Origin of the sequence: Thalassotalea sp. G2M2-11 (assembly GCF_017168195.1) — a bacterium.
Classification (GTDB): Bacteria; Pseudomonadota; Gammaproteobacteria; order Enterobacterales; family Alteromonadaceae; genus Thalassotalea_E.
The window spans coordinates 57672-115342 of record NZ_JADNYL010000002.1 but is presented as its reverse complement, the minus strand read 5'-3'; the positions used below and the strand labels follow the sequence as shown (position 1 = coordinate 115342).

General features: G+C 38.6%; 57 protein-coding genes (1 of these 57 only partly in view). 28 read left to right on the top strand and 29 right to left on the bottom strand.

Annotated features, from left to right (window positions below; genetic code table 11):
- From IV514_RS06390 to IV514_RS06370, 5 genes are all read left to right on the top strand, one after another.
- Positions 1-207 carry the end of a thiamine pyrophosphate-dependent dehydrogenase E1 component subunit alpha gene (locus IV514_RS06390; protein WP_206484135.1) on the top strand. It extends 978 nt beyond the left edge of the window, so only the last 207 of its 1185 coding nucleotides appear in the window; its start codon lies beyond the left edge, outside the window; the stop codon is at positions 205-207.
- Entirely contained in the window at positions 207-1184 is a 978-nt protein-coding gene (locus IV514_RS06385) for a transketolase C-terminal domain-containing protein (RefSeq protein WP_206484134.1), read from the top strand. The genes IV514_RS06390 and IV514_RS06385 overlap by 1 nt, the downstream gene beginning before the upstream one ends.
- 11 nt (positions 1185-1195) lie before the next feature.
- On the top strand, positions 1196-2764 hold the full coding sequence (locus IV514_RS06380; protein ID WP_206484133.1) for a dihydrolipoyllysine-residue acetyltransferase: 1569 nt from the start codon (positions 1196-1198) through the stop codon (positions 2762-2764).
- A gap of 27 nt (positions 2765-2791) precedes the next feature.
- Positions 2792-3463 carry a PepSY domain-containing protein gene (locus IV514_RS06375; protein WP_346776918.1) on the top strand — a complete coding sequence of 224 codons (672 nt, stop codon included), beginning with the start codon at positions 2792-2794 and terminating at the stop codon, positions 3461-3463.
- A gap of 61 nt (positions 3464-3524) precedes the next feature.
- Positions 3525-4427, top strand: coding sequence for an alpha/beta hydrolase (locus tag IV514_RS06370; protein WP_241242232.1), 903 nt, complete (start codon positions 3525-3527; stop codon positions 4425-4427).
- 30 nt (positions 4428-4457) lie between these two features.
- On the opposite strand, the gene IV514_RS06365 is transcribed toward IV514_RS06370, so the two are convergent.
- Positions 4458-4895, bottom strand: coding sequence for a hypothetical protein (locus tag IV514_RS06365; RefSeq protein WP_206484131.1), 438 nt, complete (start codon positions 4893-4895; stop codon positions 4458-4460).
- Positions 4896-5114: 219 nt separating this feature from the next.
- Positions 5115-5894 carry a choice-of-anchor H family protein gene (locus IV514_RS06360; protein WP_206484130.1) on the bottom strand — a complete coding sequence of 260 codons (780 nt, stop codon included), beginning with the start codon at positions 5892-5894 and terminating at the stop codon, positions 5115-5117.
- Positions 5895-6112: 218 nt separating this feature from the next.
- On the opposite strand from IV514_RS06360, the gene IV514_RS06355 reads away from it, so the two are divergent.
- From IV514_RS06355 to IV514_RS06340, 4 genes are all read left to right on the top strand, one after another.
- Positions 6113-6403 (top strand): PepSY domain-containing protein, encoded by a 291-nt coding sequence (locus IV514_RS06355; RefSeq protein WP_206484129.1) that lies wholly within the window; start codon positions 6113-6115, stop codon positions 6401-6403.
- 3 nt (positions 6404-6406) lie between these two features.
- Entirely contained in the window at positions 6407-7090 is a 684-nt protein-coding gene (locus IV514_RS06350; protein ID WP_206484128.1) for a response regulator transcription factor, read from the top strand.
- 84 nt (positions 7091-7174) lie between these two features.
- Positions 7175-8467 carry an ATP-binding protein gene (locus IV514_RS06345; RefSeq protein WP_346776901.1) on the top strand — a complete coding sequence of 431 codons (1293 nt, stop codon included), beginning with the start codon at positions 7175-7177 and terminating at the stop codon, positions 8465-8467.
- A 92-nt stretch (positions 8468-8559) separates the two neighbouring features.
- Positions 8560-10011, top strand: a complete 1452-nt coding sequence (locus IV514_RS06340; protein WP_241242231.1) for a DUF3300 domain-containing protein — start codon at positions 8560-8562, stop codon at positions 10009-10011.
- Between the two features lie 127 nt (positions 10012-10138).
- Here IV514_RS06340 and IV514_RS06335 read toward each other — a convergent pair whose 3' ends face one another.
- Both IV514_RS06335 and IV514_RS06330 read right to left on the bottom strand, forming a co-directional pair.
- The gene (locus IV514_RS06335; protein ID WP_206484126.1) at positions 10139-11476 is read right to left on the bottom strand and encodes a M20/M25/M40 family metallo-hydrolase; all 1338 of its coding nucleotides are present in this window, start codon (positions 11474-11476) and stop codon (positions 10139-10141) included.
- A gap of 87 nt (positions 11477-11563) precedes the next feature.
- Positions 11564-12106: a YaeQ family protein gene (locus IV514_RS06330; protein ID WP_206484125.1), complete on the bottom strand. Its 543-nt coding sequence runs from the start codon at positions 12104-12106 to the stop codon at positions 11564-11566.
- 155 nt (positions 12107-12261) lie between these two features.
- Here IV514_RS06330 and IV514_RS06325 point away from each other — a divergent pair, with 155 nt between their 5' ends.
- Together IV514_RS06325 and IV514_RS06320 are read left to right on the top strand one after the other, a co-directional pair.
- Entirely contained in the window at positions 12262-13386 is a 1125-nt protein-coding gene (locus IV514_RS06325) for an alanine--glyoxylate aminotransferase family protein (protein ID WP_206484124.1), read from the top strand.
- 98 nt (positions 13387-13484) lie between these two features.
- Complete coding sequence (locus IV514_RS06320; protein ID WP_206484123.1) at positions 13485-14522, top strand: DUF2235 domain-containing protein; 1038 nt, start codon at positions 13485-13487, stop codon at positions 14520-14522.
- Positions 14523-14536: 14 nt separating this feature from the next.
- Here IV514_RS06320 and IV514_RS06315 read toward each other — a convergent pair whose 3' ends face one another.
- Positions 14537-15001, bottom strand: coding sequence for a hypothetical protein (locus IV514_RS06315; RefSeq protein WP_206484122.1), 465 nt, complete (start codon positions 14999-15001; stop codon positions 14537-14539).
- A 128-nt stretch (positions 15002-15129) separates the two neighbouring features.
- Between IV514_RS06315 and IV514_RS06310 the strand changes: the two genes are divergently transcribed.
- The 4 genes from IV514_RS06310 (at position 15130) to IV514_RS06295 (ending at position 17986) form a co-directional block, all read left to right on the top strand.
- Positions 15130-16482: a DEAD/DEAH box helicase gene (locus IV514_RS06310; protein ID WP_206484121.1), complete on the top strand. Its 1353-nt coding sequence runs from the start codon at positions 15130-15132 to the stop codon at positions 16480-16482.
- 1 nt (position 16483) lies between these two features.
- Positions 16484-17236: a transporter substrate-binding domain-containing protein gene (locus IV514_RS06305; protein ID WP_206484120.1), complete on the top strand. Its 753-nt coding sequence runs from the start codon at positions 16484-16486 to the stop codon at positions 17234-17236.
- Positions 17237-17314: 78 nt separating this feature from the next.
- Complete coding sequence (locus IV514_RS06300; protein ID WP_206484119.1) at positions 17315-17515, top strand: hypothetical protein; 201 nt, start codon at positions 17315-17317, stop codon at positions 17513-17515.
- A 45-nt stretch (positions 17516-17560) separates the two neighbouring features.
- The gene (locus IV514_RS06295) at positions 17561-17986 is read left to right on the top strand and encodes a GFA family protein (protein ID WP_206484118.1); all 426 of its coding nucleotides are present in this window, start codon (positions 17561-17563) and stop codon (positions 17984-17986) included.
- 109 nt (positions 17987-18095) lie between these two features.
- Here IV514_RS06295 and IV514_RS06290 read toward each other — a convergent pair whose 3' ends face one another.
- Both IV514_RS06290 and IV514_RS06285 read right to left on the bottom strand, forming a co-directional pair.
- Positions 18096-19007 (bottom strand): diguanylate cyclase, encoded by a 912-nt coding sequence (locus IV514_RS06290; RefSeq protein WP_206484117.1) that lies wholly within the window; start codon positions 19005-19007, stop codon positions 18096-18098.
- Between the two features lie 91 nt (positions 19008-19098).
- Positions 19099-25179 (bottom strand): response regulator, encoded by a 6081-nt coding sequence (locus IV514_RS06285; protein ID WP_206484116.1) that lies wholly within the window; start codon positions 25177-25179, stop codon positions 19099-19101.
- A 285-nt stretch (positions 25180-25464) separates the two neighbouring features.
- Between IV514_RS06285 and IV514_RS06280 the strand changes: the two genes are divergently transcribed.
- The 3 genes from IV514_RS06280 to IV514_RS06270 are packed head-to-tail and all read left to right on the top strand — an operon-like array spanning position 25465 to position 27355.
- Complete coding sequence (locus IV514_RS06280) at positions 25465-25647, top strand: hypothetical protein (RefSeq protein WP_206484115.1); 183 nt, start codon at positions 25465-25467, stop codon at positions 25645-25647.
- Positions 25647-26342 (top strand): iron-containing redox enzyme family protein, encoded by a 696-nt coding sequence (locus IV514_RS06275; protein WP_206484114.1) that lies wholly within the window; start codon positions 25647-25649, stop codon positions 26340-26342. Before IV514_RS06280 ends, IV514_RS06275 begins: the two co-directional genes overlap by 1 nt.
- Before the next feature lie 41 nt (positions 26343-26383).
- Positions 26384-27355, top strand: a complete 972-nt coding sequence (locus tag IV514_RS06270) for a C1 family peptidase (RefSeq protein WP_206484113.1) — start codon at positions 26384-26386, stop codon at positions 27353-27355.
- Here the strand turns inward: IV514_RS06270 and IV514_RS06265 are convergent.
- From IV514_RS06265 to IV514_RS06240, 6 genes are all read right to left on the bottom strand, one after another.
- Complete coding sequence (locus IV514_RS06265; protein WP_206484112.1) at positions 27352-28047, bottom strand: hypothetical protein; 696 nt, start codon at positions 28045-28047, stop codon at positions 27352-27354. The genes IV514_RS06270 and IV514_RS06265 overlap by 4 nt on opposite strands.
- 157 nt (positions 28048-28204) lie before the next feature.
- Positions 28205-28534, bottom strand: a complete 330-nt coding sequence (locus IV514_RS06260; protein WP_206484111.1) for a GIY-YIG nuclease family protein — start codon at positions 28532-28534, stop codon at positions 28205-28207.
- A gap of 146 nt (positions 28535-28680) precedes the next feature.
- Entirely contained in the window at positions 28681-29421 is a 741-nt protein-coding gene (locus IV514_RS06255; RefSeq protein ID WP_206484110.1) for a transporter substrate-binding domain-containing protein, read from the bottom strand.
- Between the two features lie 81 nt (positions 29422-29502).
- The gene (locus IV514_RS06250; RefSeq protein ID WP_206484109.1) at positions 29503-30117 is read right to left on the bottom strand and encodes a DUF938 domain-containing protein; all 615 of its coding nucleotides are present in this window, start codon (positions 30115-30117) and stop codon (positions 29503-29505) included.
- A gap of 25 nt (positions 30118-30142) precedes the next feature.
- Positions 30143-31240 (bottom strand): c-type cytochrome, encoded by a 1098-nt coding sequence (locus IV514_RS06245; RefSeq protein ID WP_206484108.1) that lies wholly within the window; start codon positions 31238-31240, stop codon positions 30143-30145.
- Between the two features lie 149 nt (positions 31241-31389).
- Positions 31390-32442, bottom strand: a complete 1053-nt coding sequence (locus IV514_RS06240) for an aldo/keto reductase (protein ID WP_206484107.1) — start codon at positions 32440-32442, stop codon at positions 31390-31392.
- Positions 32443-32654: 212 nt separating this feature from the next.
- On the opposite strand from IV514_RS06240, the gene IV514_RS06235 reads away from it, so the two are divergent.
- Complete coding sequence (locus IV514_RS06235; protein WP_206484106.1) at positions 32655-33074, top strand: hypothetical protein; 420 nt, start codon at positions 32655-32657, stop codon at positions 33072-33074.
- 4 nt (positions 33075-33078) lie between these two features.
- Here the strand turns inward: IV514_RS06235 and IV514_RS06230 are convergent, their stop codons facing one another.
- Entirely contained in the window at positions 33079-33357 is a 279-nt protein-coding gene (locus IV514_RS06230) for a hypothetical protein (protein WP_206484105.1), read from the bottom strand.
- A 108-nt stretch (positions 33358-33465) separates the two neighbouring features.
- On the bottom strand, positions 33466-34365 hold the full coding sequence (locus IV514_RS06225; protein WP_206484104.1) for a LysR substrate-binding domain-containing protein: 900 nt from the start codon (positions 34363-34365) through the stop codon (positions 33466-33468).
- Between the two features lie 324 nt (positions 34366-34689).
- Between IV514_RS06225 and IV514_RS06220 the strand changes: the two genes are divergently transcribed.
- Both IV514_RS06220 and yeiP read left to right on the top strand, forming a co-directional pair.
- Positions 34690-35613: a M14 family metallocarboxypeptidase gene (locus IV514_RS06220; protein WP_206484103.1), complete on the top strand. Its 924-nt coding sequence runs from the start codon at positions 34690-34692 to the stop codon at positions 35611-35613.
- 75 nt (positions 35614-35688) lie between these two features.
- Positions 35689-36261, top strand: a complete 573-nt coding sequence (gene yeiP, locus IV514_RS06215; RefSeq protein WP_206484102.1) for an elongation factor P-like protein YeiP — start codon at positions 35689-35691, stop codon at positions 36259-36261.
- 105 nt (positions 36262-36366) lie between these two features.
- Here the strand turns inward: yeiP and IV514_RS06210 are convergent, their stop codons facing one another.
- Positions 36367-37227, bottom strand: coding sequence for a hypothetical protein (locus tag IV514_RS06210; protein WP_206484101.1), 861 nt, complete (start codon positions 37225-37227; stop codon positions 36367-36369).
- Positions 37228-37236: 9 nt separating this feature from the next.
- Positions 37237-37617, bottom strand: coding sequence for a GntR family transcriptional regulator (locus IV514_RS06205; RefSeq protein WP_206484100.1), 381 nt, complete (start codon positions 37615-37617; stop codon positions 37237-37239).
- A 144-nt stretch (positions 37618-37761) separates the two neighbouring features.
- Here IV514_RS06205 and IV514_RS06200 point away from each other — a divergent pair, with 144 nt between their 5' ends.
- A complete protein-coding gene (locus IV514_RS06200) occupies positions 37762-38703 on the top strand; it encodes a DUF808 domain-containing protein (RefSeq protein WP_206484099.1) in 942 nt (313 codons plus the stop codon).
- A 17-nt stretch (positions 38704-38720) separates the two neighbouring features.
- Here IV514_RS06200 and IV514_RS06195 read toward each other — a convergent pair whose 3' ends face one another.
- Positions 38721-39266 carry a TetR/AcrR family transcriptional regulator gene (locus IV514_RS06195; RefSeq protein ID WP_206484098.1) on the bottom strand — a complete coding sequence of 182 codons (546 nt, stop codon included), beginning with the start codon at positions 39264-39266 and terminating at the stop codon, positions 38721-38723.
- A gap of 241 nt (positions 39267-39507) precedes the next feature.
- Between IV514_RS06195 and IV514_RS06190 the strand changes: the two genes are divergently transcribed.
- From IV514_RS06190 to IV514_RS06180, 3 genes are all read left to right on the top strand, one after another.
- Positions 39508-40170 (top strand): glutathione S-transferase family protein, encoded by a 663-nt coding sequence (locus IV514_RS06190; RefSeq protein WP_206484097.1) that lies wholly within the window; start codon positions 39508-39510, stop codon positions 40168-40170.
- A 45-nt stretch (positions 40171-40215) separates the two neighbouring features.
- Positions 40216-41094, top strand: coding sequence for an HDOD domain-containing protein (locus tag IV514_RS06185; protein ID WP_206484096.1), 879 nt, complete (start codon positions 40216-40218; stop codon positions 41092-41094).
- A gap of 100 nt (positions 41095-41194) precedes the next feature.
- Entirely contained in the window at positions 41195-41368 is a 174-nt protein-coding gene (locus IV514_RS06180) for a DUF3545 family protein (RefSeq protein ID WP_206484095.1), read from the top strand.
- Between the two features lie 506 nt (positions 41369-41874).
- Here IV514_RS06180 and IV514_RS06175 read toward each other — a convergent pair.
- The 3 genes from IV514_RS06175 to IV514_RS06165 all read right to left on the bottom strand — a co-directional run bounded on the left by IV514_RS06175 (position 41875) and on the right by IV514_RS06165 (position 44971).
- Positions 41875-42798: a histone deacetylase family protein gene (locus IV514_RS06175; RefSeq protein ID WP_206484094.1), complete on the bottom strand. Its 924-nt coding sequence runs from the start codon at positions 42796-42798 to the stop codon at positions 41875-41877.
- Positions 42795-44657: a bifunctional acetyl-CoA hydrolase/transferase family protein/GNAT family N-acetyltransferase gene (locus tag IV514_RS06170; RefSeq protein ID WP_206484093.1), complete on the bottom strand. Its 1863-nt coding sequence runs from the start codon at positions 44655-44657 to the stop codon at positions 42795-42797. Before IV514_RS06170 ends, IV514_RS06175 begins: the two co-directional genes overlap by 4 nt.
- 98 nt (positions 44658-44755) lie before the next feature.
- Positions 44756-44971 carry a dodecin gene (locus IV514_RS06165; RefSeq protein WP_206484092.1) on the bottom strand — a complete coding sequence of 72 codons (216 nt, stop codon included), beginning with the start codon at positions 44969-44971 and terminating at the stop codon, positions 44756-44758.
- Between the two features lie 190 nt (positions 44972-45161).
- Between IV514_RS06165 and IV514_RS06160 the strand changes: the two genes are divergently transcribed.
- A complete protein-coding gene (locus IV514_RS06160) occupies positions 45162-46229 on the top strand; it encodes a ketoacyl-ACP synthase III (protein WP_206484091.1) in 1068 nt (355 codons plus the stop codon).
- A gap of 49 nt (positions 46230-46278) precedes the next feature.
- Here the strand turns inward: IV514_RS06160 and IV514_RS06155 are convergent, their stop codons facing one another.
- Positions 46279-47079, bottom strand: coding sequence for a hypothetical protein (locus tag IV514_RS06155; RefSeq protein WP_206484090.1), 801 nt, complete (start codon positions 47077-47079; stop codon positions 46279-46281).
- Between the two features lie 211 nt (positions 47080-47290).
- Between IV514_RS06155 and IV514_RS06150 the strand changes: the two genes are divergently transcribed.
- Entirely contained in the window at positions 47291-47935 is a 645-nt protein-coding gene (locus IV514_RS06150; protein WP_206484089.1) for a GNAT family N-acetyltransferase, read from the top strand.
- 578 nt (positions 47936-48513) lie between these two features.
- On the opposite strand, the gene IV514_RS06145 is transcribed toward IV514_RS06150, so the two are convergent.
- From IV514_RS06145 to IV514_RS06135, 3 genes are all read right to left on the bottom strand, one after another.
- Positions 48514-49608, bottom strand: coding sequence for a hypothetical protein (locus IV514_RS06145; RefSeq protein WP_206484088.1), 1095 nt, complete (start codon positions 49606-49608; stop codon positions 48514-48516).
- Between the two features lie 751 nt (positions 49609-50359).
- On the bottom strand, positions 50360-50659 hold the full coding sequence (locus IV514_RS06140; protein ID WP_206484087.1) for a DUF3301 domain-containing protein: 300 nt from the start codon (positions 50657-50659) through the stop codon (positions 50360-50362).
- Between the two features lie 4 nt (positions 50660-50663).
- Entirely contained in the window at positions 50664-51692 is a 1029-nt protein-coding gene (locus tag IV514_RS06135) for a DUF3549 family protein (RefSeq protein WP_206484086.1), read from the bottom strand.
- An 83-nt stretch (positions 51693-51775) separates the two neighbouring features.
- Here IV514_RS06135 and truC point away from each other — a divergent pair, with 83 nt between their 5' ends.
- Complete coding sequence (gene truC, locus IV514_RS06130; protein ID WP_206484085.1) at positions 51776-52552, top strand: tRNA pseudouridine(65) synthase TruC; 777 nt, start codon at positions 51776-51778, stop codon at positions 52550-52552.
- A gap of 8 nt (positions 52553-52560) precedes the next feature.
- On the opposite strand, the gene IV514_RS06125 is transcribed toward truC, so the two are convergent.
- The 4 genes from IV514_RS06125 to map all read right to left on the bottom strand — a co-directional run bounded on the left by IV514_RS06125 (position 52561) and on the right by map (position 57516).
- Positions 52561-52899, bottom strand: a complete 339-nt coding sequence (locus IV514_RS06125; RefSeq protein ID WP_206484084.1) for a hypothetical protein — start codon at positions 52897-52899, stop codon at positions 52561-52563.
- A 273-nt stretch (positions 52900-53172) separates the two neighbouring features.
- Positions 53173-54003: a 2,3,4,5-tetrahydropyridine-2,6-dicarboxylate N-succinyltransferase gene (gene dapD, locus IV514_RS06120; protein ID WP_206484083.1), complete on the bottom strand. Its 831-nt coding sequence runs from the start codon at positions 54001-54003 to the stop codon at positions 53173-53175.
- A gap of 20 nt (positions 54004-54023) precedes the next feature.
- Entirely contained in the window at positions 54024-56657 is a 2634-nt protein-coding gene (gene glnD / locus IV514_RS06115) for a [protein-PII] uridylyltransferase (protein WP_206484082.1), read from the bottom strand.
- Between the two features lie 70 nt (positions 56658-56727).
- On the bottom strand, positions 56728-57516 hold the full coding sequence (gene map / locus IV514_RS06110; protein WP_206484081.1) for a type I methionyl aminopeptidase: 789 nt from the start codon (positions 57514-57516) through the stop codon (positions 56728-56730).
- Positions 57517-57671 lie beyond the last annotated feature (155 nt).

Below are 57671 nucleotides of genomic sequence, written 5' to 3'. Positions count from 1 at the left end.
GAAACAGAGTTATTTGAAAAGCTTAGAGAACAAGTATTAGCAGCAGTGAAAGTGGCTGAAAAAATTGATAAGCCACCCGTGGAAGATTTAGTGACTGATGTTTACGACCAAGTTCCAGCACATTTGCAACAACAATTGGATGCGTTAAAAACTCACATTAAAAAGTACCCTCAATCCTACCCATTTACTGCTGGGAGAATCAAATAATGGCTCAAATGAATTTATTACAAGCAATTAATAATGCTTTAGATATCGCCATGGCAGAAAATGACAGTGCATTGTGCTTTGGTGAAGATGTTGGTCATTTTGGTGGTGTATTTAGAGCAACGAGTGGTTTGCAAGAAAAATACGGTAAAGCACGGTGTTTCAATACCCCATTAGTAGAGCAAGGAATTATTGGTTTTGCCAATGGTCTTGCAGCTCAGGGAAGTACACCAATCGCTGAAATTCAGTTTGCCGATTATATATTTCCCGCATTTGACCAAATTGTGAATGAATCCGCAAAATTTAGGTATCGCAGTGGTAATGAGTTTAATGTAGGGAAGTTAACCATACGCACGCCTTATGGTGGTGGTATTGCTGGTGGTTTGTACCACAGTCAGTCACCAGAAGCGTATTTTGCTCATACGCCAGGGTTAAAGTTAGTTGTTCCGCGCAACCCTTATCAAGCTAAAGGTTTATTGCTTGCTTCAATTCGTGACGATAATCCTGTGGTATTTTTTGAACCGAAGCGCCTTTACCGTGCATCGGTTGGCGAAGTGCCAGAAGAAGATTATCAATTACCGCTTGGTAAAGCAGAAGTGATGCAACAAGGTAGCGATATTACCCTACTAGCTTGGGGGGCGCAGTTAGAAATTGTTGAAAAAGCAGCAGAATTAGCCGCAAAAGATGGTATCTCATGTGAGATCATTGATTTACGTAGCATTTTACCTTGGGATGTTGAAACAGTTGCCAACTCTGTCATGAAAACAGGGCGTTTATTAGTTTCGCAAGAAGCGCCAATTACTGCTGGTTTTGCCAGCGAAATTGCGGCAACGATTCAGAGTGAATGTTTTTTACATCTTGAGTCACCGATTGCGCGTATTTGTGGTATGGATACACCTTACCCACTTGCTTTAGAAAAAGAGTATGTCGCTGATCATTTAAAAATTTATGAAGCGATCAAACATAGCGTAAATTACTAGGATAATTGAACATGAGCATTGATTTTATATTACCAGATATTGGTGAAGGTATCGTTGAATGTGAACTGGTTGAATGGCTAGTAAATGAAGGCGATGAAATTGTTGAAGATCAACCTGTTGCTGATGTGATGACTGATAAAGCCTTAGTGCAGATTCCCGCGATGCATTCAGGTAAAGTTGATAAGCTGTATTATCAAAAAGGTGATATAGCTAAAGTTCACCAACCATTATTTGCTATGACGCCAAATGATGGCAGTACAGCCCAAGCAGAACCCCCTGCGACAGAGCAAACGACAGCTGAGTCAGTAGCTCAAGAAAGCGCGAGTACGGGCACTATTGTTGAAGACTTTATCTTACCCGATATCGGTGAAGGCATTGTTGAATGTGAGGTGGTGGAGTGGTTAGTCGCAGAGGGAGATCAGATTGAAGAAGATCAACCGGTTGCTGATGTAATGACTGATAAAGCCTTAGTGCAAATACCAGCAATGCATGCTGGTACTGTGGTTAAGCTTTATTATAACAAAGGTGAAATTGCTAAAGTACATGCGCCTTTGTTTGCGCTAGAAAGGGTTGGCACTAGCTCGGCGAATACAGCGACCGCAAGCATTACTGAAACCAAACCAGCGACTGCGCCAGTTAAGACAGAAAGTAAAACTGAGCAACCTGTTGCGGCAGCTAAAAAAGTCGTAAATGAAAAGGCAATTGCAAGCCCGGCGGTGCGACGAGTCGCGCGTGAATTAAGCGTTGATATTCATCAAGTGCCAGGCAGCGGTAAGAAAGGCCGTGTTTATAAAGAAGATGTTGTTGCGTTTAATCAAGGTGATAATCAGCAAACTGGTGCAGCGCCAGCGATGACAGCTGTTGCTTCAACCGGTGGTACACGTGTTGAGCCTATTCGCGGTGTGAAAGCGGCGATGGCAAAAGCTATGGTTAAGTCAGTATCGACTATCCCACATTTTACTTACTGTGAAGAGATTGATATGACCAATCTCATGAAGTTACGTGGCGAATTAAAAGAAGTGTATGCCAAGCAAGACATTAAATTAACCATGATGCCATTTTTCATGAAATCAATGTCATTAGCCTTGAAAGAGTTCCCTGTGGTAAATTCACAGCCAAATGAAGAGTGTACGGAATTAACCTATTTTGATGATCATAATATCGGGATGGCGGTTGATTCAAAAGTTGGTTTATTAGTCCCTAATGTTAAACAAGTACAAACTAAGACTATTATCGATTTAGCTAAGGATATTATGCGCTTAACTGAATCTGCTCGTGCTGGTCGTGTCAGTACAGAAGATTTGAAAGGTGGTACGATTAGCATTTCTAATATTGGTGCTATAGGTGGTACCGTGGCAACGCCAATTATTAATAAACCTGAATCTGCAATTGTGGCGCTAGGTAAGTTGCAAAATCTGCCTCGTTTTAATGATAAAGGCGAAGTTGAAGCACGTTACATTATGCAAGTGAGTTGGTCTGGTGATCACCGCATTATTGATGGTGGTACTATTGCCAGATTCAGTAACCTTTGGAAATCATTCCTTGAAGAGCCCTCTAATATGTTAGTGCATATGGCATAATGATACCGCTTTTAGATTAATTAAAGCATTATAAAAGCCTGCACTGCAGGCTTTTTTGTTTCAAACAAGTCGCAAAGGAATGAAACTAGAATGAAAAAATTACATAAAATTACTGGTTTAGTGATGTTATTGCCGTTTATTGCCTGGGCAGTAACTGGCATGTTTTTCTTTATTAAGCCTGGCTATCAAGCTGCCTATCAAGCCATTTCGCCAACACTTTATCCCATTAAGCAAATCATTCAACTGCCAAAGCAGCAGTGGCTAGAAGTTAGGCAAGTTAGAACCGTTTTAGGTGAGCACCTTTTAGTAAAAGATGAAAATGGTTGGCAGCAATTGTCTAGCGAGAATTTTGAGGTGATAGCGCAACCGACAGCAACGCAAATTCGTCAGTTAGTGAATGATGCAATAGCTAAAGATAAAGCCCGTTATGGCGAAATTGCCAGTATTGAAAAAAATGTGGTTAGTACCTCTACAGGAGTGAAAATTACTTTGGACTGGCCGACGATGTCGATGCGGCAAAAAGGTGAAGATACTGACTTTATTAATGCAATGTATGATGTTCACTATTTGCGCTGGACAGGAAACGCTGCGGTAGATAAATACTTAGGCGTGATTGGTTTATCCTTGGTGGTGTTACTCGCATTGTTAGGAGCATGGATGACATTGAAACCATTACCCACTAGATCGGGTAACAACTAGTAGGCCGATAAAAACTCTTGAGGTCTGACCTCTGTCGGTGTATTTTGAATGAAAGCATTAAATGAATAAAGTACGGGTTATGCAGCAAGAATCACTTTTTATTGAAGATGGTCATCATCAATTACATTTAAGACACATAGTGCAAAACCCTGGAGGTGTACCGGTTTTAATGCTTCATGGTACGATAGAAAATGGCAAAATTTTTTATACTCATTCAGGAAAAGGCTTAGCTTGTTATTTAGCAAAGCAAGGCTTTGATGTTTATGTTGCTGACTTTAGAGGAAAGGGGGCAAGCACACCTAACATTGCCGACGACGCTGAGCATGGACAATATGAAGCGATCACCCGAGATATTCCGCTATTTCTTGATTTTATTAGTGAACGTTGTCAACAACCGATGCATGTTATCTGTCATTCGTGGGGAGGTGTTTTGCTTGCCAGTACGTTGGCGCGTTACCCCAAACGATGCCAGCAGGTGGCCAGTATGCTCTGTTTTGGTACCAAACGCTCTATTTATCGAACCTCATTACGAAAGCGCTGGACAGTAGATTTGCTCTGGAATCGAATTGCTCCTTTATTAGCGCGCAAAAAAGGCTATATAGATGCGGTGAAATACAAATTTGGCGCTGATAATGAAACCTTACCGTTTTTACAACAAAGTGTTCAATGGGTGAAACAACAGCCATGGCAAGATCCGTTAGATAGTTTTGATTATCACCAAGCAGCACAAAAGTTACCTTGGCCAAGAACCTGGCATATTACCGGTATTTCGGATCACTTATTAGGGCATCAAGAAGATGTAAAAGCCTTTATTGAAGAGTCCAATCAAGCAGCTGAATTCTCATTGTTATCTAAAGCAGCAGGTAATGCTCTCGATTATGATCATATTGATATTTTAACTCACCCTCATGCGTTAGATGATCATTTTCCGGCCGTTGTCGATTGGTTAACCAACCAGCCTTGATGAGTCAACAATATGCTTAGCTCGATAGCTTTAGTGTAGCCAATGCTTTTGCTCTGCTTTTGAGGTTAATAAAATCAATAGGATCGCGATAGTTAATACGATTGACGGCATGGTGATACTCGACAAACCTAGTACAGAAATAGAATCGATGACAAAAAATGCATAATAATCTTGCACTAAAATAGCGATCAACGACAGCACGAAAAAGCTATTTGCGATTGCTTTTTTCCATAGTAATAAAATACTGCCTAATACGGCGGCAAACACGGCAATTGCAAAGGCTGAATCTGCCCATAATGGGGTGTGAGCATATAGCTCTTGCTCTGCTTCGGGCAATTTGGCTAGCATCTCTGGTGTCATCATAATATGGCTGATAAACGCCATTAGGCCTAGCATATTCCATATTAGCGCTAAGATAGAAATTACTAAAAACCATTTAGGTCGTGAAGGTGTGTTTATATCTGTCATATCATTACTTATGTAGCGTTAAAAATTTGCACTCTATGTCATTGTAGTTAAAAGCAAGCGCTTTACATAGAAATGTATCGTATTTGCTCGACTCTTTAATGACAGGCATAGCTCAGTTGATCCATGTAATTGCCGCACTTAATCTTGAACATCAGTGTTGAAATCGATAATGCATATGACCTCTAATTAATTAAAGGTCGTATGTATTTTGATTCATTATTATCCAATCCTGCGCTTTCTTGTTAATGCTACTAAGCCAAGCATTATAGTGATTATCAGTGAAAAACTGCCGCCATGACTATGGCTTTCACTGTGATATTCAACATAATTTGGATCATAGTCACTACTTTCTAACGGTAGTGCATATAAGTCATTGGTATCATTTGAACTATAAGTTGCAACCACATCGCCATAACCTACTTCATATAAGTCAATCAGTACATCGTAGTGATCTGAGATATATCCTTGATTAAGCGTGGTATAGACTTCGTATTGGTCGTCCTCACTTTCGCCATAAATCATGAAATTATCTGTGGTGTAGTAGTGGACCCAATCACCTCCGTTTTTACTTAGGTATAGCTCAGCATACACATAGGCTTCATCAATAATATCGTGACTATAAACATCGGCATCAAAGGTTACGCTGAAGGTTTGAAAAAAACCGTCCTGATCATAATCTTCAATAAGCTGTACATAACCTTGATAAATATTAAACTCATTATGATACAAGCTGGTTGATTGCTGTTTTTGCGTTTGATTGAGCATTAGCATTTTATTTTTATAGCTAGGCTGTTGCTGATTAAGCGCGATAACTTGTTCTCGTGTTTGTCCTGTTTTTATTGTTTGAGAGCTTTCCTCAGTAACTTGTTTTAATTGCGCTAATGCCTCTGTTTGTTGCCATTGATTTTTTAGACTTCCTGTACTGTTAGTTTCAGCAAATGTTTGATGACTAAACAGTAGAGCTATCGATAAGTAAGTTAGAACAGTATATTTTTTCATGGTGTTATACCTCAATTATTGCGCTGTTGATGCTATTAAAAGAGATGTTGGCTGAACCAAAGCTGAACATTACTGGCTTTTATTACTCGCTCAATGATGTTCAGCAATGGTTCAGTTTACTGAGGTAAAATAGTGTTTCTATGGTATTTCTCTTGGTTTAATGGGTGCAATCTTTTACACTGAAGATATTGATTAAAGTAAGTTTTTAGGAAGGTGAAATGAAGGTGTTAACGCTAATACGTTTGATAGTTATGGTCATTTTTTTGGCATCACTCAATACGTTTAACGCTAATGCATATGAGCCTTGGTCAAATAAGCCCAGCTATGCTATTAACAGCACGCAACAAGCGGCGCGTAAAGTTAAAGCTGTTGTTGGTGGTAAAGTACTAAAAGTTCGCTCAATTAAAATTAATAGAGATCCTGGTTATAAAGTCAAAGTATTAAAAGATAATGGCCACGTCATATCAGTTAAAATTAATGCTAAAACCGGAAGAATATTAAAGGAGTAATTCATGCGAATATTATTGGTTGAAGATGATAAAAATTTACAGAGCCAGTTAAAACAGCAGTTACAGAAAGATAACTACAGTGTTGATACTGCTGATGATGGTGAAATAGGTTTGTATCAAGGCACCGAATATCAGTATGATGCTGCAATTATTGATTTAGGTTTACCTAAAATAGATGGCAAAGAATTGATCAAAACATTAAGAAAGCAAGGAATTGGTTTTCCCATTATTGTGTTAACTGCTCGTGATCGTTGGCAAGACAAAGTTGATGGACTTGACGCCGGGGCTGATGACTATCTTACTAAACCATTTCATCCTCAGGAATTACAAGCAAGGCTAAATGCATTAATACGTCGCAGTGTAGGTCAGGCGAGTCCAGTGATTGAGAATGGCCCTTTTTTGTTAGACACCGCGAGCATGCAAGTTAAGGTGGATGGTCTCGATGTCAGTTTAAGTAGTTATGAATATAAAGTATTTGAGTACTTGATGCTGCATCAAGGGCAAGTTAAATCAAAAACTGAATTGACCGAACATATCTATGATCAAGATTTCGATTTAGATTCTAATGTAATTGAAGTTTTTATTCGTCGTTTACGTAAAAAGCTTGATCCCCAAGGGGAGTATCAATTTATTGAAACCTTACGTGGTCAAGGCTACAAGCTGCGTAAGTTTGATGAAATAGCCTAATTTCTTCCCTTAATGATGAAACCTAAGCAATATTTTAGCTCGCTTAAATCTAGACTGATAATTAGTGCTTTATTAACGGTTCTGGTGTTATTACCAATAGCTGGCGTGACGCTCTTTAATGCTTATCAACAGCATATGAGAGCGAGCATTGAAAACGAACTGGTCGCTTATTCCTATTCTCTTTTAGCCGTTGCCGAAATAGATCAAGGACAGTTACTTATGCCTGAAGCGTTAGCCGAAGAGCGGTTTAATATCAATGAATCAGGCTTGTATGCCTTGATTACGACCAAAGCTGAACCCGCTCAACCTTTGTGGCGCTCTTCATCATTGATGGCTTTGGCTGATCCCCAGCCCGTTCGGTCTCCTGATATTGGTCAAAGAGCGTTTTATCAAGTGACATTGGCAAATGCGCCACATTTTATATACAGTTTTTCGTTTAGTTTTACCAGTGAGCAACAACATTATGATATGACCTTGCACATTGTGAAAGATCAAACGGATCACATGGCATTAATGAGTAATTTCAAACAACAGCTTTGGTCTGCGTTATTTATTTTGATGGCTGTTTTGCTGTTGGTGCAATTTATTTGGTTAAAATGGAGCCTAACACCACTAAGAATTTTAAAGCGTGAAGTTGCTGATGTTGAAAAAGGTAAAGCGAATGAATTAATTGCCGATTATCCTGATGAGTTACAGCAGGTAAAAGAACAAATAAATCTGTTGCTTAACACCGAACAAAATCAGCGCAAACGTTATCGAAATGCTTTATCTGATTTAGCGCATAGTTTAAAAACACCGTTAGCGGTGTTACAAGGCCAAGTCAATATTGATTCCAATGCAGAGTCGAATAAACAAGCACAAGAGCAAATTGATGTGATGAATTTGATGATTGAACATCAACTCAAGCGAGCACAAAGTGCAGGGCAATCTTCTTGGCATTTAGGGACAGAAATCTCCCCTGTACTCGACAAGTTATTAGCGAGCTTACAAAAGATATATCGAGATAAAGATCTTAGCTATCACAGCCAATTATTAACGACACAAGTGTTTAAAGGAGATCAAGCTGATTTACTTGAAATATTAGGTAACTTACTGGATAACGCGAGTAAGGCCGCAACAGCTCATGTTGCTATCACTATACTCGTTGAAAACAATACATTAGTGATGACGGTTGAAGATGATGGTGCAGGAATTGACCATGGGAAAATGGATGAGATCATGTTACGAGGTACCCGCGCAGATACCTATGATAAAGGTCACGGGGTTGGTTTAGCTATTGTGCGTGACTTAGTCTCAAGTTATCAAGGACATATCGAAATTGGTCATTCAGCTCAGTATCAAGGTGCGCAATTTACGTTGACTTTTCCTATCACTTAACCGTTTTTATTACCGGCGTTCATTTTTGTTCAGCCGCCATTCAGTTTACATCACTTATTATTTTGGTCAGAGTTAATTAAAAGGTGATGATTATGAGAATAAAAACACATAAAAGAGCAATACTGCCGTTAGTTGCAACGCTCGTTACCAGTGTCTTATTAAGTCCTTTCACTGCACATGCTGACGCCCGTAACATGTCGGAGCAAGCCGCAGTAATAACGACTGACTTCAATCAAGCAGAGCTTGAGCAAATGTTAGCGCCGATAGCCTTGTATCCTGATACCTTATTAACTCATATCTTAATTGCTGCAACCTATCCAATTGAAGTGATAGATGCTGAGCGCTTTGTAAGGCAGCATGAAGGTGAAAGTGAGCAAGAGCTGATGGCAAAGGCAGAGCCAAAAGATTGGGATCCCAGTGTTAAAGCATTAGTGGCTTTTCCAAGAATTTTGAAAAATTTAAGTGAAGACTTGGGCTGGATGCGAAAGTTAGGAGATGCTTTTTTGCAAGATGAATCTCAGGTATTAGCCAGCATTCAATCGTTACGTCAAAAAGCTGATCAAGCGGGTAATTTAGCGCAAATGGACAATGTCGAAATCGTGCGAGAAAAGCACACCATTGTTATTGAGCCTGCGCATCCAGAAGTTGTTTATGTACCTTATTATGATAGCCGTGTTGTTTACGGCAACTGGCACTGGTCACATTATCCACCAGTATATTGGCATCGTCCTATTCATTATAGCTATTATCATGGACCTTTTTACTGGCATTCAGGAGTGCATATTGCGTTTGATTTTTTCTTCAGTGCTTTTCACTGGAGTGATCATCATGTGGTCAGGCACCATCATAAAAAACGTTATTACCATTCCAACCGAAGAATTGCGACAAGTCATGAGGCGAAACGCTGGCACCATAACCCTAAACATAGAAAAGGGGTGGCGTATCGTAATAAGAAAATGAAACAACGTTATTTAAGCCATCGCCCAAGTCAGGCAAATACTATGGCAGAACGTCATCGTCAGCTCAAACAGGTTAATAAGGCTGTACACCCTAATAAAAAAGGCAAATTTGTTAGTAACAAGCATCAACAGTTTAAACAGCAGATGACGAGAAAGCAGAGCAAAAAGTTTAAAGCTAGCGAAGGACGTAATCATCATTCATTAGCAAAAGTTGAGCGCGGGGATAAGTTTACTTCAACCCCTGGGCGCATTGGAGAAAAGAAACAAATCAAACAAAAAAATTATCAGGGTAAGCAGAAAGTACGTCAAGTTGACAATCGTCAAGACACATGGAAAAAGCAGCCAAGAGTGAAGATGGTTACACCTAAGCGAGAAGTGGAGCGTGCAAAACAAGTCGCGACAAAGCAACGCATAGTAGTGCCTCATAAAAAGCACATTTCACCTGGTGTAGATAACTCGAGAAAGATCAGCAAACCAACTTATCGCGCTCAGGGAGGCCACTCGAACAAGCAATATGCAAGAGTGGCAAACAAACGTTCAAACGGGCATAAATCGGCGGTTAAGCGTCGGGAAAAACATCATTAAAAGCCTGTTGAACGTGATATTAACAATCTTTGCTGCTGGCAAATAGCAAAAGAAGGTTGTTGATAAATGCAAAAGGCCGTAATACAACAATTACGGCCTTTTTTTTGTAGATGTTTACTTATGCAGATTAATAAATTTTACCGTGACCTTTGATCTTGTTCACATCAACACGTGTTGGTGTAATAGAACCGTCAACTAACCCATGTGTGGCGATTGATAAGCTTTCGATGACCTGATGCATTGATTGTAGGTCTAAGCTGGCTAAATCGTCTGATGTTTGATGATAATGCTGATCTTTGTCTAGCTGAGTACTACTAAAACTATGTGCTGGCACTCCTAAGCGGGCTAAAGTGGCATTATCAGAGCGGTAAAATAAGTTTTGTTTAGGGTAGGGATCAGCATATATCTGTGTATTTTTCATTTTCAAGTTTTCATTAAGCAGTTGGCCTAAGTTAGAGCGATCCATACCAGTCATCCACACATTGCCTGCGCCAAATTTTGATGGCTTGCCGATCATTTCGATATTGATCATCGCTACTACATCATCGGGGTTTAATTGTTTAGAAAAATAACGAGAGCCAAAGCCACCAATTTCTTCTGCAGTAAAGGCACTAAACATTAAGGTACGGGCATTATCTGCTTTATTCGCAAAATATTGCGCTAAGTTGATAATAGCCGTGGTGCCAGATGCATCATCATCCGCACCATTGTAGATAACATCGGTGTTGTCTTCTCCAGTAGGAGCCGTACCTAAGTGATCATAATGAGCAGAGTACAGTACGATTTCTTGTTTTTTCTCTTTCCCTGGTAACACGCCGACCACATTGGTTAGGGTTTGCTTGGTAATTGCTGTGCTGGCGTTAACCTTAATGGTATTAATGCTCGTTTGCTCGGTTAATACCATCACAATCGCCCCTTGATGATCTAGGCTTAGTTTATTTAATCCCTGAGCAAAATAGCGACGATAGCCGTTAAAGAGTTTGCTATGCGCAGGGTTAATTAATGCGACATGCTTACCACCTGATTGGTTTATTTGCGCTAAAACCTGACGCATGTTGTCGTCTTTGCCAATTACATGCGTGGTAAATTCTTGGGTATTTTGCCAATCAATTTGCTCTAAAGTACTTGCCATACCGAGGTTTTTGGCTGAAATGGCTTGGCCATTTAAGGAGACAGCTAGCTCTTTGGGCATAATACTAGTGATGGAAAATGTTTGCTTGAAGTTCTTATTTCCTGCCAGTGGCACTAAGCCAATTTCATCAAAGCGTTGGCTAATATATTGTGCGGCAACATCAATATCTTCAGAAAAACTGGCTCGCCCTTTAAGCTGATCACTGGCTAAGTAGCTGATGTCTTGGCTCATGCTCTCAAATGAAATGTTATTGGCAAGGCTTGATGTGGAAAGAAAAGGTAGGCTAAGTGAAACAGCCAATGTTGCAGTATATTTAATTAGTGATCGTTTCATTCATAGTTATCCAAAGCAATTAAGTGGTTGTACTATTAAAAAATCTTACAGATATTGCAACATTGGTCAGTGTAAAAGTATTAAAGGTTATTTAACTTGTTGTAAACATTCCCGTTCAATAAGTAGGCTGTCGTCACCACAAGTTAACCATAATTGCCCATCTTGTATACTCACCTGTAGTTCCATGGTGCGAGTAAGTAACTCTGCCAATTGTTCTATGGCTTCTTCGTCAAATTTTTCGACACATAAGTTGTCGTATTGTCTGAGCTTGTTGTGGTTTTGTTGCCACCAAATATCGAATGAAGATTGATATCCATATAAGATGACTTTATCAGCTTTATGGCAGGCTTTTTTGAGACGTTTTTCTTCAGGCTGTCCAAGTTCAATCCAAAGTTCGATATCATCTTGAAGATTCATCTGCCAAAGCGCGGCTTCATCCTCATCACTTAAGCCTTTACCAAAAGTTAATTGCTCATGAGCATTTAATACAAACGCCATGAGCCGACTCATTAGGCGTAGATCTGTTTCGGATGGGTGTTGGGCCAAGGTTAAGTTTAAGGTGTCATAATAGTTTCTATCCATGTCAGATAAATGGATAGTTGCTTTATATATGGTTGATTTAAGAGCCATAATTGTGTTTCTGAAGGTGTATATAGGAGTATTCTACGCCTGTTTAATGAAATTAGTGAATTATTTTTATGATGAATAGCTAAAATAACATCGATTAATTTAGTTGATAGTTTATTTGATGATAAAGTGAAATAAATTTTGCACTGAGGTTAACCATGACAATTAGTTCTTTTATTCCGCCGCAACGCACGTTAATGGGGCCAGGGCCTTCCGATGTTAGTGCCAGAGTGTTATCTGCCTTAGCTCGTCCTACTATCGGCCATTTAGATCCATTATTTGTCCAGATGATGGATGAAGTGAAATCACTGTTACAATATGCTTTTCAAACAAAAAATGAGTTTACCATCGCGCTATCTGCCCCGGGTTCTGCGGGAATGGAAGCCTGTTTTGTTAATTTAGTTTCTGCTAATGATACTGTCATTGTTTGTCAAAATGGCGTATTTGGCTCGCGCATGGTAGAAAATGTTAAACGCATCGGTGCCAATGCCGTTGTTGTAGAAGGGGAGTGGGGACGAGCAGTCGATCCTACAATGCTAACTGAGGCGCTAGCACAGCATCCAGAGGCTAAATTTGTTGCCTTTGTCCATGCGGAAACCTCGACGGGTGCACTTTCTGATGCACAAGCATTATGTGAAATTGCCCAAGCTCATGATTGTTTAACCATTGTTGATGCGGTGACTTCTTTAGGTGGTGTTGAATTACGTGTCGACCAATGGGGCATTGATGCGGTTTATTCTGGTAGTCAAAAATGCTTATCTTGTGTGCCGGGGCTTTCTCCCATTAGTTTTAGCGAGCGAGCAGTTGAAGTAATTAAACAGCGGCAAACACCAGTACCTAGCTGGTTTTTAGATCAATCGTTAGTGATGGGCTATTGGTCAGGTGAAGGCAAAAGAGCTTATCATCATACCGCACCAGTTAATTCGCTTTATGCTCTGCATGAATCGTTAGTGATGTTGAAAAATGAAGGTATTGAAAACAGCTGGCAACGTCATCAAGAGCAACATCAGCAATTAGCCAAAGGCTTAGCAGCCCTTGGTTTGGAATTCGTTGTACCAGAAAATGAGCGCTTACCACAATTAAACACAGTTTATATTCCTGAAGGTATCGATGATGCTAAGGTACGCAGTTACCTGCTTAATCATTACAATTTAGAAATTGGCGCTGGTTTGGGGAAATTTGCCGGTAAGGCATGGCGTATTGGTCTAATGGGATTTGGCGCCAGCAATGAAAATGTTGCGCTATGTTTAACGGCATTAAAAGATGCCTTAGCAAGTGCTTAATTGTTGTAATTCTTTTCATCTTTTAATTTCATCTTGATTTTTTTGTGTTGTCTTTGACTATCGGCTAGGATTTAATCAAAGACAACAACAAGGAAGTTATGATGAAACGTATCATTATTTGTGCAGACGGTACTTGGAATCGTCCTGAACAGCTCGGCAAGGAACAATATCCGACCAATGTCCTGTTGTTTGCCCGCCATATTTTACCGCAAGATAGCGCCGGTATTAAACAAGTTGTTTTTTATGATTGGGGCATAGGCTCTTATCATGACAATCTCACAGGAGGAGGTCTAGGTGCGGGCTTAGAAAAAAATGTCATGGACGGTTATCGTTTTTTGGTTCATAACTATGATGTTGGTGATGAAATTTTTCTCTTTGGTTTTAGCCGTGGCGCTTACACGGTTCGTAGTTTATGCGGGCTAATTAATAACTGTAGCGTACTAAAAAGTGCTGATGGTCATTTAGTCGAAAAAGCGTTTGATATTTATAAAACGAAAAAGTATTCGCCAAATAGCCCGTTTGCACAACAGTGGCGTGAACATCATGCAATCGCACCTCAAGTAAATATCCATTTTGTCGGTGTTTGGGATACAGTGGGCGCCATGGGGTTGCCTTTTAGTATTTTTGGCCTGATCAAAGATAAGCATTTATTCTATGATCGTAAATTAGGTAATAACGTTAAAACAGTGCGCCATGCATTAGCACTCGATGAAACACGAGATGATTTTGAGCCCACTATTTGGTTACCCAAAAGCAGTGTTGATATTGCACAGGTGTGGTTTTCTGGTGTCCATTCTGATATTGGCGGAAGTTACAAGCCTGATCAAGCAGGAAAACTGTTGTCTGAGATTCCGATGCAATGGTTATTGACTGAAGCTGAAAGCAGTGGTTTAAATTTTGATAATGAAATTCATCAGCGGGCGTTAAAAGCAGAGCACTGTGTTAATGCACGTCAACATAATGAATATAAAGGGAAATATAAATTATTAGGTAAACGTATTAGAGAGATCCCTGCGCAAACAGAAAACCCTACTTATGTACACAGTAGCGTTAAAAAACGTTATCAATTTAACTATCAAAGTCAACCGATAGAAAATTACATTCAACAATACGGCCAGTGGCCACCTATTTGGTGACAGAGCCATGCTTGTTAATTCGTTTGGCTCTGTTGAGTGATAAATTGTTGGCAATCTCCTTGGAAGACGTTATCAATTAAATAATGTATCTTCCATTGGTTGTTTTGTTTCACTAGCTGAATGCTATTGACGCCACAGTGGCTAAGCTTACCATCTAGGTAAAATGCAAAAGGAGCCCAAACACTGGCTAAATTACCGCTTTGCATAATACGCAGCCCAAATAGTTTCTCGTCTAGGTGCTTTTCGGATTGTCCGACAAATTCAGCAAATTTATTAAGGTTAGAAGGGCGGATTGAATTTTCAATAGTTACCCGTTGTAATTGTGCGTTACGGGTAAATTGCGCGAGTAACTTTTCACTGTCATGCGCCCGCATGGCATCAAAAAGCTGGTTAATTGGCTGCATGATTGTTGGATTATTGCTTGCAAAACTATGAAATGATATAAGGGCGAGCAGAGTTAAACTAATAATTTTTTTCATCTTTTAGGCCGTTAGTGGGAAAATACTTTGTTTTTATCGTTTTTTGATGAAAAGGTAAATAGTTTAAAACAATTGTTACTGTAACAAGGTATAATAACTCGGTATTTAGCATTTTTTAGGAGCACACTTTGTCATTTCATGATTTTGGACTAGATAAACGATTAATGTCAAAAATTGAACATCTAGGTTTTACTGAGCCGACAGATATACAGCGTCAGGCTATTCCAATTGCTATGACCGGACAAGACTTGATCGCATCCTCCAAGACAGGATCAGGTAAAACCTTGGCTTTTATCCTGCCCGCTATGCAGAGGATAATGAAAACCCGAGCGTTAACTAAGCGTGATCCGCGGGTGGTGATTTTGACGCCAACGCGAGAGCTAGCTAAGCAGGTGTTTGGTCAGCTAAGGCTTTTTACCGGTGGTTCACAATTTAAGGCGGTTTTAATTCTTGGTGGTGAGAATTTTAATGACCAAGTGAAAACTCTAGAAAAAGATCCTCATTTTATTGTAGCAACTCCTGGTAGGTTAACCGATCATTTAACCAAAGGTCATTTTTATCTCAATGGCTTAGAATTACTGATCTTAGATGAAGCCGATCGGATGTTAGATTTGGGCTTTGCTAAAGAACTGACATTGATCAATAACAAGGCTGATCATCGTAAACGTCAAACGCTGATGTTTTCTGCCACTTTAGATCATGCGCAAGTGAATGAATTTGCCATGGCGCTATTAAACAAGCCCAAGCGTATTGCTATAGGCGCAGCGCATACAGAACATCAAGACATTAATAAGCGCTTTTATTTTGCTGATGATTTAATGCACAAGCAACAATTACTGTCACACTTTCTTGGCAAAGAAAATTTCCAACAAGCTGTTGTGTTTACCGCAACCAGAGCCGATACCGAAAGGTTGGCTAATGAATTAGCACAGCAAAATTATAGTACTGCGGCACTCAGTGGTGATTTATCGCAAGGGCAGCGTAATCAAATAATGGAGAGTTTTGCCAAAGGACAGCAGAAAATTTTGATCACTACAGATCTTGCTTCACGTGGCTTAGATTTGGTCAATGTCTCGTTAGTGATTAATTTTGATTTACCTAAACATAGCGAAGAGTTTGTTCATCGTATTGGGCGTACTGGCCGAGCAGGCAATAAAGGGGATGCTATTTCTTTGATTGGCCCCAAAGATTGGCAAAGCTTTAAGCAGATAGAAAGTTTCTTACAGCAAAGCTTTTCATTTGATAGTGTTGATGGTTTAAAGGCTAAGTTTAAAGGTTTAAAGGCTAAGCAATCGACAAAAGATAAAGTTAAGGCTGAACAAGCGTCTAAGAAAAAACAATCAAAAGTAAAACCGCATAAGCCGAAAGTATCGAAGAAAACTTTTTTTGCACAAGATGCCGGTGATATGCCAGTATTAAAAAGAAAAAAAGCCTTACCTCCTAGTGAGATTGATAGCGAAGAAATACCTGAAGCAGAGTAATATGAAGCAAGCGTTAAAAACATTATTATTTTATTTTGGCTTTATATTCAGCATTCATGCTGAAACAGCCGTAACAAAGATTGATATTGTTGCGCCTCATTTACCTCCTCTTATTGAAAAAAATGAGCATGGCAAGTTAACAGGGCGGTTTGTCGACGCTTTAATGAAAGTTGAACAGCATTCCTCTTTAGACTTTAATATTCAAGTAGTTCCTTGGGCACGGGCAATAAAACTGGCGAAAAATAATTTGGTCGATGGCATCATGCCTGTATTACAGATAAAAGAACGAGAGCAGTTTTTAGCGTTTCCAGAGCAAGAATTGATCAACTTTACCGGCTCAGTCGTTATTAAGCGTCATGATGATGCTTTTATTTTTAATGGCTTTGATGCACTCACTAGTGTTAAACGTATTGGCAAAGTTCGGGCAATGTCGTTAGGTCATCACTTTGATAAAGCCCAGTTAAATCCATTAGTTGAAGTATCGGAACTCACTAGGCTTGAGGATGCCTTGAATATGTTACTGTTAAAACGGCTTGATTTGGTGGTCTCTGATGCTTTAGTGGCGGATGAAGTGATAAGTAAGATGCCTAATCACACCAATTTTTCGATTATGGCGATAGCTAATACTAAAGAACCCTCTTACCTTGCTTTTTCGAAGCAGTTTGCCAAGCAACATGACATTAATGCCATCATGTCATTAATCAATCAATATAATGATCCTAGTTATTACCTAAAAAAATTATTGCCCCATTAGTCGATACATACCGTGATAAATGATGCGAAACCTTTATTTAAGATAATCAATAAACAATGGTATAAACGGCGTCAATTATTGAAAGAACCTGCGCTTCCTGTGAAGGTTGATATTCCCGATTATCAAGCGATTCATAACCATTTTTGTACTATGAATGTTGAGTTCAGTGATGGTTCATTGAAATCGTTAATCGCAAGAGTTATTTATAATAAGCTAACCAAAGAGTGGACGGTTGATGGCATGGAGGTTGCTGTTCGAGTTGAGGATACTGTAGATTAATATGTCAAAATTGACAAAACATGAGTGTATTATCTGGGATAAATAATGACAAAGTTAAATAAAACGACTAATCATGGTAGTTGCTTGTGTGGCAAAATTTGTTTTCAAGTGACGGAGTTTCTGCCGCTGGTTGGGCATTGTCATTGCACTATGTGTCGAAAATTTCATGGTGCAGCATTTTCTACTTATGCAGAAGTTAAACGACAAGACGTACATTGGCTCAGTGGTGAAGAATTATTATCTAGTTATCGTGCCGATAATGGTACTGTACGCAAGTTTTGTCAAAATTGTGGTACCAGCCTTTTGTTTGAGTCTCAATATAACCGACGAGACAACACCATAGAAATAGCCATCGCCACGTTTGATAATATTGAGCATGTAACCCCCTCTGCCCATATTTATATCGGCTCAAAAGTTGATTGGTTAACGATAAATGATGAATTGCCTCAGTTTCTGGCTTACCGAAAATAATTCGACACTTTTCCAATACCATGAAGATGCTTATTGGTGTTGTCACTACCTTTGCATCAGTCAACCTTAAAATGAATTATAGTATGTACAAAGCTAGGGTGTGTATAACCTAAGACATCTGCTCGATAACCAATCGGTTTCGTCCGTTATGTTTAGCTTGATATAGTAGTTTATCGGCTTGAAGCATGACTTCTTCATTACTGACAGTGTGCGTATCGTCGATAATAACAGCGCCGATACTGACGGTTAACATACTTGCCACGTCTGAAAATCCATGTTGAATTTTTTTACTTCGAATTGCGTGTAGTAATTGTTCAAATACTTGCGTTGCCCCTGATAAATTACTGTCAGGTAATATAATGACAAACTCTTCACCGCCGTAGCGAGCGATAAAGTCTCTAGGACGATGGAGTGCTTCTTTCATCGTGGTAGCGACTTTTTTTAGTGCCATATCACCGGCACCGTGACCGTAATTGTCATTATATTGTTTAAAGTAATCAATATCGATAAATGCGATAGCTAATTGTTTTTTATCGCGCTTATTGGCACTTATTTCGTCCTTGATGACTAAATCGAGCTTGCGGCGATTGTAAATGCCAGTGAGTGGGTCAAAATGAGCAAACTCATCTAACATTTTCCGTTGTCGTATTAATTCTAAGTGCATTAACACTCGTGCAATAACAATATTGGCCTTGAACGGTTTATAAATATAATCACAACCGCCTAAAGCGAATCCTCGTTCTTCATCATCGCTATTGGCTAAACCTGTGATAAAAATGACCGAGGTTTGCATGGTTGTCGGATTATTCTTAATCGCTTCTATCACTTCAAAACCTGACTTATCAGGCATTACTACGTCTAGTAGCATTAGATCTGGAACGTGTTTTTTGGCAAGCTCTATCGCTTGCTCACCATTTTTAGCAAATACTATGGTCGCTTCTTCTTGGAGCAAGTCCTTTAGTATTTGTCTGTTGGACTTTTCATCATCCACAATCAGTATTTTTTGTTCTAGTTGTCCCATCGGATGTTTTACTGTCTTAAAAGTTATATATGGTTAAGTGATAAACTAATGTCTGCATTAAACTGTTATTTAATTTCAACGGACTCTAGCTTTAATCGGCAGTAGATTGACTGATTCTAGCCGCTAATTGTTGTATTTTGCTTGAGGCCCGTACATATTCAATGTCTTCAATATTATCGACAATTTCGTTAGCTATTACCTGCAGCTCAGTATCTTTTGTCTGCATTAATAATTGGGGTAATAAATCTTCTACACTGGCGTTCTCTTCTGCTATCAAATCCTGCATTTTGCTGAGTAAAGTGGTCAGTTGTTCATGGTTATTATTTTGCTTATTGCTTTGCACAGAGTTATCCATACTATCTTGCTTGTTGATAGATTTTCGACAATCAACGACAGCAATAGCTGAGCTTGTTATTTGTGCCAAGGCCATCACCACATTGTTTAACTCAATACAGGTTTCAGCAACCAAGAGTGATGCATTATCTGGATCTTTTTTCAGCTGAGCCTCTAATTGTGTTGCTCTTTTAGCTAAATTAGTTGCGCCAATATAATTAGCATTAGACTTTAATGAATGAGCAATCCTAAAGGCTTCTTCAAATTCTTGTTGTTGATAAATTTCGCGCAAGCTATCAACGGTATCTTGGTAGTTGTGATTAAAATCTTGTACAAGTTTTAGATAGATATGTTGGCGACCACCAATTGTTTGTATAGCATTGTCTACGTCGAGAATATCTAATGTTCTCAGTTCATTCAACAAAGTCTCTGTTGGCTCATTGCTGTTAATTTGTTTATCGTTGCTTGATGGATGTTGCTCTTGTGGTGCTTTTATTTTCTTTGTAGATGCAGTGGCTTTTGATTCAGATAATTTTGTTGTCGATTGAGGTGCAAGCCATTTGGATAATAAGCTAAATAAATCATTCGGATCGATAGGCTTAGTAAAGTAATCATTCATGCCAACATCAAGACATTTTTGTAACTCTTCAGCCATTGCGTGCGCGGTCATGGCTATGATTGGTAAATCGGCAAACTTATCTTGCTGACGAATATTGCGGGTAGCGGTTAAACCATCCATTTCCGGCATCTGTAGATCCATAAAAACTAAATCGTAATCTTTCTGTGCGAGCATTGTTAAAGCAATTTTGCCATTTTCTGCAACATCGATATTGGCATTGGTTTCTTCTAAAAATCCAAGAACAACCTGCTGATTTAAGGCGTTGTCTTCAACTAGTAAAATATCAGCATGTGCTAAGTCGACTAGGCCTTTATGTTTTTGAGGATGTGCGCTGGTTTGTTCCACTTTTAAGGCGCTTGTCATTGCATCAAGTAATAGAGAGGCGTCTACTGGCTTTTCAAGGAAACCATCAATTCTCACTGAACTAGATAATGACATGGCATCATTTTTATCAAATGCGGTAACCATAAGTACAGCAGGTAGATGATTTTGTTCAATATGGCTAATGGCATGCGCTAATTCAATACCATCCATGTTAGGCATACGCCAATCAGTGATCACCAGATCAAAAGGCTGGTTAAGCTTTAGGGCATTGTGTATGAGATCTAAGGCGGTGGTGGCATTAGTGGCTGACGTGATTTTACAGCCAAATTGACTTAGTAGATCCTCAAGCACGCTGATACACAGCGAATTATCATCAACGACTAAGACACTAATTCCTTCGATTAATAGCTGATTTGTTGCAATGACTTCAGTTTGCTCTACTGCTTCATACTTGATGTTAAAGCTGAAAGTACTGCCTTGACCAAGTTCACTTGTGACCCAAATATCACCATTCATCAATGAGGTTAGTTGCTTACATATTGCTAAGCCTAGACCTGTACCGCCAAATTTACGTGTGATGGAGCTGTCAGCTTGGTTAAAGGATTGAAATAAATTATTGATGGCTTCATCAGCTAAACCAATGCCCGTATCGGTAACGTTGAACTCAATTTTATCGTCTTGCTGTTCATTGAGTTTAACTTCAATTAACACATGGCCTTTTTCAGTGAATTTGACCGCATTAGAGACCAAGTTAACCAAGATTTGTTGTAATCTTACCGGATCGGATTTTATCTGTTTTGGCACGTTCGGCGCTATTTTTACAACTAATTCTAACCCCTTACTGTGCGCTTTAAGTGCACAAAGATTAGCAACTTTTTTCAATAAGCCTTCAATATTCATCACCACAGATTCTATGGTCATTTTGCCGGCTTCAATTTTAGAAAAATCCAAAATATCATTAATCAAACCTAACAGGGCTTGTGATGAATCTTGAGTTTTTTCGATCAGATCTTTTTGGTGATTATTGAGGTTGGTTTTCAATGCTAAATGGCTTAAGCCGATGATCGCATTCATTGGTGTGCGAATTTCGTGACTCATTTTTGCTAAAAACTCACTCTTAGCCTGAGTGGCTTTTTCTAATTCTGCGGTACGTTTTGCTACCTGATATTCAAGGTTGCGGTTAATATCTAATAAACTTAAATGGTTTTCTACTCGTGATAGCAGTTCATGCTTAGAGATTGGTTTAGTTAAATAGTCATTACCGCCAACGGAAAAACTTTCAACCAAGTCTATTACCTGATTTTTTGCGGTAAGAAAAATCACGGGTAACTCGTTGATACTAAACTGTTGTCTAAGTTTATTACACACTTCATAGCCTGACATTTTAGGCATCATTACATCAAGTAAAATTAAATCAAAAGGGCGATGGTTATTTTGCTCTGGTGTAATATTTGTTAAGTGGTTTGCTTCATTAGCTTTATCAATCATTTCAAGTGCTTGTGAGCCACTTGAGGCTTCGCTCAGTTGATAACCCGTATTATTTAAGTGATTGATTAACACCTGCCGATTAATTGGATCATCATCAACTACTAATATATGGAAATTGCTATATTCGATAGATGCTGTTTGGTGTTGAATTTGTTCCTTTTCTTGTTCGTTTAAGCTGATGTATTCAATTTCGTTATCTAAATGTTGTAATCGGTTAAGTTTTTGCTGATTACTCGACTTGACCACATTGGTGACATCAGTAATTTGGTCGGCATTGATCGGTAAAGTAAAACTAAAGCAGCTACCTTTGCCTTCGGTAGAGGTAACGCTTATTTGTCCGCCATGCAATTCAACTAGCTGTTTGGTCACTGCTAAGCCTAAGCCTGTTCCGCCTTGATCTCGTTTATCATGGCCATGTAATTGCTCAAATGAGTTAAAAATGATTGCTTGTTTATTTACCGGAATACCTATGCCAGTATCTGTGATGGAAATATTAATTAAATTACCTTGTTGCTCAGCGTTTACAATAACCTCGCCTTGTTCAGTAAACTTAATGGCATTCCCAATAAGGTTATACAGGATTTGTTCTAATCGGTTTTCATCTGCATTTACCAAAGGCAGCGTATTGGCAACATTATTCTTTAAAGTAATAGGTTTATTGCCAATTAACGGGGTTGATACCGTTAAAACCACATCGGTGAGACTATGTAATTCAACGCCACTGGTATTAAGTTTTAAGTTGTGATTTTTTAACTTTGAAAAGTCAAGGATATCGTTCACTAGGTGTGATAGGCGTTTGCCACTTGCAACGACCATAGCAAGATTTTTATTTGCTGCATCAGGTAATTGACCAGCAACGCCGTCTATCAGTGATTCAGCTAAACCAATAATACCATTTAACGGCGTGCGCAGTTCATGTGAAGTGTTTGCTAAAAACTCATCTTTTAAACGGTCGGCACGAGTTAAGCGAACATTAATGGCGTGCTCTTTGAGTCGCTGATAGTTTTGGCGATATAAAATAAAGCCAATTAAGCTGACAAAAGCGAATATATACAGGGTATAAGCCCACCAAGAAAGCCAAGGCGCGGGTAACACAACAATCGGTAGCGTTTTTTCTTGTTCATTCCAATAACCATCGCTGTTACTGGCTTTAATTTTTAATTTATAGTGACCTGCAGGTAAATTTGTGTAGGTAGCTCGACGATTATTGGCATCGGTGTAAATCCAGTTTTCATCAAAGCCCTGTAATTGATAGGCGTATTGATTATTCATCGGGTTAGCAAAGTGCAGCGCTGCAAAATCAAAGGAAACTAACTTTTCATTATGTGTCAGGGTAAGTTTATCAAGCTCATTAATGACGGAATCGATAGTGAAAGTGTTAGAACGATTGTTATCATTTAATTCGGCGCTAAGCTTGACATGTTGGTTGTTAATTCTAAAGTCGGTTAACACTACTTGGGGAATAGTTGTGTCGGGTTTGATATTTTCAGGATAAAAATGATTAAAACCATTTATACCGCCAAAAAACAATTCACCTGAAGCACTTTTATAAGCGGCATTAGAGGCAAATTCTTTTGCTTGGATACCATCTTTTTCGTTATAGGACTTAAAGGTATTATTTTGTGGGTTAAAGCGAGCAAGGCCATTATTACTACTTAACCATAAATTGCCTTGTTCGTCAGGTAATATGCCATAGACCATTTCTATTGGTAAGCCGCTTTGTTCATTATATTGGGTGATCTTTTCAGTCTTGAGGTTGAGCTTGTTTAACCCTTTTGCAGTGCCTAGCCATAAGTTATCTTGTTGATCTTGGTAGATGGTAATAATGAAATCATTAGAGATACTGTTGGTATTATTCGAATCGTATCGGTAGTGGGTAAATTGCTCTGTTTTAGGGTTGAACTTATTTAACCCGCCTTGGGTAGCTAGCCAAAGTATGCCTGATTCGTCTTGGTGAATTGCCCAAACATTGTTATCGGAAAGAGAATTACTGTTGTTGCTACTATGTTGAAATCGAGTGAAAGTGTTACTGCTAATGTTAAAGCGGTTTAAGCCGCCACCCCAGGTGCCTACCCATAAAGTATCTTCATTACTTTGTAATAACGACAACACCGTATTATGACTTAAGTTATTGTTTTGATTCGGATCATGGGTAAAATTAATAAATGAGTTTTCTGTTGGCTTAAATAAGTTTAATCCTCCTCCAGCAGTTCCTAACCAGACGCCACGGTTTTCATCAAAAAGTATGCTTGAGATAACATCTGATGAGATACTGTTCGGATTTGTTGGCTCGTGTTGGTAATGGCGGTATTGTCTGGTGTTTTTATCGTAAACATTCAGCCCTGAACCATAGGTGCCTATATATAATTTATTGTCAGCGGTTTCTAGAAAACTAATGACCGTGTTACCACTAAGCGTGTTTTCTTGATTTGGCTTTTTAGTGACGTGATTAAATTGCTCACTAGTTAATTGGTATTTATCAAGCCCTTTTACATAAGTGCCTACCCATAAATTATTCGTCTTATCGATAACCAGTTTGGTAACTTGATTATGTGCAATGCTGTTTGGGTTAGCATCATCGGCTTGATAGTGGATCATTTGTTTGGAAGTGAACTTATATCGTTTAAGTCCAGAAGCATTAGTGGCTAGCCATAACTCATTTTGATGAAATAATATGTCGTTAATATTACTGTTTGTTAGCGTCTGGGGTATATCTATTGCGTTAATACTTGTTCCCTTGCGTAGGGGATGAAGAGTTAAGCCTTGAGTTGTCCCTATCCATAAGACATTATCACGTTCTTTGAGCACATTGACCTGATTATACTGGGAGGCAAGCTTAATGTTCACCAGTTTGTTTGATGAATTATCAAGGTAATATACGCCATGCTTTTCGCTACCAAGCCACAAAGTTCCATTAGAATCTAACAACAAAGTGTTAATTTTCAAGTTGTCTAAATAATGACTAAAGTGTGTGCCGTCAAATTTATTAAGCCCTTTGTTTGTAGCAATCCAATAATTTCCCTGGTTATCCTGACTGATGGCATTGATGGTATTATGCGATAAACTATTTGGGTTATCCGGCTGGTGAGTTAAATGAGTAAAAGAATCGGTTGCAGCGTTGAACTGATTTAACCCGCGGTTAGTTCCTACCCAGATAATATCTTGATTATCTTGATAAATACTTAAAATATTATTATCAGAGATAGATGTTTGATTTTGGCTATTATTTTTGTAGACTTTAAATTGATAGCCATCGAAACGGTTTAACCCTTCCTCGGTACCTAGCCATAAAAACCCTTCAGAGCCATAATAAATTGCTTTAATTGAGGCTTGTGATAATCCTTGTTCTCGACTGAAGTGGTCAAAGTTATCACTGTAAGCGAGCGCGCTTTGGATAGAAAAACACACACAAACACTATAAACAAAAGTGAATAAAGCTCGCCTCAACATAAAAATCTTCTTATTTTTGGTTTTTAAAATCTAACTATGCTTAATTATTAGCTTAAATAGAAAGCCAAGTGACAACAAGTATTATTTAGACTGTGCTTTGCATAAATAAGCGCTTGACAAAAATTCTGCCTCCTTATTATGCTTGAGTGTGCTTTACTGTAACGTACCGATTAATTGATTTACAGTTAATTTAGTAAAGTCGTACACATTACTCTAGATATAAATAATAATAAGGACAGCCCCATGACAAGTAATCAAAGTAATACCGAGCATTTACACAATGAAGGTGTGGTGAATAAAGCCGAACTAACAGCTGAGCATATTCAAGCCATTGATAGTTTATCAGCAGAAGAGGTTGATCAGCTTAAAGCCATTCATAAAAACGCTAATAAAGATAACGATACGCCGGTAGGTATTGTTATTTAATGGCGCAAACGGTTAAAACTCAGTCGCATTATCAGCGACTGAGTGAGAATTTATATTTATTAAAAGCAAGGGCATGTGCGGTTAATCAACGCTTTGTTGAGTTAGCGCATCATAAGGAAGTGATCATCGCACAAGGTATCACAAATTTTCGTACTGCTAATGCTGCAGTACCATTAATGACAGAAGTGATACGTTCAGCAAGGTTATGGCCAGATGACCCGGTATCAGCACCTTTGATTGCTTATATGGAGCAACATATTCCAGAAGAAACAGGTCATGATCAATGGTGCTTAGATGATTTAGCCGTGTTAGGGGTGAGTTCTGAGCAGGTAAGTGAAATGCTTCCTTCTCCTAATATTATGTCATTGTTGGGTAGTCAATATTATATGATTCGTCATCAACACCCTGTGGCTATCATGGGCTATTTGGCATGTTTAGAAACCCATCACCCGACGGTTGACTATGTGGAACAGTTAATTGAAAAATCAGGTTTACCTGAGGCCGCATTTTCCAGCTTGATGCATCACGCAAAAATAGATCCTCATCATAAACAAGATATTATTGATACCCTTAATTGCTTACCTCTAACTCAACAGCAATATAAGATTGTCGAACGAAGTGCGTTTTTATCGTTGCGTTACGTCGCCTTAATGATGGAAGATGTATGCAGGGCAGCGCCACACGTTAGCCAGTAGTTTGTTATGACATTATTTAATCATGTTTAAGCGCTTACCCTATGAAAACATTGGCTGAAGTCCATCAACATACTTTAGTGGCAGATCTGCCTGATGAGCGAGATCATCAATTTTGTGATATTCACGGTGGAAACTCTGCTGATTTTGCCCACATTAGCTGCCCAATTAGCACTCGGCAGAAAATACTTAAACAATGCCCGTCTAAAGTTGATTTACGTGAGTTATTAACGTCTGAAATCATCAACCAAGGCTTACTCAATTCTTGCTCTGCTTGTGCGATTGCTGTTGCTGCGGAGCTGTATTTGGTGAAAGATGGTCAACCCTTTGTTGATGAAAACGCCAGTAATATCGATGCATCACAAATGTATGTTTATTACCATGAGCGGGTTTTGGAAAATAAAATTGATATTAATGCGCCTGTTTTTATTCGTAATGGTATTAAGTCTTTGTTTAAGTATGGTATTTGTTCGGAGAAGTTATGGCCATATCCCGAAGTGCTTTTTCCCCAGAGCTTAAAAAAAGTGATCGCAAATGGCACAACGGCAGAAGCCAAACAGGCAATTAGTCAGGTTTTGACAGAACATCAGCAGGAAATTCATGCAGCAATTACTCAAACACCGTCAGCGCTGGCGATAACGCAAGCTAAGAAGCATATTATCAACCGTTATTGCAAACTGGATGAAGAAGAGGACCTTGCAGAGCTAAAGCTTGCTTTATCTAAAGGTCTGCCAGTGATTTTTGGCATGATGGTGCCTAAGAGCTTTTACTTAATTGACTCAAGTGGTGAAATGGTGATGCCAAGCCGTGATGAAGAGCGTTTAGGCGGACATGCGTTATTGGCCGTTGGTTATGATGATAATAAGCAAGTGATGATTGTTCGAAATTCTTGGGGTGAAGAGTTTGGCGATAACGGGTATTGCTATATGCCTTATGAATTTTTTAGCTCTAAGTATGAGCAAGACGGAGAGCAGCAGGATAACACCTTTAGTTATTGGTGTTTAACTCATGATTAATTTTTCTGGTTATCGAGCAGCATAGTGCCGCTGGTTTCGGCGATGACTTGAGCGATTGCTGATTCAAGTTTTGGGATCAGCGCTTGGTGTTTTTTATGTAATAAATGAAAACCGAGTTTCTCAAACAGCTTATAGTGGTTAGGGTAGCGATTTAACCTAGCTTTACTGTAAGTATCTAAAACAATTATCGCAACATCTACTTTTTGTTGATCGAACATTTTATAAAGTATTTCAAAGCTGGTTAATTCCACTAATTTGATACTGGCGTTGCTCAATTGTTCTTGGTAAAACTCATCAGCACCTATGACAGCTAAGCTTTTATTTGCTTGATTAAAAATTGCAGGTGTACAACTAATTTCTGCTTGGCATATTAATATCATTTCAACTTTGCTGATCGGGGTTGGTAAGTAAGTAATATTGGGATAGTGTTCAAGGTTATCGATCACTTTAGCTGTATCAGCATCGATTTGCGCATTATTTAATAATCTTAATGCTCGTTGATCATTGATCATGATGAAGGTAGGGCTGATGCCTATTTTTTGATAAGCTTTATTAAGGATAGGGACATAGTAGTTGATTAAGCCACTATGATCGACAAAGCTGATCAGAAACTCTTCATTTTCTGCCTTACAAATACTGATATTGGCTAATGTGAGCAAACCGAACAATAATATTCGGTGAATATTTAGCAAAGCATCACCCTTTGAATACACTTAAGACTAAAATAAACATTTATTTCGTCTTAGCTCTGAGACTAAGTTAACTTTGAGTATAAACCCAGATTATTGATTTCGGCAATAATTCCCATGCTTTTTGAGGATTACCCGCATGTACCTTGATGACTTATTGTTATTTATCAAAAATAGGAATACGCAGAGTTTCCTGCTGAACGAGTTTTTTTACCAGAGTCGGAGAAACTTGATAAAATTCATTAACGTACTTTTGAGCGTCTAAGTATGCACGGATCTGCTTTTTTACCTGACATGGATTTTGACAGGCTAAAGAAAAAACCAAGGTGTATTGACCGGGAGAGTTTTCTGAAAGTTTTTGGGCGTATTGGTCGGGAGATTCAGGCGTACAACCAATGCGAACCACATCAGTAAATAATGAGTGGGTCATGACATATACATTACCTGTAGTAACAGAGTTGTCGCAACTTGATGTTTGAGCATTCGTCATTATTGATACAATTACTTATAAGACAGGAAGCTGATAACTTTATTATAGCCTGAACTACTGAGCAGCAATAGCTGCTTTGTTATATATTGGTAATAGGTCTGCTTTTAAACGTGTGATTTTCGTCATTTAGGCTGATTAGCAGCATGTTAGAGATCATATTGCTTTTTGAGTAACTGATATGCGTCACTATGGCGGTATTTATCAAATTCTTGATTAAAGAGTGTCAGGTGCTTTTGCCGCTTAAAGGCTAATCGGTAATGGGTTTTCGGAAAAATAGGGTGAATGATAAAAGCATCTTGTTTATTTGGTACGGCCAGCTGATTGAGTAAGTAATTAAAAATGTTTTTATCCATAACTAACACTTGCACCCGTTTTTTCATTAATAACACTGGTTGTTGTGCCTGGTTAGCCACACTTAAGTAGAGTGGACTTTGATTAATTGCAGTGGAGTATTCGTCTCCTAATACCTTATCGGCTTTTTGAAATGCTGCGATGGAGTAATTTGCTAAATCGCTGATACTGTCAATAGATAAATTTTCACTTGCTAATGATATCGCCACGTTTTGATAGGTGATGTAGCGATCACTTAGCTTCGATTCGTCTTTAAAAACACGGTTGTTGGTGGTCATCACCACATCAACCTCTTTAACATCGAGCATTTTGACAGAATGGCCAAATGAGGTATAAATAAATTCAACAGAGTAGCCCATTTGTTCAAAGACATTTCTGATCAGATCTAATTCAAAACCACTGTCATTGTGTTGAATAACATAGGGGGGTTTGGCTAGGCCTACGGCAACCGTTAACCGCTCCTTTGCTTGAATGTTCGAGGATAAAAGCGAAATAAATATCAGCCAAATGAAAAGTTTAAATACTGTTGTTCTCATTTACATAAATACCCATAAGTGGGGGAACTGCTATTGCTATGCTGTAAGCTGTTAAGTACTAATCTAGTAGAGTATAACACATTAACTTTTTGAAAATGTGAGCAAGCGATTATTGGCTGGCATTTCATGGTCATCTGTCAATTGTAGCCCTGCCAACGCAGCTTGTTGGTTTATTTTTTCGATATCTCGTATGCCGCTATTAACATCACGTTCTTTTAACCAAAGATCAAAATTAGCGTTACTTTTACTGGTAAATTTACCTTGATAATTAAATGGTCCATAAATACATAATGTGCCATGTTGAGCTAAATGCTTTCCTGCCTGATGAAAAAATTTTTCGACTAATGACCAGCTAATAATATGCATGGTATTTGCGGTGAATATACCATCCAATGATTGAGCCTGATGTGCTTGAGTAAATCTCTGTGGCCACTTATTAGCGAGATCTAATGATAGCGCAGAGTGTAAATTACTCAGTTGAGCTTCTTTGATACGATGGTTAATCGAGGGATGATTACTAGGCAAATCACTGGTATACCAACTAAGGTGTGGTAAATGTTTGGCAAAGTATATCGCATGCTGACCTGTGCCAGAGCCCACTTCAAGTACAGTTTTTGTTGTCGCAAAGGCCTGTGACAGTACCGTTAAAATTGGTTGCTTGTTGTTTTCACAGGCTTGGGAGAATGCAATGGTCATTATTTTCTCGAATTAACTATATTCGTCAATCGTTAACATCGGCGATATCGCCGCGGGTGACAGGGTAACCTAAATGCATCCAGCCAAAAATGCCTTCCCATAATACGGCTGTACGAGTATAACCTCGCTGCCTTAACTTATTGATGGTGTAGTCAGCAGCGGCTCTTGGACAGGAGCAATAAGCAACTATCTGAACATCTTTAGGTATGCCGGCAACTGTTTCATCAATATCAGCATAGTAGGGAAAGGGGATGGAGCCTTTGATATGAGCATTCTGCCACACCGAGGTTACGCGTGTATCTAGCAACACCATTTTTTTCTTATTTTCCAACGCAGCATAAAGATCTTCGGCTAAAACATACATGTCATCTTTTAAAGTAAAGTTAGGATCACCACCTTGCTTATTGATCACGTATTGTTCTGGTGTAGGAAGGGCTTTTAAAATAGGTTTTTGCTCTTGCCAACCACTGGCTTTACTGCGTAAGAATGCGGTGACATTGTTGATGTCTTCGCTGGAAAGTTTATCTTTAAAAGAGGGCATGGGTGTATCTTGACGACCTTCTTGAATCGCGTGGCGAATAAATTCATCGGTATTATGAGCAAGGGCCGATTGGTTTCCTAATTCAGGTGCAGTGATCCCTTCACCATTAGCACCATGACATTCAGTACAGTTTGCTTGGTAAACCTCTGCGCCACGTTTAATGTCGCCGTGTATAGGGTTAGTTGAAAACTTTAAACGCTCAAAGCCTGCTTGTTCATATAACCAATAAGTGAGATCCCATGTTTCATCTAGGGTCATCGGGCCACCAACTTCATCTAAATAGCCACCCATTGCCGTGCCTTTGCGGCCATAAGACATTGGGCGCAAAATTTGGTGAGCCACTCCTGACTCCATGAGGCTTTTACTTCGTAAGGAAGGCGCGTGATCATTGACATGGCCTTGACGATCTTTGCCATGACACAAGGCACAATATTTTTGATAATTTTCGGCGGCAACTAAAGCTTGTGCCTCGGTCAGTTTACGAGGGGGCTTTAACGTTTCTCTTTCCGTTGTAAAAGCCTGACAACTCGTCGTTATGCTGATGAGCATAGCGCTAAAAAATATAATCGTTATATTATTCATTTCATGGCGTTTTTTGTAAATTATAATAGTGTCAGGTTACTGCGCTTTCATCACAGAATCAATTTATAGCTGTCGATAGAAAAGTATCGTAACAATTTTGAGCAAGTGTTACTCAGCCAGATAATTGATATATCTGGCTAGGGCTGTGATTAAAATGGGCTTGGGTATTGTTTTAACGTTTGATCTATTTCCGTGATGATTTCTGGTGCTAATGGTGTTTCAAAGGCAGCAATATTTTCGGCCAATTGTGTGATGCTGGTGGCACCAATAATGGTAGAGGTTACTCCATCCACTTGATCAACCCAAGCTAATGCCAATTTGGCAAGAGAAATATTATGGCGTTTAGCAATTTTTTGATAGGCGATTACTGCTTGCTCAACTTGTTTGGTATCTCTAAATAATCCGTGTCGCTGAATTAGCGTCCAGCGAGAGCCTTTGGGACGAGCCCCTTGTAAATATTTACCGGTCAATGCGCCTGTCGCTAACGGAGACCAAGGCAAGTATGCAATATCTTCATGGCTACAATTTTCAATTAAATAAGGCCAATCTTTTGTGTGTAATAAGCTAAATTCATTTTGAATTGACACCATTTTAGGTAAATTGTGCTCTTTACTTAATTGTAGGTATTGATTGATGCCCCAAGGAGTATCATCGGACAAACCGCAATAGCGTATCTTTCCTGCAGCAACACAGTTTGCCAGCCCGTGTAATATATCGTGCATGACTTCTTTTTGTTGTTCTGCATTAAATTGCGTGTAATTAAGTTGATTTGGCCAATGTTTCGCAAAGTGAGGTGAAGAATAATTTGGCCAATGTAGTTGATATAAATCGATATAATCGGTTTGCAAGCGTTTGAGTGAGTCATTAACGGCTTGCTCAACAGTAGCACCACTAATATCACTACCACCACGTATATAGTTCAGTCCTGGCCCTGCAATTTTAGATGCCAGTATAATTTTATCTCGGCGTGTTGGGTTTGCTGTGAGCCAATGACCAATAATACGCTCGGTTTTCCCATAAGTGTCTTTGTTGGGAGGGATTGCGTACATCTCAGCAGTGTCTATGAAGTTGATCCCTTGAGTTTGCGCGTAATCTATTTGTTCATTCGCCTGCTGTTGATCATTTTGTACTCCCCAAGTCATGCTGCCCAAACAAACACGTGACACTTCTAGCGAGCTACTACCTAAACGAACATACTTCATGGATACCTCATTATTTACTTTCAACACGCCCGATTGATTTAATCCGTTAAGGGTATGAAATATTATGGTTAATTTAAAGTGCTATTGTGAGGTAAGCCAACTAGGCGGTGAAAAACATACCAGAAGTATTCATGGTTAATCGATATTTGCGCTGTTTATCTGTGATGTTGATCGTTATAATTGCGATCTTTTTTCAAGTTTAAGGTAATTTCATGAAGGCACCATTATTTAGTGAGATTTTGGAAATCTGTCAAGCAATCGCACAAGCATCTAGCGATAATGATGACAATCAGCGTACGAAACAATATCAAGCACTTATTAAGCTATGTGCAGCGAATGAAAACTCTCCCAAAGATCATCCTTTGCAGTGGGAAGCTTTAGCAGATTTTACTAATGATTCTGAGCAAGCTATTGAGATTTATCAAAAAGGTTTAGTATGCGCAGAAAAGCTCAATTATGCCGATTATATTGCCTCTATTTATCTCTCAATGGCACAACGTTATCAAGAAATGGAATTGACGGACAAAGCTGTACAAGCAGCAACGCACTCGTTCGATTTAATAGAGCAGGTTGAAAATAAAGAGCTTTGCTCCGATATCAGCGAGTATTACCAACAATTAACTGCAGAATAATAGATTATCGGTTAAAACAGCAGTGATGTTTTTCAATACATTTCACCTGTAACGCTTTCACTCTTGTTGTGTTTGTCTGTGGCTTTTTGCCTAATTGTTGATAAATTTTAGTTAAACGTTGATCGAAAAATATCAGTGCTATCGCTAATAATATCCACATTAAAGGTAGGTAAAGCAAAGAAAATAGAAGATCGCCTTGCTGAAGTACATTGATGGCGATAGGAATTAATAATAATAGACATGCCATGATGCGATATAAGCGTTGGAGTATATTAAAAAACATTTTATCTTCCTTAATCATTGGGATCGATATGATCGCAATGATAGACCTTAGACAAACTTTGCTCAAAGGGATTATATTCACCTAAAAGGTGAATATAATTCATCTATTTTAGTTTGTTTGATAAGCGAGGTTAGGTGATTTGAGTAACCAGTTTAAGAAACAGCGAATATCATGACGATCTTTATCTTGATGACGATAAACTGCATAAAGTGAACGGCCATATGGGATTGTTTTTTCGAATGGGTTAACCAGTAATTTTCGTTTTACCAATGAGCTTTCTATTGGTAATAAGGCCAAACATAAGCCCAGCCCTTGTTCTGCCGCATTGAGTGAAGCTTCGTAGTTATTAAAGCTTAGTTGATGGTTTAACTGCGTTGGTTTTATACCGACAGCTTTGGCCCATTCTCGCCAGATGTTTTCCATATTGGTTAAATCAATTAATGGTATTTGGTTAATTTGTTCAACTGTTGATAATTGATGTTTTTTGGCAAACTCAGGTGAACACAAAGTGGCAACATGTATATCAAGTAGTTTTTCAACGGCTACCTCTGGCCAATCACCATCGCCAATTCTGATGGCTAAATCAAAGTCGTCATAGCGAAAATCGCTGATATCTAAGCCCGTTTCAATCCGAATACCAATTTCAGGATGCGCAAATTGAAATGCACTTAACTGAGGAAGGATGACATTGGTTGCCATTGTTGAAAACGTCGATATTTTTAAATGGGGCGCTGCAAACTTTCTCTCAACGGCTTTAGTACCTGCTTCAAGTAACTCAAAGCTCTGTTGTATGTAGTCTAGATACAGTTTTCCTGCTTCATTGAGTTCTACGCCTCGGCTCTTGCGAATAAAAAGAGAAAAACCAATAAACTCTTCTAAAGATTTAATCTGATGACTAACAGCCGAGGGAGTAATAAATAATTCATTACTTGCCAGTTTAAAGCTCTGTAAGCGTGCCGCGGCTTCAAAAATGCTTAATAAATGTAATGGTGGTAGTGATTTAGCCATAGTTTAATTGCGCGTTTAAATAGCGATGGTTTACTCTAGTCTATATTAAACTATAGGTGAATCAAATTAATGCAAACATTTTTTCAATAGGCGTAAAAGCCCTAATCGAGATGTTTTGCTGTGGTTGTGATCAAAGTATTTAAGCTAGCGCTTAAATAATAGAAAGGGTGTTAAAGCAGGGCGATTAAAGTGATAGAATCTCGCCATTGAAATCTATTAATGGCTTTGCGCTTTGCAGTGTAATTAAAATCGCTGCTAATTTACTTTTCAAAGTAAGTGCCGTTAGTATTTTTATGCCTTATATAATGAATAACAAGGAAAAACATGACAGAACAGCAAGCATACCCTATCGGTGAACCAGGTAAAAAATGGGGAGCTGAAGAAAAAAAGCAATGGTTTGCCAAGCAAACAGTCAAACGTTCTTATGAGCAAGAAGTGTTAAGTCAGTTATCCCAAATCCATTCGGCACTTGAGTTAACGCAAATTGGTGGATTAAGCCTAGATAAAGCACGTTACCCCGTTTTTGCCGTAGTTAATAAAACTTTCGATGCGAATAAAAAAACGGTATTGATCACCGGTGGCGTGCATGGTTATGAAACCAGCGGCGTGCATGGAGCATTATTATTTTTAAAAACACGCATTAGTGATTATTTATCGCAGTTTAACTTCATTATTTGTCCATGCGTCAGTCCTTGGGGCTATGAGACTATCAATCGTTGGAATCCTAATGCTGTTGATCCTAATCGTTCATTTTATGCCGATTCTCCCTCAGAAGAAGCGGCAAATGTGATGAATTTTATTGCCTCGTTAGCTGTGGATGTGGATATCCATTTTGATTTACATGAAACCACAGACTCAGATAATAGCGAATTTCGCCCAGCATTAGCGGCGCGTGATGCATGTGTGCATGATAACTGGAATATACCTGATGGCTTTTACTTAGTTGCCGATAGCACAAAGCCACAAGTTGAATTTCAGCACGCAATTATTGAGTCGGTTGAGAAGGTAACCCATATTGCGCCAGCAGATGAAAATGAGCAATTAATTGGCGTACCATTGTCTCAGTTTGGCGTGATCAACTATGCTGCTCGTGATTTAGGGCTATGTATGGGATTGACGGATGCTAAATATGTCACCACCACCGAAGTATACCCAGACAGCCCTAAGGTGAATAATCAAACGTGTAATTTAGCACAGGTTGCGGTAATTACCGGTGGACTGGATTATATTTTGAACAATGATGCTTGATTTCTCGTTATTTAGCGCTTGAATAACCCGATAAACGTGGTATTTTGCGTTAACTTTTTTGATAGGACTATAGTTATGCCAAAGGCAAGTGAAATAAAGAAAAATGCAGCAATTGAACACAATGGACGAGTGCTTATTGTAAAGGATATTGAGCGTTCTGTACCGCAAGGCAGAGCAGGTGGTAGTTTATATCGTATGCGTATGTATGATGTAGTAACAGGTGGTAAGGTTGATGAAACCTTTAAAGACGTTGAAATGTTAAATTTTGCTGATCTGGTACGTCGCGCATCTATGTTTTCTTATATTGATGGTGATGAATATATTTTTATGGATAATGAAGATTACACTCCGTATAACATCAATAAAGAGAGTATCGCGGATGAGGTGTTATTCATTAATGAGGAAACACAAGGTTTAAGCGTTATTCTGGTTGATGGCACTCCTGTTGCAATTGATTTACCTGCCAGTGTCGAATTGGAAGTAGTAGAAACTGACCCGTCTATTAAAGGGGCTTCTGCTACGTCTCGTACTAAGCCTGCAACCTTATCAACAGGTGTGGTTATCCAAGTGCCAGAGCATATTTCAACAGGTGATAAAGTTAAAGTGAATACTGAAGAAAAGAAATTTATGGGGCGTGCAGACAAATAGTCGCTAATGCAATCTCTATTTTAGATTTTCTGCTTCAGAAGAATAAAGTAAAAGGGTATGTCATCACCGACATACCCTTTTTTATGATTTAAGTAACAATATTATTTAGCTAGCCGATGTTTTTTCAGCGCGATAGACATCAAAATTGATATCTTCTATTTTAAAACGCCCGAGTAATGTGCCGATACTAAATAGGGCAATTACCTGAAAATAAAGACTATTAATGATAATTTCTGCTAAGTTAAATTGATAAGCATTGACCCATGAATGAGCGATGATGTATAGCGTCATAAAAATGCTCACAAAGACCATTGAATGAATGACAAACTGGGTTTGTTTGTGACGCTGAGCATTGGTCTGATAGGGATCTCGTTTCTTACCATATAAATTTGCCATGACTAAAATGATAAATAAAATATTAACCCCAGTCACTGTGGCTATTTTTATTGCAACATCGGTAGTTAGTGTCAATCCACTCAAATAAAGTTCGAAGCCAATAAAAACAATGTAAGTGAAAACGGCGACAGCGACAGAGACTGGTGAAACATAATTAAATAAGCGTCGTGGTTGTAGTTCCGCTTTTCGGTTGTTTTGGTGATGTTGTTCTCTCATTAGTTTTAAATGTTTACAGCTTAGAATTTCCAGTAAAAACAGTGGAAGCATTTGGGCTAAACCAAATAATAATGGGAGATCATCAAGTATATTCAAGTGATCATTATAATCTGGCACTATCAGTGTGAAATAGGAAATCATCATTAAACCCAAGATGATAAAGAGATAGTTTGCATACTGATAACATATTTTAATTGTTTTTATACGCTCAACCGAAATAGGGTACAGTTTTGGGTATTCCTTCTCAGGACAATGGCTTAGTACATAATCAATGCGACGGACCACTTGTGTAGGGTAAAAATAAGATAAAAACCAAATCTGGCTTAGTAATACTATTAATATAATAATAGACATAATGTTTCCTTAATTTTTGTTGTTATTCATCACGTGGTTAAAAGCAATTCTTATTTCTGAATCTGTAGCCCCTGATTTTTTTAAAAGGGTAATCGCTTCTGTCAGCTTTTCCGTTAACCAGTGGTTGAGATCAAAATCACAATTTGCTTTTGCTTCGGGATGAACAAACGTTCCTCGGTAGCCTTTAGCCTGAATTATTGAATCTCTCTCAAGCAATCGGTAGGCCTTAGCTACTGTTTTACTATTAATTTCCAAATCATTTGCTAGTTGCCTAATGGATGGCAATGCATCGCCTGGTTTTATTAAGTTGTTATTGACGGCTCGTTTTATTTGCTCAACTAACTGAGTAAACAATGGCATTGGATCGTCAATATCAATTTCTATCTCCATAAATTATATGCTCCATGTGTACCATGTGTAATAATGGTACATATGGTTTGCTGGATTTTCAAGCAAATATGTAAAGAAATTGAGTAAAGTGGTTACTTGATGGTATAAGTTATTTATATCGTTAGTTTTTATTAGGATAAAATTTTGGCAGGTGTAAGCTTATTAGCATTAATTGATGATATTGCAACCGTTTTAGATGACGTGGCGATATTATCGAAAGTAGCTGCGAAGAAAACGGCAGGGGTATTAGGTGATGATTTAGCGTTAAATGCTGAGCAAGTCTCTGGTGTTAAAGCTGAGCGAGAATTGCCAGTGGTTTGGGCGGTTGCTAAAGGATCATTCGTCAATAAGCTAATATTAGTCCCGATGGCATTGCTGATCAGCGCCGTGTATCCGCCGCTGATCACGATTTTAATGATCATTGGTGGATTGTTTTTATGTTTCGAAGGCGCTGAAAAAGTAACAGAGAAACTGATGCAAACTTCCTCGGACAAAACACATAAATTACAAGAAAAGGCGCAACAGCTATCGGATAAAACGCTTGATTTAGTTAAATTTGAACAAGCCAAGATTAAAGGGGCTATTCGTACCGATTTTATTCTATCGGCTGAGATCGTGGTGATTGTTCTTGGCTCGGTCAAGACGGCTGAATTTGAAACGCAAGTTCTTGTGCTATCTAGTCTGGCGCTGGCGTTCACGGTTGGCGTTTATGGGATTGTCGCAGCGATAGTTAAGCTTGATGATTTAGGACTTTATCTGTTAAGAAAGTCAGTTTCAGGTCGCTTTAATCGCTTACAAAAAATGTTAGGGCGTGCTTTGTTGATTTCTGCACCAGCATTGATGAAAGCCTTAACTGTTATAGGCACTCTTGCCATGTTTCTAGTTGGTGGTGGTATTATTAGTCATAATTTTAGCTGGCTTCATCATCTAAGTGAGTTGTTCAGTAAGTTAATCGTAAGTTACAGCTCAAATTTAATGGTGCCTGTCGCTCCCATTGTATTTAACGCCATTGTTGGATTAATCGCAGGTTTAATCGTGATGCTTATTGTTAACTTATTTAAAAAAGTGAAGCAAGCGGTTCATTAATTTCAATGTTTGATAACTTAAACCAACTGACTAACGCCGCTTTGGCAAGCAATCAGCAGTTTATCGCTTAATTCGTTATCGTTAACGGCTTTTGCTAAAGCAAGGCCACCGATCATTAGGGCCGCTGTTTGTAATGCGGTGTTTTCATCTTTGGTCAATCGTTGGGCATTATCAATAAAGCGTTTAAAAACCTCGGTATAGGTGTTTTTGACATTCTCATCTTGCTGGTTAATGTCAGAGATCAAAAAGGCGAGCGGACACAGATGTTGAAGTTGTTCATCTCTATGTGCTTGACTTAGATAGCGCTGACTCAAGGTTGCTAAACAAGTGGTTGAATCATGAGTATGTTGTTCTTTTGCCAGCTGTGAGCCCTTTATCATCGCTTGTGCATACAGATCACTTTTTGATGAAAAGTGGCTATAAAAAGCACCTCGAGTGAGTTTAGCATTCGCCATGATTTGATTGATTGATACTTGCTCAAATCCATAACGTGTAAATAACTGTGCAGCACTTTCTAAAATACGTTGTTTGCTCTTTAATTTGTGTGATTTTTCCCAGGCCATAATTTGTCCCTAATATATTTTATTATCAATATTTGGATATCTGTACGTTTGACTGTTCCTAACAGGTGTATGTTTACTTGGAAACCACACTGCTTGGTTTTTAATGTCATCGTCAAATATAAAAGCTCAACATCTTGTGTGAGTAAACAATGGCTATTATTTCATAAAATCAAAATATGTTCTTGAACATATTTTGATTTCCTTTAATTTCACTGTCAGTTGACAAATAAAAGGAAAAGTTATGACAAATTCAAGCACCGCTCCAACGACAGTACAGATTTACGGACCAAGTTTTTCATCGTTTGTACGCTCGGTGATGTTAATCTGTGAACAACATCAAATTGGCTATACCACAGGCTTTGCAATTGACGGAGATGAATTTACCTTGGGAAGTGCACAGCATTTAGCGCTGCATCCGTACGCTAAAATGCCGGTGTTAAAACATAACCAGGTTATTTTGCCTGAAACTGCCAGTATATGCCGTTACTTGGTGAATACTTTTGCCTCAGAAGCAAATAATCAACTCTCTGTTGTGCAGCAAGCAATAATCGATAGTTTCTGTTCGTTAGCGACTATCTATTTGAATCAGGCAATTATGAGGGATTATGTTTTAGAGTTTGCTTTTCCAAAAGGAGATAATGGTGAAGTACGGTTAGATAAAGCAAAAGCTGCTCAGCCTGCAGTCATCGCAGCATTGCAAGTGATAGATAATGAACTTGCTAATGGTGAAGCGCTAAATAATGACACTTTTTCTATTGCGGATGCGCTAATTGCTCCACAACTTTATTACTTATCAAGTTTACCAGGGGAATTTAACGTGCTTGATAGTGTACCTGCAGTGAAGGCATATTTTAATCAGTTGATGACATTAAGTATTTGCCAAAAAATTCTTGTGCCTAAATGATAATCAAGCTACCTATTCTTAAACTTTGGTGTTATTTTTATAAATATGCCCGATCAGTTTAATGATACCGTTGAAGGAATAGTAGAAATGCTCAAAACACCTAAGCAATATGCTGAAACCGCCCAAGAATTATGTGTGTTACCAGACATTTATATGAAATTAAAAGAGCTATTAGATGATGAAAAATCTAGCTTAGAAGATATTGCTAAACTCATTTCACTTGAGCCAGCGTTAGCGTCTAATCTACTAAAAATTGCTAATAGTTCCTTGTTTAATTTTCCTCGTGAGATCGACTCTATTGATAGAGCGTTGATGATTTTAGGGATCCGTGAAGTGGAAAACTTGATCAATACTTATGGGGTGACGGCAGCGTTTTCTGGCATAGATCCGCATATTGCTAATATGGATCGATTTTGGGAAATCAGTGTCGATTGTGCGCTATTAACCAAGTTTTTGGCTAAAAAAGTGGGTATAAAAAATAGTGAAGGACTGTTTTTATCAGGGTTATTACATAATATCGGCCAATTAGCCATTGTGCATAATGAGCAACAAAAAGTGAAGTTTTGTGAAGGCTATAACTCTGAAGAAACCCCATGGGACAGACAATTAGCGGCATTTGGTTTTTGTTTTTCAGATTGCAGTGCTGAGCTATTGTCTTTATGGAACTTACCAGAAACTATTATTGCGCCTATTCGCGAGTATAGAAATGCCTATAGTGAAGAACTAGGTGAAAGTGCTTCATTATTGTTTATTACCACTCGTTTAGCCTTGATTAATTCTCATCCGGGCATGTATTCGAAGAAAACATTTTTAGGTCAGCATTTGATGGATGATTTATCGTTAACTTCTGAGGATATTGATGAAGCATTGGAGTTTTGCAATGCTGAGGGGATGTCTATCATGTCGGCGCTCAATGTTATTTAATATGCAAACACGCTTCATGTGATTGTCACTGTTTGGTCAAAAATCTATCATATTCAATGTTTAGATTAAGAGAGAACGCTAACAATATCGGAGAAGCAGGATGAATCGCACAGAGTTATTTGATCAAGATTACGGTGACGAACAACTTGAATTTGAACATAAGTTAACGGCAAAAAGTAAGTCACGAAAAGCTAAGTGGCGTGAAATAGAACAAATCAAAGAGCAGCGCCGTTTACAAAGAGAGCTTGCCCAATATGAGCAGTATTCATATTAATGAGAAATACAGCGTTTAGTATGGCGTTGATGAAATAGGCTAATGATCATTCATTGGCCTATTTTATTTATTAAAAAATATTATTAGGGCGTGTTGATCTTTCAAGTTTGTTTTTGCAGCAGTTTGTTTGGTATTTATACAAGGCAGCGCTTGTGTAGTGTAGTCATTCTCGGCTCTGGCTTCCTGTTTCACCCTAGCTCCTGCATCCATGCAGTCGTACTCAAATCAAGCGATAAAGACTTTATGCTCCTGCAAAGCCAGCTTACCCCATATCCGTGTGGGGCAACACAGTAAAAATGCCAAACAAATCTTGCCCGAAGGGTTCAACTAAACGCCTCCTGCTTGTTGCCTACATGGATGTAGGTACTTAGCGTGAGCAGGAGCGGAAGCTGTACTTAAATTAACCATAGACGACTATGCAAAAATTCGAGTGCCGCGATCAGAAGTCGTTTATCTTGAACAAAATTCAAACAGCAAAGTTCAACACGCCCTAGCTTTTGTGCCGCTTAATTTCCTATCAGCCCATTGAGGTGAGCAACGGAACAACGTCCTAATGCGCCAAGGGCATATCCCCCTTCTAATACGGAAACGATTCTACCTTGGGCATATTGCTCAGCAATCAGCTTAATTTCATCTGTGATCCAACGATAATCAGCTTCCGTTAGGCTGACTTGTGACATTTCATCTTCAATATGCGCATCAAACCCCGCAGAAATAAAGATGAATTCAGGCTTGAATTGGTGCAGTTGAGGAAACCATTTTTCCGAGATCGCTTTTCTAAACTCAGGACCTTTAGTTGCGGCATCAAGCGGCGTATTGATGATAGGGGGGCGATCACTGGCTTGCATTTCAAAAGGATAAAACGGGTATTGATAGGATGAACAAAATAATGTGCCAGTTTTATCTTTAATGATGTTTTCTGTGCCATTGCCGTGGTGTACATCAAAATCTAAAATGGCGACGCGCTGCAAATTATGGTATTTCTTGGCATATTCTGATGCGATCGCGATGTTATTAAAAATACAAAACCCCATGCCTTTGTTACGTTCAGCGTGATGACCTGGAGGTCTAGTCAAACAGTAAGCGGCATCTAATTCACCTGACATCACACGATCAACGGCATCTTTTGCAGCTCCGGCAGAATAAAGGGCGGCAGTTAAAGTGTTAGGGTTCATCGCGGTGTCATCATCTAAGCGAAACAGACCTTCAGTTGGGGCATTATTGTAAATATAATCAATGTAATCATCATCATGTGCTAATGATAAATATTGGCGATCTAAAGGCGTTGCGTCAATTTGTCGAATGACATAATCTAAGCCGCTTCGTATCAATTGATCTTGTACTGCGTCTAATCGCGCTGGAGATTCTGGGTGATAGTCTCCCATATTGTGATCATTGCATCGATAATGGCTAATAACGCCTACGGTCATGTTGTTTCCTTAACTATTTGTTCTGTTAGTGTCAGTGTTAACGCAACTTCATCAAGTTCTTCAGAATAAGCTCGAACAAATCCAGCATTTTCAAATACTTTTAACATAGGTGCATTGTCTCTTCTGACACAGGCGACTAATTTTGCGACTTGTCGTTTACGTGCTATTTTTATCATTTGCAGTAGTAATGTGGTGGCCATGCCTTTACTACGCTGTCCTTCGCTAATGACAAAAGCTACTTCGGCAGCATTGGTTGCTTCAATATAATAATAACGTCCAACGGCTTGAATAACCTCACCTAAATGATCCCGTTGGGTGAAGCATAATGCCAGATCTTTGTGTTGATTAACACTGACAAGGTTGCAGGATTTTTCCCTTGTCATTTGTGTGGCATGGTGGTTATAGCGCATGATCAATGTTTCTTTGGTATGAGAATAAAAGAACTCTTGTAACTTACGCTCATCCGCCGGCCCTAGTGGCCGTAAAATGTATTGTTCACCTTTGAAAGTAAATGTTTTTAATTCAATGGCGCCTAATTCAGGTACTGAAGTCGGTGTGTTATCTTGATACTCAGGCACCCAATAATTTTTACGTACATCTTTTAATAGCTGCTCTCGAAATTTGGGGTGGGCAATACGAATTAACTCAAGTGCCCGCTCTCTAATACTTTTACCTATTAAGTTGGCAATGCCATATTCTGTAACAACATAAGCGACGTGACCACGTGAGGTCACGACACCGCCGCCTTCGGTAATATGAGCTACAATGCGAGATATTTTGCCATCTTTAGTGGTTGATGGTAATGCAATAACTGGTTTACCACCTTTACTCAACCAAGCGCCGCGGATAAAGTCTACTTGGCCACCAATACCACTATAAAATTGATAACCGATAGAATCTGATACTACTTGCCCGGTTAAATCGACCTCAATGGCACTATTAATTGACACCATGTTATCGTTTTTAGCGATGTTGACAGGAGAATTGATGTGTTCAGATGGATAAAATTCAACATGCTGATTTTTATCAACAAAGTCGTACAATCTTTGAGTGCCAATACAAAACGACACCACAGTTTTACCTTTATGGAAGGTTTTACGGCGATTATTAATCACACCACTTTCCATTAGATCAACAATGCCGTCAGAGATCATTTCGCTGTGTACACCGAGATCTTTATGGTTTGCTAAGTAACGTAAAACAGCCGCAGGAATTTTTCCGATACCAATTTGAATGGTTGCGCCATTTTCAACTAATAAGGCGGTGTATTGACCAATACGCTCTGATACTGGGTCTAACTCTGGCTCTGGAATTTCAGGTAAGGTTTGCTCGGCTTCAAACCATGCATGCACTTGATTAACGTGTATAAAGCTATGCCCGTTAGTGCTGGGCATTTGAGGGTTTATTTGTGCTATCACATATTTTGCCGATTTAACTGCCGAAGCAACCACGTCAACACTGACTCCTAGCGAACAATAACCGTATTTGTCTGGAGGGCTGACCATAATGAGGGCTGCATCTAATGGCAATATGTTCTCTCTAAACAAGGTGGGAATTTCGGAGATAAAACAAGGGGTGTAGTCAGCTCTGCCTTCAGCAACGGCTTCCCGAATATTTTTACCGCCGATAAAAAAAGAATTAACTTTAAATAGTTCTTTATGTTGGGCTTCTGCCCAAACGTTATCAGAAAACGTTAAAATATGTACGGTTTCAATATCATGCAACAGGGCACTGTTATCGATTAAATTTTGAATTAACGCATTAGGCACTGCGGCATTTGAGCCAATAAAAATTCGATTACCAGACTTTAAATAATCGCTCCATAGAACCTCTTTTCCATCTTTGTTTGTAAGTTTCATGACTACTCGTTTTATTCGGTAATAGTGGATAACTGTATCTGGTCATTGTGAAACAGATAGTAGCAGCAATACTTTGATATAGCTCAATTTTATTCACTTTAACTTTGTTCAAGTCGAAAACCTATTTTTAGTGTTACTTGAAAGTGTCCAACCTTTCCATCCACGATATGACCACGGGTTTCTGTGACTTCAAACCAATCCATATTTCGTATGGTTTTATGACATTCTGCAAGGGCATTTTGAATCGCATCATCGGTACTGACTTTAGATGAACCGACCATCTCAATTTTCTTGTATGTATGGTGATCTGACATAGTTGTTACTCCTTATTGATAGATACACTTTCACTATAGAACAAATATTGTGAGATGAAGTGTTAATGTCTGTTAGACATCACTGGTCTGATGTTTTATTCTGATGCCAAATAACGCTGTATAGACAGCGGAAATATTGGCGTTACCAATTAGTTTGGTAAATTCGTTTTGAACAAGTTTAGGTGATTTAATGTTTGCAGCAATTAAGGGCTGGGGAAAGTGTCTTCCACCAGCGACTTTAACCAATGATGATTTAGCAACATTTTTAGAGACAAGTGATGAGTGGATCACATCACGTACCGGTATGAAAGAGAGAAGAATCTCTCATGTAAATGTTAGTGAGCTTGCTTATGTTGCCTGCGAACGTGCGCTAGCTGCTGCAGGAAAAAAAGCGAGTGATGTTGAGTTAATTGTTTTTGGCAGTACAACGTTTGATGAGTTGTGCCCAAATGCAGCATCCAATGTTCAGCGTTTACTTGGTGCTGATAAAGCAGCATGTATGGATGTCAACACTGCCTGTACCAGTGGTATGTATAGTTTGACTACTGCCACTGCAATGATTAAAAGTGGTGTGGTTAAATCTGCACTTGTGATTGGTGCAGAAGCAATATCACCTATCATGGATTGGCAAAATAGAGATGTTGCTGTGCTTTTTGGAGACGGTGCAGCTGCACTTTACCTTGAAGCAAGTGAGCACGAAGAAGGTGTACTTGCAGAATCATTAGGGTGTTTTGGTGAGTCTCGTGACATATTAGCCGTACAAGGCTGGGGTATGAAGTACGCCAATAAATCTCGCTTGTTAGGCCAATCTAACTGGGCATTTTTAGGGCAAGAAATCTTCAAAAAAGCAGTGGCAGGTATGGCACAAGGCTGTAGTAAAACGCTGGAAAAACTTAACTTTGGCGCTGAAGATATTGATTTGGTCGTACCGCATCAAGCGAATCTTAGAATTATCGATTCGTTGGCTAAAAAGCTGTCGTTATCCAGTGATAAGGTGTTTATCAATATTCATAAATACGGCAACATGTCAGCGGCTACTGCACTAGTTGCTTTTGTTGAAGCGATAGAAGAAGGGCGTGTTAGCGCTAATAGCCATATACTTTTACCTGCATTTGGTGGTGGGCTGACATGGAGTGCTCATGTGGTTAAGTTTGGTGAACGAACAACGGCAATTGCTGAGTCTGATGTTGACTTGCCTGAATGTACGAAATCAGGTTTAGCATTAGTGCAAGATCTTATTGAACGAAAGAAAGGCTAAGTTAAGCGAAGTTAGGTTACGGTGTTATTTACGCCGTAACCTGCATTGATTAGTTTGTTGCGGCTAATGATGGGTGTGGAGGATTAATAATCAGCACTTTATAGCCTTCTGCTGAAGTTTTCCCCCAGGTTGAACGTTGTTCTCGTTCAAACACTTTTTTAACTTTCACTAATCTATCATCGAAGAGCTGATAAGTGCTTGTATCTGACTGAGATATATCCATAGTGAAAAAGATATATGCACTGCCGCTTCCTTCAAATTTAATACGACTTTCTAATGGCACACCATTCTCATTGATAATAACGTGAAAGTCGCCTGAAAAATCATCAACATACTCATGCACTTCTTTGTTTTCAATGATGGCATGAAGGGGTAAGCTGAAATTAAGTTGTCGCATGTTTTTATCATGATAGCTCACCGTTTCTTCATTGAGATATATAGCCTTATCGATAAAACGTAACAAACTTGGTGCGGCTGATAACATCCGCTTCATTTCTGCCACGCCAACACCACCAACGGCATTTAACGTTGGGGTATTAGCGTCTTCATTTTGTTGTTTTAAGTTTGACTCGTTATCTAGTTTATCAATTATCTCATCACTAAATATAAGCTCTAATCCTTCATGGTTGTCATTTAATGCCACTTGGATCAACCCTGTTTTAGTTTTAAGGCTTTTTCTTTTTTTACCGCGCTTTTCGGTGAAAGAAGATTCAACCGTTGCTGAAATGGGAGTGTCACCATTTAAGGTCTGTAATACACTTTTTAGATCGGTTAGTCCGTCAGCTAAAACATAAGAGCTGTTTAACAATAAAACCCCTAAAGTTGAGTAACATAAGCTGGTACGTATCACATTATCTCCTATATGTTGTTCCGTCTTATTTTATTAGTGTGTATATATTTAACGCAATCATCAAAGATAAATCGTTAACAATTGTGTCTAGCAAGTATGAGGGGATTTATTGCGTAAAGTTCATTTATGTTAAGTCGCTAAATTTGACCTTTTTCCTTTTGCTGGTAAGGTTGCATAGATAATAACCATAATATAGGGATTTGGAGAGACAATGACTCAAGCAGTAACCAGTGCAACGAAAGAAGATATAAAAGCGGCTTATTTGACCGCAGAAGATTTAAAATTAGCAGTGTCATTGTTGTATCAAGCCTACCATGACGATCCTGTATTTATGGACATTTTCAACAGTGAGAAAAGTGATTATGAACAACGACTTCGAGCTGCTATTCGTGAAGAGCTGAATGCTTTTTGGCAAGCACAACAACCTATGGTTGGTTTATATCTTAAAGAGGCTATGGTCGGAGTTGCTTGTTTAAATAGTCGACAAGATGGTGTGACAGCCGACCGGTTTTGGCATTGGCGCTTAAAAATGTTGTTGGGCGCAGGTTATTTCAGCACAAAACAAATGATAGAAAAAGAAGAAAAAGTGTTAGCTGAAGTGCCGATGGAAAAATTTCATATTCTTTCTTTTATTGCTATTCACCCGTTACATCAACACCATGGCTTTGGCCATTATCTGATGGCGGCGGTTAATACCTTGCTCGATGAATATCAAGACAGTGAAGGTGTTGCCGTGTATGCAACCTCAGAAAAATATAAAGCATTTTTCAGTGATGTTGATTATGAATTTATCAAAGAAGTGGCTGTTGGCAATGTCTCAGGCTCTTTGATGGTGCATTATCGCAGCCAGCCTTGACTATAATAAATGTTAAAGAGGTATTAACATCTTATTAACTTGTGAGATATGTCTTACATTGTTGTGAGATATTATGTCAATTTAAGAAAATAATATTTTAAGACTTTTCTTATCTTTATGAAATATATAGATTTAATGTGTTTATTGCCATATTCGTTTAAATTTTTAGTAAAAATTATTGATTTACCTACTAGGTAAAATTTCTAACTGGCGTAATATTAATGTTGTCAGGACGACACAGCTCAGGAAGAGCTGAAACTTAAATAATAAGTTATGGATAGCATTTGGAGATTCAGGGATTGGATCATAGGCAGAGGTCTATAGGATGTTATACGGATGTTTTTTTCATGGAAGATGGTATCGGGATGATACATAAATGGAATAATGATTTAACTTAGGATGAGTTATTTAAAGGGAACTTTTAAGGTTTGACATGGTTGTTAAATAGGAACTGGCTAAGGATAGTCTGTCACGGACGATGCGGGATACCAATAAAGCAGGATGCAAAAGCTAGTTATAGAAATGCGGCTCTTAGTAGCCGCATTTTTTTATGTGTTTGATTTATCAAACAAGCAATACTACTGAGAAAGTTTCTCCCCGTAGTATGAATGTTTCCCCATCACCGCTTGACTTCCGTTAAGTGAAAATGAGTATCCGCATAAAGTAAACTTGTTGCGTTTTGCAATGTCTTGAAGCAAGTCTTTGGTATCTAATGGTGAGAATTCTGCAAAATAATATTCTTGAGATTCAATGCTTACTTGTATCGCTCTGTATTTGGAGCCGCTATTAAAAGTGATACTTTCACAACTTTTATCACCGATAGCTTGGCGAATATTCCAAATTTCTTTTTTGTTTGTGCTGTCTGCTTGCCAACTGATAATAATGCCTTCAAAGGGGGTTGTGTAAAGCTCAAAATCATCTGGCATGGCTAAGCGGTTTTGTCGACTAACCTCTACTTCATTGGTTTGTTCTATTGTTTCTGTTTTTATTTTGGCTGGTGATTCACTATTTGACAAAGACATCAGGTAAGTGATCAGCATAGCGACGGTAATTAAGACCACCAACGTAATGGTCGTCGCAACGGCATTCTTGTTGTTAAGTAGTTTTTCTCTAATTAATTCTCCAATATCAATGGAGTGTTGGTGATTGCTCGTGTTGCCATGAGCATGATACTGTCTCGTAGACTCAATTTTTTGATCAATTGCAGCATATGATTCTAAGTGATTAATGTCGGATGCAAAACTAGGCTCAATTTTTTGTCGCGGTTTTCTGCTATGGCTGTTTAAATCAATTGGCCCGGCATAACCTAATACATAGTGATAATTTTTTTTGCTTGGGTAAGTTAATAAAATTGCTGAAACTGCCAAGGATATTAGGGAGAGCCAGAAAATACTGGGACCTTGAAAGGAAATAATTAAACTAGCAGTTAATAAAAACACCCCGCCAGGTACATATAACCAATGAAATGCTAAATTACTATCGGTTAGGCGGCGTTTTGTACTACAGGTGATAGCAATTGAACTTAGAATTAAGGCGATAACCTGTACACTGGTTGATGTTTGAAAGAGCACGGTTATAAAGAGAAAAAATAGATGACTTGATAGAATGATCAGTGAATACCTTTGGCGGTTATCACATCCTAACCAGCAGATAAGCGAACGGTAAAATAGCAAAATAACTCCAATAAAAGGTTGTAATACGTACGTTAGTGGCTGAAATTAGCAATATTTTCATGCTTAATGAATCTATAGTATATCGTGCTTAGGCAAAATATAAGAGAGTCTATTGTGGTTTTTCAGTAAAAAAATCTTCAGTCGATTATGGTATGAGATGCTGTAAGACATTGCCCTATATTTTGTCAGACAACCTGTTTTTAGTGGCTAAGAAAAGTTCAGGTAATGATTTTAATGTATTGATACATAAAGATAATTATATCATTTTTTGTTTTGTGTTAATTTTTATTCTGGCGAATGTAAATAATGTTACTGGTGAATTTTAATACGCTGAGTACACTTAATGCTGTCAGGATGACATGTTAAGGATAGCTACTTAGGAGAAGGAAGACCAGCGAGCCTGAAACAGGATGTTGTACGGTCGCAATGCTCAGCAGGGAAAGGAGTATGGAAATCAAACATTGTATGTTTGCTAAATATGAACAGGCAGGATGCTGATAGGGAATCTAATAACAGGATGTTATTATTATCAATAAGGAAATATTCTGTAAGGAAACGTAATATTTAGACTGAGGAACAGTGCACAAGGTTAAATGGAATTAACATCAGGAAGAAACTGAGCAAATGTTGGTACAATGAGTACCTGTAGTAAGGAAAAGCGACACTTAGTCGCTTTTCTTTTACCTATTATTTTTCAAAGCTCAGGACGTGCTCTTTTTTGTTTAATTATTTGACTGAATCGACAGTGAGATTAAATTTTAAAAGCAGGCACTTCAATATTTGCTAATTTATAGTTTTTCAATGCTGCTCGCCCGGTATATTGGCTTTGACCATCACCGCTAAATTCAAAATCAAACACACTCAACCAATAAAGCCCTAAGCGTTTATTAAAGCATAATCGACTTGAGACTCGCGCTAAACTTAAATATTGTAGTTTTTCTTGCTGGCAATATAGTTGAATATGCTGTCTGGCGAATTCAGACACTTTACGAAGAAAGATAAAGTACCAAAATATCAAGCAGACCAGTAGTAACAAGTAGATATTTTCCATGATGTTAATTACTCTCAGGGGTAAATAACAAGCCAATTGCTTTCGAAAGCGCTTCGCTTCTTTGCGGTGCTCGCATACACTGAAATAACAAAGGACGAACCGTTGGTATAGCGACTAAGTCTTTAAAAATTGCTGGAAATAGCGCTTCGTCGTGCTTTACCAAGTGTTCAAGTAATAGCATGGTTCTTTCAGGTGTGTTAATCGCTTGCCAGCATCTACCACATAGAGTGATCAATTGACTGTCGGACAACTCTTGTTGTTCAAGTAAGCCTGCAATATGCTGATCAACAAAGGGGTGCTCCGCCGAAGAGGCTAATGCCCTTAATAACATCTGTTGCTTGTCACTATCTGTTTGTTTAATTTGCTTAATAATTGAAATTACTTGCTCAATCACGCCAACTGGCAAAGGGCAATTTTCAAGCGCTCCACACAGCGGGCTTAACACTTCAAACGGTAGATGAGTCAAGCCATCACTTAACAATTGTACATTGTTCTGTTCCGTTAGTCTGGCGGCAAAGTCTGTAATGCCTTGTACCCCAATATGTTGCCATTGTTGCCAATTTTGTTCAGATAAATATTGGCAAAAATTAGCATAGTGCTCACTTGGTGTTTGTTTTAGTTCAACAGTTAACAAACTATTTAGCATGGCTAGTTTATATTGCGAAGGGGTAAATAAATAAGGGTTACTATTGAGTAATTCTTGCTGCTTATCTGTTGGGTCAACAGATAAGTCATTGCCTAATGCTTCAACAATTATCGCAATAAAATGATTGCGAGCTCCTTGATTGAGCAAGCCACGCTCATCTAAGGGCAGTTTAGCAAACCAGATAAAAGGCTGACTTGAATGCTTTTGCCAAAATGCAATGGCAAAATGTGCATGCCCCTGAAAAGGACTTGGATGAGGGAGCTGGCAATGCTCAATTTTGTCAAAAGTGTCTTTCGATAGTTTTAATATTTTGCGACCAAGATCGTACACGCGATATTGGCATTGTGATAATGAGAGCAGCTCAGAAATGGAAGAAATTGTGGACATAAGCTAATTAAGTATCGAATTATGGCGGCATTATAGAGATAATGTTGACTAAACTCCAATATTGCCGATAAGAGTCAAAAAAATTGCAAGTAAGTGATGTATCAGCTGAGCAGAGTTCAGTGCGAGAAAAGCCTGAACTGACCATTTTATATCAAGATCAATACTTCGTGGCGGTTGATAAGCCTGCTGGTTTATTTGTGCATCGCAGCTATATGGATAGACACGAGATTTATTTTGCGTTGCAGTTAGTGCGCGATATGGTTGGGCAATATGTTTACCCGTTGCATCGCTTAGATAGACCTACATCGGGTGTGTTGTTATTTGCGTTATCTGAAGAAGTCGCTCGTCTTATGGGACAACAGTTTGCTGAACGGCAAGTGAAAAAAATCTATTATGCGTTAACCCGAGGTCATCTTAGCGGAGCCGGCGTTGTTGATCACCCATTAAAAGAAAAATTAGACAAGCTAGGGGATAAACATTCAAGTGAAGATAAAGCCCCACAACAGGCAGTCACTGATTATCAAACAGTGAAAACAGCAACATTACCTATTGCGCTAGGCCGATATGACAGTGTGCGCTACTCTTTAGTTAAATTACAACCCCAAACAGGTCGACGTCATCAAATTCGCCGTCATCTTGCCCATCTGCGCCATCCTATCATTGGTGATATTAATTATGGAGACAATAAACAGAACCCGTTTTTTATCAAACACTTTGGTTTTAAACGCTTGATGCTGTTTGCTCAAGCGTTGAGTTTTATACACCCAATATCAGGTGAAAAAATCACCATAGAGGCAGATTTTGATGAGCAATGGCGCTTCGTTTTTCGCCAGCTCTCTTGGTTGGAATTAGCTAAGTAATATTACTTTTAAAAAGGGCCACTGACTCTAATTGCATTGATGTCTTTTGCAATTAATGCTGAGTAGATCCCTTGGTGGCTTGTGATCTGTTCATCAGTATTTTTGTCACCTCGAATATATACGGCATTAACAAATACTGGCGCTAGATCTTGTTGGTAATCTTGCTGCTGTTGAGTAAAGGCTAACATGAGTTTTTGATCACCTGTCATCGGACGATTGAGTAATGACATCATTAAGTGATGATCCGAAACTAATGGCTTTTTTGTTATTTTTTCTGATTTAGTACTACTACAAGCTAAGTTAGTTAATAACAATAAAGTGATTAATGTAATATTTAATAATTTCATGCGAACTACAACAAGTAACTAAAGACAATCTTGTTATCGCAAACGTTATGCCAATGCACTTTTTTATTTGCCATTAAATTTTTATAGTTAACCTAAGTGGTTATTTATTAAACATAAAAAAGTAATTTGTTTTTTAAAAATAAGACGAAATAATCGTTGATTTTAATGGGTGGTTTAGAGAGAAAAAACAGGTGTCAAAAAAATAACGCTGCCACATTTAGCGTTAACCTAAACGATGAGCAGCGTCTTCTTTGTTATAAATTTTTGCAGGGATTATTCTTCAGATACTGAACGAAGTAGTGCATTAATTCCTACTTTAGCGCGTGTTTTTGCATCCACTTTTTTAACGATAATTGCTGCATATAAGCTGTATCTACCACACTTAGATGGTAGATTACCTGGAACAACAACTGAGCCTGCCGGTACTCGGCCGTAAAGTGTTTCACCAGTTTCACGATCGTAAATACGGGTACTTTGACCGATATAAACTCCCATAGAAATAACAGCACCTTCTTCAACCACTACGCCTTCAACAATTTCAGAACGGGCACCAATAAAACAGTTATCTTCAATAATCGTTGGGCCTGCTTGTAACGGTTCTAATACCCCGCCAATGCCTACTCCACCAGATAGATGAACATTTTTACCAATTTGGGCACATGAGCCTACCGTGGCCCAGCCATCAACCATACAACCTTCATCAACGAAGGCGCCAATATTGACAAAACTTGGCATTACCACCACATTTTTGCCGATAAAACTACCTGTTCGAACCGATGCACCAGGTACAACGCGAACGCCATCAGCTTCAAACATTTCTTGACTGTAGCCACTATATTTCATCGGTACCTTATCAAAAAAAGTACTTTCTGCACCGTCAATGACTTCATTATCCCAGATACGAAAAGACAGTAATACGGCTTTTTTCAGCCATTGGTGAACCACCCATTCGCCAGCGATTTTTTCTGCGACTCTGGCAGAACCATTATTTAAGGCATCTAAAGCATCTAATACCGCGTTTTTCACTTCGGTGGTGACGGTATTAGGGGTAATATTCATTCGATTATCAAAAGCTTCTTCAATAATATTTTGTAACTCTGACATGAGGGTTCCTAGTAACTTAATTAATTGGTAGATGAGGGAATTTCATCAGTTAATTTGGCGCTTAAAGCCTGCTGTTCTGCTAACGTAAGGGCTTTATTTTCACTGTTGGAAATAATAAATACATCCTCTGCTTTTTCACCAAAGGTGGTGATTTTGGCAGAGTGAATACGTAGTTTACATTCTTGAAATATTTGAGCAAAACTGGCGAGAAGCCCAGGGCGATCAAGCGCTACTATCTCAAGCAGTGTACTACGATGTGTTTTCGTTTCTACAAAACTTACTTGAGTAGGTATATTAAATTGCTCTAAACGTTTTGCAGGCGCTTTAAACTTTATTTGTGGGTCTGCAGAGATTAACACTTCAGTCAGTGACTGAGCTAACTCCTGCGCACGATAGCTGTCATTAATTGGCTTGCCTTGTTGATCTAATACCACAAAGGTATTGGCGGTGTATTCAGTCTTACTGGTTAGCACTTTAGCATCAAGAATAGAAAAACAACTAACCCCCAACAAGGAGACGATATTAGCAAAAAGATTGGCTTTATCTTTACTATAAACAAAGACTTCTGTACCACCACGGTAAGGCTTTGGACTGATCAATACCAGTGGTTGACTGCGATCATGATGCAACAGTTGATGACTATGTCTGACAATTTGCTCAGGAGAATAGCGCAGGAAGTAATCTGCTTTAAATTCACGCCATAAGCTCTTTATTGCTTCTTTTTCTTCGCCTTTTTCAAGTAAAATTTCTAATGCTTGCTGTTGGTTTTCTCGTATTTTTGCTCGTAAATCAACGGGCTTTTCCAGACCACGTCTAAAGGCTCGCTTAGTATTAAAATAAAGCTCTTCAAGTAAGTTTTTCTTCCAACTGTTCCACAAGCTTTCATTGGTGGCGCGCATATCAGCAACGGTTAGACAATATAAGTAATCTAAGTGGGCTTCATCACGAACGATATTAGCAAATGTTTTAATCACTTCCGGATCTGAAATATCGCGACGTTGTGCCGTTATAGACATCAGCAAGTGATGTTTGACTAACCACGAAACCATTCTACCATCATGCTGATTTAGCTTGTGCGATTTACTAAATTCAAGCGCATCTACAGCGCCAAGCTCTGCGTGATCACCGCCACGACCTTTGGCGATATCATGAAAAATACCAGCAAGATATAAAAGCTCAGGTTTACGGATGCGCTGTACTATTTTGCTACACAGTGGAAATTCATCGTTATATTGTGGCTGGCTAAAACGATATAAATTTTTGATCAAACGATAGCTATGCTCATCGACAGAGTAGGCATGAAATAAATCAAATTGCATTTGTCCTACAATACTGCGCCATGCTGGTAAATAAGCACTTAAAATAGAGTGGCGATGCATTAAGGTAAAGGGCAGGCCTAACCCTCTAGGATGCTTAATAATTTCAATAAATAACTGACGACACCTTGCATAGTCGAGCATGCCAGATACTAAGCGACGGCGTGCATTACGCATTAATCTGATGGTATCTGAATGTAATTCGGTTATTTCGTCATGTTTGGCAATCAGTAAAAACATTTCCATGATCTTTACCGAGCGCATGAAAATGCGAGTATTGGTTGCTTTGATTTGACCATCAATGACAACAAAATCATCATTTAAGACTATTTTTTGATCAAAGGCATTGTCTTTGAGAATGGTATATTCAAAATGTTGTAATAACATTTTATTTAATTCAGCAACTCGGCCAATGATTCGAAAAAAACGCTTCATCATGCGCTCAATCGCAACTTTACCTTCATCACCAAAGCCCATGAACCTTGCTACATCTCCTTGATAATCAAAGAGTAGCCTATTTTCATTTCGACCGGCGATAAAGTGTAAGGCACAGCGCATACGCCAAAGGTAGTCTTGACACTCTAACAGTTCAAAATACTCATTTCGGGTAAGGTAGTCGTGTTCAACTAATTCTTCTAATGATTCTGCGACAAAATGTCGCTTCGCTACCCAGCCTATAGTTTGTATGTCACGCAAACCGCCGGGGTTAGCTTTTAAATTAGGCTCAAGCGTGTAAGCTGCACCATTGTATTGTTTATGCCGATTCAGTTGTTCATCGCGTTTGGCAATAAAAAACTTCTTTGAAGTCCAGAAAACATCTTCATTGAGTAGTGGCTGTAAATGCTCGGTAAGCGCTGTGTTACCGCACACTTGACGCATTTCCATTAAGTTTGTTGCAACGGTAACCTCATTAACCGCTTGCTTTAAACATTCTTTAATACTGCGGACACTATGACCAATATCTAATTTAACGTCCCATAACTGGGTAATAAATGCGGATATTTTTTCTTCTTGGGCTTTATCAATACTTTCTTGTGTTAATAGTAGAATATCAACGTCTGAATAGGGATGTAACTCACCTCGGCCATAGCCACCGACGGCGACTAAAGCAATTTGGTACTCATCAAGTGAATGTTGGCTCCACAGTTTAGCTAACACCTGATCGATATAATAGGCTCTCGCGTTGATGATATTGGTGGCATCATCAAGGTGAAATTGCTCTTTTTGCCACGCTAAAAAGTCTTTATTTAATTGACAAATTTCTTCCGTCGATATTTCAGGCGAGCTAATTGAAAGGGATTCGGTAAATTGCTCTGGCACGTTAGATTGGGAAAACAATTGAGTTACTCGCTCTGAATGTTAAATAAAAAATACTCGCTATCGCTATCAATGGTTATTGCACAAAGAGTTAATTGTGCAATATACGACTGATAGATTCTTCTTTTCTTAGTGTTAAAATTTCACAACCAGTTTTGGTCACTACCACAGTATGTTCCCATTGCGCTGATTTTTTACCGTCTATGGTATAAACGGTCCAATTGTCTTCTTTATCTAAAATGGTATTAGCACGACCCAAATTAATCATAGGTTCAATGGTAAAGCACATACCCACTTCCATTTTAGTTTTTTCTTTATTTTTGTAGTGCACAATTTGGGGTTCTTCATGGAATTCTTTACCAATACCGTGACCGCAATATTCTTTGACAATCGAATAACGCCCCGCCTTTTTGATAAATTTTTGAATCGCTGTGCCTATTTCTCCGAAGGTATTACCAGGTTTTACTTTTTTAAGGCCTACATAAAGAGCCTCTTGAGTAATACGACATAAGCGATTGTCTTCAGGGGATACATCACCTATCAAAAACATTTTACTGGTATCACCATGGTAGCCATCTTTGATCACTGTAATATCGATATTAATGATATCACCATCCACTAAAGGTTGATCATTAGGAATACCGTGACACACCACATGATTAACAGAGGTACAAATAGACTTGGGAAAACCATGATAATTCAATGGCGCAGAAATCGCGTTTTGCACCTTCTCTGTATATTGTGCACATAGTGTATTTAATTCGTCAGTGGTAATGCCTGCTTTTACATGTGGTTCTATCATTTCTAATACATCGGCAGCCAGCTTACCCGCAACTCGCATTTTTTCTATTTCTTCCTGACTTTTAATAACTATGGTCATTGATACCTCAATTGAATTATTGTAAATAAAGATGCTATTGTGTCATATAACATCAATTTTACCCGTTTTTCGTTGTTATTCACAATGGTGAAAACACGTTAAGTGCTAATATTTTTTTAATGTACTTATAACTATTTTGGGTTTTATTCAGTTTG

Bases quoted from the DNA above. Each gene is read 5' to 3' on its own strand.
- IV514_RS06385 (WP_206484134.1), top strand. From the start codon at position 207: ATGGCTCAAATGAATTTATTACAAGCAATTAATAATGCTTTAGATATC.
- IV514_RS06380 (WP_206484133.1), top strand. From the start codon at position 1,196: ATGAGCATTGATTTTATATTACCAGATATTGGTGAAGGTATCGTTGAA.
- IV514_RS06370 (WP_241242232.1), top strand. From the start codon at position 3,525: ATGAATAAAGTACGGGTTATGCAGCAAGAATCACTTTTTATTGAAGAT.
- IV514_RS06365 (WP_206484131.1), bottom strand. From the start codon at position 4,895: ATGACAGATATAAACACACCTTCACGACCTAAATGGTTTTTAGTAATT.
- IV514_RS06360 (WP_206484130.1), bottom strand. From the start codon at position 5,894: ATGAAAAAATATACTGTTCTAACTTACTTATCGATAGCTCTACTGTTT.
- IV514_RS06355 (WP_206484129.1), top strand. From the start codon at position 6,113: ATGAAGGTGTTAACGCTAATACGTTTGATAGTTATGGTCATTTTTTTG.
- IV514_RS06350 (WP_206484128.1), top strand. From the start codon at position 6,407: ATGCGAATATTATTGGTTGAAGATGATAAAAATTTACAGAGCCAGTTA.
- IV514_RS06340 (WP_241242231.1), top strand. From the start codon at position 8,560: ATGAGAATAAAAACACATAAAAGAGCAATACTGCCGTTAGTTGCAACG.
- IV514_RS06335 (WP_206484126.1), bottom strand. From the start codon at position 11,476: ATGAAACGATCACTAATTAAATATACTGCAACATTGGCTGTTTCACTT.
- IV514_RS06330 (WP_206484125.1), bottom strand. From the start codon at position 12,106: ATGGCTCTTAAATCAACCATATATAAAGCAACTATCCATTTATCTGAC.
- IV514_RS06325 (WP_206484124.1), top strand. From the start codon at position 12,262: ATGACAATTAGTTCTTTTATTCCGCCGCAACGCACGTTAATGGGGCCA.
- IV514_RS06320 (WP_206484123.1), top strand. From the start codon at position 13,485: ATGATGAAACGTATCATTATTTGTGCAGACGGTACTTGGAATCGTCCT.
- IV514_RS06315 (WP_206484122.1), bottom strand. From the start codon at position 15,001: ATGAAAAAAATTATTAGTTTAACTCTGCTCGCCCTTATATCATTTCAT.
- IV514_RS06305 (WP_206484120.1), top strand. From the start codon at position 16,484: ATGAAGCAAGCGTTAAAAACATTATTATTTTATTTTGGCTTTATATTC.
- IV514_RS06295 (WP_206484118.1), top strand. From the start codon at position 17,561: ATGACAAAGTTAAATAAAACGACTAATCATGGTAGTTGCTTGTGTGGC.
- IV514_RS06290 (WP_206484117.1), bottom strand. From the start codon at position 19,007: ATGGGACAACTAGAACAAAAAATACTGATTGTGGATGATGAAAAGTCC.
- IV514_RS06280 (WP_206484115.1), top strand. From the start codon at position 25,465: ATGACAAGTAATCAAAGTAATACCGAGCATTTACACAATGAAGGTGTG.
- IV514_RS06275 (WP_206484114.1), top strand. From the start codon at position 25,647: ATGGCGCAAACGGTTAAAACTCAGTCGCATTATCAGCGACTGAGTGAG.
- IV514_RS06270 (WP_206484113.1), top strand. From the start codon at position 26,384: ATGAAAACATTGGCTGAAGTCCATCAACATACTTTAGTGGCAGATCTG.
- IV514_RS06260 (WP_206484111.1), bottom strand. From the start codon at position 28,534: ATGACGAATGCTCAAACATCAAGTTGCGACAACTCTGTTACTACAGGT.
- IV514_RS06255 (WP_206484110.1), bottom strand. From the start codon at position 29,421: ATGAGAACAACAGTATTTAAACTTTTCATTTGGCTGATATTTATTTCG.
- IV514_RS06250 (WP_206484109.1), bottom strand. From the start codon at position 30,117: ATGACCATTGCATTCTCCCAAGCCTGTGAAAACAACAAGCAACCAATT.
- IV514_RS06245 (WP_206484108.1), bottom strand. From the start codon at position 31,240: ATGAATAATATAACGATTATATTTTTTAGCGCTATGCTCATCAGCATA.
- IV514_RS06240 (WP_206484107.1), bottom strand. From the start codon at position 32,442: ATGAAGTATGTTCGTTTAGGTAGTAGCTCGCTAGAAGTGTCACGTGTT.
- IV514_RS06235 (WP_206484106.1), top strand. From the start codon at position 32,655: ATGAAGGCACCATTATTTAGTGAGATTTTGGAAATCTGTCAAGCAATC.
- IV514_RS06230 (WP_206484105.1), bottom strand. From the start codon at position 33,357: ATGTTTTTTAATATACTCCAACGCTTATATCGCATCATGGCATGTCTA.
- IV514_RS06225 (WP_206484104.1), bottom strand. From the start codon at position 34,365: ATGGCTAAATCACTACCACCATTACATTTATTAAGCATTTTTGAAGCC.
- IV514_RS06220 (WP_206484103.1), top strand. From the start codon at position 34,690: ATGACAGAACAGCAAGCATACCCTATCGGTGAACCAGGTAAAAAATGG.
- yeiP (WP_206484102.1), top strand. From the start codon at position 35,689: ATGCCAAAGGCAAGTGAAATAAAGAAAAATGCAGCAATTGAACACAAT.
- IV514_RS06210 (WP_206484101.1), bottom strand. From the start codon at position 37,227: ATGTCTATTATTATATTAATAGTATTACTAAGCCAGATTTGGTTTTTA.
- IV514_RS06205 (WP_206484100.1), bottom strand. From the start codon at position 37,617: ATGGAGATAGAAATTGATATTGACGATCCAATGCCATTGTTTACTCAG.
- IV514_RS06195 (WP_206484098.1), bottom strand. From the start codon at position 39,266: ATGGCCTGGGAAAAATCACACAAATTAAAGAGCAAACAACGTATTTTA.
- IV514_RS06190 (WP_206484097.1), top strand. From the start codon at position 39,508: ATGACAAATTCAAGCACCGCTCCAACGACAGTACAGATTTACGGACCA.
- IV514_RS06185 (WP_206484096.1), top strand. From the start codon at position 40,216: ATGCCCGATCAGTTTAATGATACCGTTGAAGGAATAGTAGAAATGCTC.
- IV514_RS06180 (WP_206484095.1), top strand. From the start codon at position 41,195: ATGAATCGCACAGAGTTATTTGATCAAGATTACGGTGACGAACAACTT.
- IV514_RS06175 (WP_206484094.1), bottom strand. From the start codon at position 42,798: ATGACCGTAGGCGTTATTAGCCATTATCGATGCAATGATCACAATATG.
- IV514_RS06170 (WP_206484093.1), bottom strand. From the start codon at position 44,657: ATGAAACTTACAAACAAAGATGGAAAAGAGGTTCTATGGAGCGATTAT.
- IV514_RS06165 (WP_206484092.1), bottom strand. From the start codon at position 44,971: ATGTCAGATCACCATACATACAAGAAAATTGAGATGGTCGGTTCATCT.
- IV514_RS06160 (WP_206484091.1), top strand. From the start codon at position 45,162: ATGTTTGCAGCAATTAAGGGCTGGGGAAAGTGTCTTCCACCAGCGACT.
- IV514_RS06150 (WP_206484089.1), top strand. From the start codon at position 47,291: ATGACTCAAGCAGTAACCAGTGCAACGAAAGAAGATATAAAAGCGGCT.
- IV514_RS06140 (WP_206484087.1), bottom strand. From the start codon at position 50,659: ATGGAAAATATCTACTTGTTACTACTGGTCTGCTTGATATTTTGGTAC.
- IV514_RS06135 (WP_206484086.1), bottom strand. From the start codon at position 51,692: ATGTCCACAATTTCTTCCATTTCTGAGCTGCTCTCATTATCACAATGC.
- IV514_RS06125 (WP_206484084.1), bottom strand. From the start codon at position 52,899: ATGAAATTATTAAATATTACATTAATCACTTTATTGTTATTAACTAAC.
- dapD (WP_206484083.1), bottom strand. From the start codon at position 54,003: ATGTCAGAGTTACAAAATATTATTGAAGAAGCTTTTGATAATCGAATG.
- map (WP_206484081.1), bottom strand. From the start codon at position 57,516: ATGACCATAGTTATTAAAAGTCAGGAAGAAATAGAAAAAATGCGAGTT.